Genomic DNA, 40,941 nt, shown 5'->3' on the forward strand with positions numbered 1-40,941 from the left:
CGAGCATCACGGATCCGTGGCCGGCGAGTTGACGGCCCCGCCGGTGGGCCCGGCCGAGGAGATGCCGCACGGCCTGGTGGTCACCCTGGTGACGACCCCCGACGAGACGCTGATCTGGCGGCTGAACGGCCAGCCGATGAGCATGAACCTGGTCAGGCCGGCGGACCTGCTGACCGATCTGGGCGGTCACGCGTTCCCGGTCTCGATGACCAGCAGAGGCGCCCGCTGGTACGGCATCGCCCAGGCGGGAACGGCCAGGGTGGACCTGGTCCTGCCCGACGGCACGACCGCCACCGCCACCGCCCGCCCGGACCGGTGGGGCATCGGCGTGAGCCTGTTCTCCGGCGTGTACCGGCACGGGACCGACATCTATCAGGAAGGCTTCGAACTGGTCGGCTACGACGAGGCCGGAACCGTGCTCTGGCGCGACCCGCAGCCCGCGGTCCCCCCGCTCTGGCAGTGACCGGCGGAAAAGCTCAGCCGGTCTTGTTGGAGTCGCGCCGGTTCAGCTTGGACAGGTAGGCGTTGTACTCGTCCAGCTCGGGATCGCCCGAACCGCCGGTCTTGGCCGCGAGCGCGTCGGCGCGGCGGTCGTGGCGGCGGGCCTGCCGGTCGTCGGCCTGCCACCACTGGATGGCCAGCGCGATCACCACGATCAGAGTGGGGATCTCGCCGAACGCCCAGGCGATGCCGCCGCCCAGCTTCTGGTCGGCGACGGCGGTGTCGCCCCAGGTACGGCCGAGCTGGTCGTACCAGTCGGAGGCCAGCACGGTGCCCATGCTCATCAGGGCCAGGCCGAAGAAGGCGTGGAAGGGCATCGTGACGAACAGCAGGATGAGCCGCCCCACGTGCGGCAGCTGCACCGGGGCCGGGTCCACGCCGACGATCACCCAGAAGAACAGGCAGCCGGTGAGGAGGAAGTGCAGGGACATCGCCAGGTGACCCAGGTGCTCCTCCATCGCGGAGGCGAACAGCGGGGTGAAGTAGAGGGCGTAGGTGGAGGCGATGAACAGGGCGGTGGCGATGCCCGGGTGGGCGATCACCCGCATCGCCCGGCTGTGCAGGATGACCGTGAGCCACTCCCGCGGGCCCCGGTCGCCGCGCCGGACGGCCGGTTTGAGCGCGCGCAGGGCCAGCGTGACGGGCGCGCCCAGGACCAGGAAGATCGGGACCAGCATGGACAGGATCATGTGCTCGGTCATGTGCACGCTGAACAGGACCGGCGCGTAGCGGGCGACGCCGCTCTGGGTGGCCAGCACCAGGATGACCACACCGATGAACCAGGCCGCCGTACGGCCGGCGGGCCAGCGGTCGCCGCGGCGCGAGAGCCGTACCAGCGCGGCCAGGTAGAGGCCGCCGAGCAGGCCCGCGACGACGGCGAAGAACAGGTCGAACCACCACAGGGTGGCCAGGTTGCCGAGTGAGATCGGCGGCGGCACCACGTAGCCGAGCAGGTCGAAGGCGCGGTCCGTGGGCACGTCCACCGGGGGCGGCGCGGTCTGCGCGAGCGCGACGGCGACGCCGACCGTGGCGGCCATCAGCATGATCTCGCCGAGCGCGAGCCGCAGGAAGGCGCCCGGCTTCCCGGCGGACAGCTGCGGCAGCGTACGGCCCCGGTGCCACCAGCCGACGACGCCCAGCACGCCGAAGGCCAGCAGCTTGGCCACCAGCAGCAGCCCGTACGCGGAGGTGAAGAGGGCCTCGACGGAGGCGAGGCGGGCCAGCACGCTGGCCAGGCCGGACAGGCCGACGCCGGCGAAGCACCACAGCGCCATCCGGGAGAACCGCTCGGCGGCGACCGGCAGCTTGTCGGCCGACCTGATCGCGTGCACGCAGAGCAGCCCCAGGCCGCCCACCCAGAGGGCCAGGAACAGCAGGTGGAAGGCGACCGAGGTGGTGGCCAGGCCGTGGTTGGGCGAGGAGGAGGAGTGCCCGGTCAGCGCCGGCGGCAGCAGCGTGGCCAGCGCGAACACCAGCAGCGCGCCGGCCGCGCCGACGGTGATCGCGCCCCGCGCGAACAGGGCGATGGACACCGAGAACAGCACCACCAGGGTGAGCGCGATGCCCTGCGGCGTCTGGCTGGCGTAGCTGGTCAGCTCGTTGCCGCCGAGGATCACCCCGATCGGCTGCCCCATCGACTGCGACAGCCCGAACACCAGCGTGGACGCCGCCGCGACCGTCCAGGCCAGCGCCGACCACGACGCCGCCTTCACGTAACCCAGCGCGGCCTTGCCCAGCAGGCCCTTGTCGCTGGGCAGCAGCGCCGCCGCCATCAGCAGCAGCCCGATGGTCAGCACACCCGCCGCGTCCATGGACAGCTTCGAGATCGGCACCATCCAGCGGGTCAGCGCGCCCTCGTCCGGCAACCCCGGAATGACCCGGGGCGTCGCCGCGCCACCCGCCACCATGCCGATGACCAAGGCCCCGATGGCCGCGCACACGCCCGCCACCGCGAGCCGCACCGTTCTGTTCATCCCCGGCCTCCGGCCTGTACGGCTACCGCCATCACAGTCCGCCCCGCCATGATCGTCAACATCTCACGGCTTCTTCCGCATGCTGAAGGCCATCCCGATGCCGATGCCGGCGAGCCCGAACACCACGATCCACACCCAGGCCGGCACGGCCGGCGACTCGGCGGCCTGCGCCTCCGGACTCGGCTCCGCCTCCGCCGAAGGGGCCGCGGCCACCGGGGCGGCCGAAGGGCCGCCCGGCGTCGCGGGCGGCGTCAGGCGGAAGGGGATCTCGCCCTCGACCGGGTGGCCGTCCCTGGAGACGACCCGGTAGGCGATCGTGTACGCCCCGCCGGGCAACTGCGGGCCGACGTCCTGGAGCACCTTGGGGCCGCGCACCTGGGGCTTGCCGTCCTCGTAACGCAGCCCGCCCGGGCCGGTCACGATCACGACGGGGAAGCGCACCGACTCGGTGAACTCCAGGGTGACCTTCCTGAGCGCCTCGACCTGGGCGCCCCGCAGCGGGTCACTGGTCAGCAGCGACGTGTGCGCGTACGCGGGACCCGTGCCGAGCAGGAGGACGGCGAGGAAGGCCGACGCGGCGGAGACCGGGAGAATCTTCATGGCGCCCCCAGGCTACCGACGTGTACGCCTGCTCCCTACCTCGCCCGCCACCTTCTTACTCAGAGCCCGACACACGAGAGCGCACGCTGGTAAGCCTCCACACTCGCATCGTGGTCACCCAGCTGGGCCATCGTGTCGGCGGTCTGCTGCCAGCTCTCGGCCACCTTGCGGGTGGCGGAAAGGTGCTTGAGCGACTCACCGGCCACCGAGAGCTCGCTGCTGCAGTCGGCGTCCCTGCGCTGCATGTAGTAGATCTGCCCGAGCACCAGATGCACCTCGGAGTGGAGCGTGTGGTTGCTCTCACCGACCAGGCCGAGGGCCTGCTGCGCGTACTCGAGAGCGGCGTCCAGGTTGCCCAGGGCGAGTTCGGCGCGGGCTAGGAAGATCGAGCCGAGGGTGATGTCGCCCAGCCCGGCGGAGGACTCCTTCAGCCCGCGCATCGAGCGCAGGTGCAGGTCGCGAGCGGCTTCGGCCTCGGCGGGGCGCACCTGGAGCAGCAGTTTCGCGTAGGCACCGCGCAACCGGGCCAGGTTACGCGGGCCACCGGTCTCGGACTGGATGGCGAGCGCGCGCTCGATGAGCGACATCGCCTCCTCGCCGAAGCCGACCTGCTCGGCGGCCATGGCGGCTTCCCAGCAGGCGGCGACGATGGAGCGGGGCGTGCCGAGGCTCTCGGCCGCCGACAGCAGTTCGGTGGCGAACTGGCGGGCCCTGAGCAGATCGCCGCGCTCGATGTAGACCGAGAGCAGGGTGGCGCCGAGTTCGATCAGGTCGTCGTTCCAGTTCGGGCGGGCGGTCTCACCGAGCAGGCGCTCGCCCACATGGACACCGTTCTGGAAGTCACCGCTTTCCCGGTAGCAGCGGCAGAGCGCGATGGCGATGGCCACCCGGCGGGAGGGGGACTGGGATTCCTTGTCCGTGTCCAGCAGGGAACTCAGCACCCTGATCGCCTCGTCGAGCTGCCCGCACGCCTCTAGGGAGCGGGCGTAGCCGAACTCGGCGTCCTGCCGGAGCGTGGCCAGACCGAGGATGCTCTTGTCCTCCATGAGCTCGCTGTACCGGCGGCGCGCCTCGATGAACTCACCGTTCTCCAGCGCCATCCGCGCGAACCTCAGACCGAGGTCGAGCTCTTCCATCTGCTCGGCCGTGACACCATTGACAAGGTACGTCAACGAACAGTCGAGCTTCTGCGCAAGCAGCTCCAAAACAGCGGGAGTTGGCGTACGCTTACCACTCTCGATGAGTGAGACGTATGAGTCTGACAATTCGGGATGGGCGAGCTGGGCCTGAGAGAGACCGCGTTGGCGACGGATTGTTTTTATCCGCTGACCCACCAAATCTTGACTGGTCACGTGCACCCCTTGAGAAGATGTAGGCCCCACAACCAAACATCGACGGGAGAACCCCCCATGAAACGCCGCCTCGCCGTAGCTGTCTTAGCTGTTTTGATCGCAGCCGGAGTGGCTGTCTGGTCAAATGTTACGACTGCAGGCGCCGCTCCGTCTCCCCGCATGCAGATGCCAGCCTTCCACTGCTGCTGATTCGTTACGCACGCAGCACGTGGAGGAGGGTCGGCCCGGGGTGCTCGGGTGCAGCTCAGAGCACAGTCGGGCACGAAGAACGACCGCGAACCTCCGTACGGAGGAACGCCAACCTGTCCGACATCGGACACCGGCGCGGCACCTGTGCCGGACATATGGAGAGACGTACATGGTTGTGGTTGACCAAGGCCGCCTAGAGCGCGGCGGCCGGAGGCCGACCGGAACCCGGGGTCCGTACGGGGCCAAGCCGCTTCTCTCTCGACAAGACTTCGCGGCCACCCCCTTTCGGACCTACATGACAAGGTAGTCGACTCCATTGTGGCGGCGCTTTCTGGAAGATTCCAGAGAGCGCCGCCTGACTGTTGTCAGGAAGCCTTTCGGGCACATTCTGTTACCGTCCGAACACGTGGGGTCACCAGTTCTTGGAATTTCTCCGGGAATTCGAATTCAGGACGCCCGCAGAGCGAGATAAAGGTCTACTCGATCCGCCATGGCGGAAAGATCTTTTCCAGTCAATTCCTCTACTCGCCGGATGCGATATCGGACCGTGTTCACATGCACGTGCAGATGCTCAGCACAACTGTTCCAGGAACCTGCACAATCAAGGAAAGTCCCGAGCGTCCTTACAAGATCCGCCTGATGTTTTCTGTCATACGCGAAGAGCGGCGCCAGCAACCGTTCCGAGAATGATCGGCGAACGTCGCCGGGAACGGTGGCCAGCAGCAACGCGTGCGTATAGATCTCCGCGCTGGTGACCACTCCGCCGCCGCGCGCCTCGGCCATCCGCCGCGCGTACCCGGCCTCCTCCACGCCGCCGCGGATGGCGGCGGGCCCGGTCAGGCCGGCGCTGACGCCCACGGACACGGCGACACCCGCGAGCGCGGCCACCCGGGCGGTGAGGGCGGCGGCGACCGTGTCGGCCGTACCCGACCTGAGCGGGACCAGGGCGAACGCGCCGTCGGCCGCGGCGGCGGCGACCACCCGCCGGTCCATCAGCTCCTCCACCACCTGCCCGCCCAGCACGGCGGGATCGGCCCCGGGATCGGCCACTGTGGCGGAAATCACGGCGTACGGCTCGCCCGCGTCGATGCCGCACGTGCGGAGCCGGGCCGAGAGTTCGGACAGGTCGGCGCTCCCCGCGGCGGCGAGCGCGATCAGTTGTTCGGCCAGCCGACGCTCGACTCGGCGGCCCCCCTCCATCCGGGTCCTTTCCAGCGCCACGCACGAGGCCAGCTCGTACCCGATCTCGGGGTCCAGCTCGCCGCCGCAGACCAGGGCCCACCCGGCGGCCCGGTGCGCCCGGTCCACCGCGAAGATCGTGTACGGCCCCGGCACGACCAGCGGCAGCCGCGTGGCGCCGAGGAAGGCGGCGGCCAGCCGGGCCACGTCCGCGTCCGGCACCGAACCCGCGATGAGGGCGCCCGCGGCGGAGACCACCGCGCCGGTGACGTCCAGTTCGTCGGCCATCAGCGCGCACAGCTCGGTCAGGCCCGCGCCCTCGGCCACGGCCGCCACGATCCGCCGGTGCCGCCCGAGCGCGCGCCGCAGGTCGCCGGCCTGGGCTCCGGCCAGGCGGCGGGTGACGGCCTCGGTGACCGCGCCGAAGGACACCTCGACGGGCACCTCGATCAGCGGCAGCCCGCGCTCCCGGCAGGCCTCCAGCAGGTCCCCGGGGACGTGGCCGAGCCGGGCGTCCCCGGCGGCCAGCGCGGACACCCCGCCGCGGACCAGGATGTCGACGAACCGGCGCGAGTCGGCGGGCTCCTGCCGCCACATCATCCCGGTCAGCACCAGCTCGCCGCCGGACAGGTAGCGTCCGGGGTCGGGCAGGTCGGTGACGAGCGCGCCGGTGATCTCGGCGTGCGTCTCGCCGGCGAGCAGGATGAGCCGCAGATCGTCGAGAGCCAGGAGATCGCTTATCTGCACAAGCCCAGACTATTTGGACGAATCTACAAGGGGTATGCTCCGCCCGGTCCCGCGTTTCATGGCCGCGCCCATGGCCCCTCCGTGACCTGGGCTGATGTACTCGCCCTATGAGTATTGCCACGGGACAGAGCCGGAGCGCGGTCCAGGGCGTCGGCCAGAGCGTGCCGCGCCCGGACGGCACGCTGAAGGTCACCGGTGAGTTCGCCTACTCCTCCGACCTGTGGCTGGACGGCATGCTCTGGGGCGCCACCCTGCGCAGCCCGCACCCGTCCGCGTGGATCGAGTCCATCGACATCGGCCCCGCGCTGGCCATGCCCGGCGTGTACGCGGTGCTCACCCACGAGGACGTCCCCGGCGCGAAGTTCTACGGCCTGGAACACAAGGACCAGCCGGTCCTGGCCATCGACCAGGTCCGCTACCAGGGCGAGCCGGTCGCGCTGGTCGCCGCCGACCACCCCGAGACGGCCCGCCGCGCCGCCGACGCCATCCAGGTCGGGTACGGCCTGCGCGAAGCGGTCACCGACCCCCGCCGCGCCGCCTTCGACCCCGGCTGCCCCCAGGTCAACCCGCACGGCAACGTGGTCCGCCACCAGCCCGTCCGGGTCGGCTCCGAGTTCACCGCCGACGTGGTGGTGACCGGCGAGTACGAGGTGGGCATGCAGGACCAGGCCTTCCTCGGCCCCGAGTCCGGCCTGGCCGTGCCCGCCGAGGACGGCGGCGTGGACCTCTACATCGCCACCCAGTGGCTGCACGTGGACCAGGACCAGGTCGCGCCCTGCCTCGGCCTGCCCAAGGAGAAGGTACGCCTCACCCTGGCCGGCGTGGGGGGCGCGTTCGGCGCCCGCGAGGACCTGTCCATGCAGATCCACGCCGCCATGCTGGCCCTGCGCACCGGCAAACCCGTAAAGATCGTGTACGGCCGGGAGGAGTCCTTCTTCGGCCACGTGCACCGGCACCCGGCCTGGATGCGCTACGAGCACGGCGCGACCGCCGAGGGCGAACTCGTGTACGTCAAGGCCGAGATCGTCCTCGACGGCGGCGCGTACACCTCGTCCTCGCCCGCCGTGGTCGGCAACGCGGCCTCGCTGGGCGTGGGGCCGTACGAGGTGGACAACGTCTGGATCGATGCGTACGGGACCTACACCAACAACCCGCCCTGCGGGGCGATGCGCGGCTTCGGCGCGGTCCAGGCGTGCTACGCGTACGAGTCGCAGATGGATCGGCTGGCCGAGGCGTGCGGGCTGTCGCCCGTGGAGATCCGGGTGCGGAACGCGGTCTCCCAGGGGTCGCGGCTGGCGACCGGGCAGGTGATCGACACGCCCGCGCCGCTGGCCGAGATGCTGCTGGAGCTGGCCGCGATGCCGATGCCCGGCCCGGGTTCTTCCGATCTGCGGGAGTTGCCCGGCGGGGTGGCGCAGACCACGCACGGCGAGGGAGTGCGCCGGGGTGTCGGGTACGGCGTGGGCATCAAGAACATCTGCTTCTCGGAGGGGTTCGACGACTACTCCACCGCGCGGGTCCGGGTGGAGTTGCTCGGTGACGAGCCGCATGTGCTGGTGCACACGGCGGCGGCCGAGGTCGGCCAGGGGCTGATCATGGTCAAGACGCAGATCGCCAGGACCGAGCTGGGCATCGACCGGGTGACGATCGTTCCGGCGGACACGTCCGTGGGTTCGGCGGGGTCGTCGTCGGCGTCGCGGCAGTCGTACATGACGGGCGGGGCGGTCAAGGTGGCCTGTGAGGCCGTCAGGGAGCGGCTGGACCGGTTGCGGGAGGGCGGCAGGACGCTGGCGGAGGTGCTGGCGGACGGGCCGGTGGAGGAGACCCGGGAGTACCGGCATCGGCGTACCTTCCCGATGGATCCGGTGACCGGGCAGGGGGACTCGCACACGCAGCTGGCGCTGTGCGTGCACCGCGCGGTGGTGGACGTGGACGTGGAGCTGGGCCTGGTCAAGGTGGTGGAGCTGGCGGCCGTGCAGGACGTGGGGCGGATCATCAATCCGCTGGCGCTGGAAGGGCAGATCCACGGCGGGTCCGCGCAGGGGCTCGGGCTGGCGTTGATGGAGGAGATCCAGGTCAGGGATGGAAAGGTGCTGAACCCTTCGTTCACCGACTACCTGATCCCCACGATCCTGGACATGCCGCCGATGCGCCTGTCGATCCTGGAGAACCCGGACCCGCACGCGCCGTACGGGCTGCGCGGCGCGGGCGAGCCGCCGACGCTCTCCTCCACACCCGCCATCGCCGCCGCCGTGCGGGACGCGACGGGACTGCCGCTGGCAAGGGTGCCGATCCGGCCGGACGACATCGCCCTGGCCGTGCCCGCCGAAGTCTGACGCGTCGGTTTCTCGCCGATATCCGGCGCCGTTCACGCAGGTGACGCGCCGCACCGGCACCAGAGGGGCCGCCGGTTCATGCTGATCGACGCTTGTCTGCGCAGGTGACGCCTCTCATCGCGAGGGTGTCGAGAGCAACCGGGTTCGTCCTGCCGACGTTTAGAGGTCGCCGGGGTCGCAGGCGATGTTGTTGCCGTTCTTGTCGACGTACCAGTTGTACTGGGGGTGGATGCCCTTGTGGAAGGGGCCGACGCCGGCGGCGATGGCGTCGCGGCAGCTGGCGTAGCGGGTCTCGTTGCCGGCGGCTCCGGTGGTGCCGCCCGTGGTCGTGCCGGCGGGGGTGTCGCCCGCCTGGGGAACCAGGGGCTGGCCGGTCGTCGTTCCCCCCGGCTGGGTGCCGGGCGGGGTCGCGGCGGGCGCGTTGGGGTCGCCAGCGGCGGGTGAGGAGACCGGGGGCGGCTGCTGCTGCGCGGGCGGGGAGACGGCGGCGGGGCCGTTGAGGCGGGCCAGCATGGAGGTCGCCTCCTGCTGGGTGAAGCCGGCGATGCTCAGGCTGTCCTCGGTGATCTCCTGGGCCACCCGGGGCGCGGCCACGACGCGGTCGGCGACCACGATGGCGAGCTGCCGCTGGACCGTCTCCCGGGTCAGGTCGGCGATCTGCTGGCGGGTGTCCGGCGCGAGCACGACCCGCACCGAGTAGGTCCCGTCCTGCTCGGCCACCGACTCGATCTTCTGCACCACGGTCACGGTCACCCCGGGCTCCAGCTGGTAGCAGAGGGCCCCGGTGTCGTCGGGCACGGCCTCGGCCCCCGCGCAGGGCGCCTGACCGACCAGGTCGACCGGCGCGAAGTGCAGCGGCGTGGCCAGGCGGCGCAGCGTGGTGGTGGACAGGGGCGGCGCGTCCGGGTTGCGGGTCATCAGCACGGCGACGGTGCCCAGCACCCCGCTCATCACCACGACCAGCACCAGCGCCACGGTCAACGCCACGGTGGTGCGCCTGGTGGCCTGCGGCGGCCCGCTCGGCTGCGAGCCGGTCCCGATCGGCCCGACCAGAGCTCCGCCGCCGCCGGCGCCCGGCTCCGTGGCCGCCTGCGTGGTGGTGCCGTGGTCGGGTACGGGCTCGGCCGCCCCCGGCACCGGCGTGTTGTACATCCCGACCTCGATCCCTGCCATCGCCCGCAGAGCCTATCGAGGTCTGCCAAGGCACGGTAATCGGATGACATTCTGTCACCAAGCGCTCGCAACTCCTGTCAGACTGCCCCCCGGTCGTGGGCCGAACCGCGGGTAAGGCTCCGTTATGAAGGTCGGAGTGCCACGCGAGGTCAAGAACAACGAGTTCCGGGTCGCGCTCACCCCCGCGGGCGCGCACGAACTGGTCCGGCACGGCCACCGAGTCCTCGTCGAGCGGGGCGCGGGCGCGGGCTCGGCCATCGCGGACGAGGACTTCGCCGCAGCCGGGGCCGTCCTGATCGGTTCCGCCGACGACGTCTGGGCCGACGGCGACCTGATCCTCAAGGTGAAGGAGCCGGTCCCGGAGGAGTACCACCGGATGCGGAAGGGCCAGGTGCTCTTCACGTACCTGCATCTGGCGGCCTCGATGGCGTGCACGCGGGCGATGCTGGAGTCGGGCGTGACGGGCATCGCGTACGAGACGGTGCAGACCGCGGCCGGGACGCTGCCGCTGCTGGCCCCCATGTCGGAGGTGGCCGGGCGGCTGGCCACCCAGGTGGGCGCCTACCACCTGATGCGGCCGGGCGGCGGGCGCGGTGTGCTCATGGGCGGCGTGCCCGGCGTGTACGCGGCCAAGGTGGCGGTGATCGGGGCCGGGGTGGCCGGGATGAACGCGGCGGCGATCGCGCTCGGCATGCAGGCCGAGGTGCTGCTGCTGGACCGGGACGTGGACCGGCTGCGGCAGGCCGACGCGGTCTACCGGGGGCACTGCCAGACGGTCGCGTCCAACGCGTACGAGGTGGAGCGGGCGGTGCTGGACGCGGACCTGGTGATCGGCGCGGTGCTGGTGGCCGGGGCGAGGGCGCCGAAGCTGGTCGGGGACGACCTGGTGAGCCGGATGAAACCGGGCTCCGTGCTGGTCGACGTCTCCATCGACCAGGGCGGCTGCTTCGAGGGCTCCCGGCCGACCACCCACGACGACCCCGTCTACCGGGTGCACGACTCGATCTTCTACTGCGTGGCCAACATGCCGGGCGCGGTCCCGCACACCTCCACGTACGCGCTGACCAACGTCACCGTCCCGTACGCGCTGGCGATCGCGGACCTGGGCTGGCGGGCCGCGCTGGCCGCGGACGAGGCGCTGGCGCGCGGCCTCAGCACGCACCAGGGGCACCTCACCAGCCGGCCCGTGGCCGAGGCGCACGGGCTGGAGTGGATGCCCCTGGAAGGACTGCTGGAACCGCGCCCGAAACCCCGCTGAGGGTCAGGAGGACGGCGACGGGGTCGCGACCGGCGCGTCCGTGCCGGCGGTGGCGCTCGGAGCAGGGGACGGCTCGGCGGACGGAGCCGTCGCCGGGATGACCGCCTCGGCGGCCGTCTGGTCGACGCCCCCGGTGCACGGAGAGCCGCGCTCGGGCGTGTCCGGGCCCTGCTTGAACTTCCGGATGAACGCGGCGATGTCCGGCGAGTCCGCGGAGTCCACCGCGAGCTGGTGGTTCCAGGACGACAGCGCGATCTTCGAGGGCAGCCCGGGGTACGGGCTGAGCAGCATGTAGTCCGAGGAGGCGTGGGCGCGCAGCTTGGCCACGTCGGCCTCGGGCAGATCCGGCTGGTAGGTGAGCCAGACCGCGCCGTGCTCCATCGAGTGCACGGCCGTCTCGTTGTTGATCGGCTGGTCGTAGATGCCGCAGTTCTGCCAGGCCGGGTTGTGCTCGCCGCCGACCGGAGGCGTCTCGGCGTAGTTCACCTTGATGCCGGTGTGCTGCGAGCCGGAGTAGCTGAAGTTCTTCACCTTGGGCTCCATGGCGGCCTCGGCGGCGGCGGCCGCCTTCTCCACCTCGGACTTGTTCATCTCCTCGCGGATGATGTAGAAGCCCACCGCGCCCACCACGATTGCGATGACGAGGCCGCCGATGCCCCACATCAGGAACGCGGTCCTGCGTTCCTTGCGCTTCTGCTCGGCGCGCATGCGGGCCAGATGCTCACGCCGTGCCTGCGACTTCTCCTTGGTCATCGACCCTCCATCACGCAATCACATATGGGTAAGGAGAATAGTGGCTATAGCTAGGCGTTTGGTTCACGGATTCACCCGCGCAAGTAACCTGTGAGTGATGGACACCCCTCGCTTCCGCCCGCTGCCGATCCTCGGGGCCCTCGTCGTCCTGATCGCGGCCGCCCTGATCATCGTGACCGTCAGCAGGGCGGGCACGCCCGGCGACATCTCCGCCGAGGCCGGTTTCTCCCGCGACATGGCCGTTCACCACGCCCAGGCGGTGGACATGTCGTTCGTGGCCAGGGACGCCAGCTCGGACCAGGACCTGCGGACGTTCGCGTACGACATCATCAACACGCAGAGCACCCAGCGTGGAATTTTCATGGGCTGGCTGGACCAGTGGGGCCTTCCGCAGACCTCCACGCAGCCCGCGATGACCTGGATGTCGGGCCACGGGCACAGCGGCACGCCCGGGGTGATGCCCGGCATGGCCTCGCCCGAGGAGATGAGGAAGCTGCGGGCGGCCACGGGCGTCGCGGGCGAGGTGCTGTTCCTGCAGCTCATGATCCGCCACCACGAGGGCGGCGTGGACATGGCGCGCGGGGTGCTCAAGCTGACCAGCCGCAGTGAGGTGCGCACGATGGCGCAGCACATCGTGGACGGCCAGACGGCCGAGATCAACCTGATGAAGGACATGCTCGCCAAGCGCGGCGGGCAGCCCCTGCCGTCGATACTCAAGTGAGCGCGTGTCGTTCGCGGTCATTCGCGCGGGAATGCTCCGGTCAGGGCACCATGGAAGCGACCGGAGGGATGAGAATTGAATCAGGAGCCGGAGAGCCGCCTCGAGGTGAGCATCTCCGCCGAGGTCGAAGCGGGGCAGTACGCCAATTTCGCTTCGGTCTGGCACACCCAGGATGGGTTCGTTCTGGATTTCGCGGTGATCACCAGGCCGCCGGGGCTGGCCGACGACCCCTCGTCGGGTGAGCAGTACCTGAGCGTGCCCACCCGGATCGTCAGCCGGATCAGGATCCCCCCGGCCCAGGTGTTCGAGCTGATGAAGGCGCTGGAACAGCAGCTCAGCGCGTACGAGAGCGAGACCGGTCAGAAGGTGTGACGGTCTCGCCCTGACGCGCGAACTCCACGTCGGGCCACTCCTTGGCCATCGCGTCCAGCTGGTCGTCGGTGCGGCCGGGGGCGTGGTGGGTGAGCAGCAGGCGGCGTACGCCGCAGCGGGCGGCGAAGTCCAGCGCGTCGGTGATCGTGGCGTGCCCGTACGCGTCGGCGAGGGCCTGCTCCTCGGGGCGGAACTGGCCGTCGTGGATGAGCAGGTCGGCGCCGGCCGCCAGTTCCTCGGCGGCGGCCGAGCCGAGCTGGGGCGCGTGGTCGGGGAGGTAGACGACCGAGGTGCCGTCCCGCTCGATCCGGGTGCCGACGGTGACGCCACCCTTGTGGGTGACCTCCGCCTGCCGCACGGTCATCCCGGCGAGCTCGCGCACGGGAGCCGGCCGGGTGAACGTCCAGTCGCCGAGCAGGCCGCCGGGCTCGATCGGGAAGTGCGGCGGGGACATCTGCCCGGTCAGGGTGGCCAGCGGATCCGCTCCCGGGACGACCGGGACGACCAGTTCGGCCCGGCTGTCCGGGTGGTCGACGGCCCGGCTGAACGGCAGGCCCTGCACGTGGTCCCAGTGCAGGTGGCTGAGGAGGATCGCGCCCCGGAACGGCCCGGCCAGCTGCCTGATGCCGGTGCCGGCGTCCAGGACCAGCGCCGGGGCGCCGTCCCCGTTGTCCCCGGCGGGCAGCACCGCGACGCAGCTGGTGTGCCCGCCGTAGCGGACGTACTCGGGCCCGGGGGCGGGGGTGGAGCCGCGCACGCCGAGCAGGAGGAGCCTCACGCGTTCTCCTCGCGGCGGTGCCCGGCGGCGAGGTGTTCGAGCGCGGCCCGGTCGATGGCGTCGGCGGTGGCCTCGGCCACCCGGATCGGGGTGACCGCGGTCAGGGTGGCCGTGCGGTGGCCGGTCTCCAGCACCGCCCGCTCGCCCAGCACCACGCCGGGGCCCAGCTCGCCGAGCGTACGGCCGTCCACGTCCACCGTGAGGACGCCGTCCAGCAGCAGGAACAGGGAGTCGCCGCGCTCGCCCTGGCGGACCAGGGTCTGGCCGGTGGCCAGCTCGCGCACCAGCGGTTTGCGGCCGCCGCGCATGATCAGCCGGGACAGCTCCCGCTCCAGGGCGCTCTCGGCGGCGGTGACCACGACCGGGGAGTCCTCCGCGCCCCACGGGGTGCCCGTCTGCGCGGCCCACGCCTTGAAGTCGGTGACGCCGGCCTTGAGGGCGAGCGCGCCGTCGGGGCCGTACACCCAGTGGCGGGGGAAGGGGCTGGCGCCGGTCAGGCCGATCTCGCCCCGGCCGTCGGCGTTCAGGGTGACGGTGAGCGTGGTCCACACCAGGGGGGACTGCCAGCGGGCGAAGGGCAGGGCGGCCGCCTTGCGCGGGAACGGCAGCGCGGTACGGCCGCCGGCCGACTGGGTGACCCGGATCCAGCCGTCCCCGATCTCCGCCTCCGGGCGCAGGTCGGGCAGGCCGATCGCGGCGAAGGTCGCGCCCAGCGGGCCGACCCGGACCGTGGTGGAGCCCATCAGGCCGCCGCCGTCGGTGCCGTGCCGTACGACCTGGCCGTCCTCGAAGTCGGCCCAGACGTGCAGCCGGTTGGCGAAGCGGAACCGGTCGGCCAGGCGCAGCCGCTCCAGGTCGTCGATCCTGGCCGGGGGCGGGTCGTCGTAGTGGGAGATCCCGGCCTCGAACATGGTCCGGGTGTAACCCTTCACCGCCTCGGACGGAATCCAGGACAGGGACGTCGCCTCTGACTGCACACGCATCGTGGCCTCCTACGCCTCCTCGGGGGTCTGCAAATGACGCTAGGAAGCACACCGATAGTGCGGCAGGGCGGTATCCACCGCTCAATGGAGGGTTAGCCCTCTAGGCCGGGTTCGCCTCGAAGGGGGACATTGCAGGGGTGGATCGCATCACGGTGCTGCTGGCCGACGACAACCTGATCGTCCGCGAGGGCGTGCGCGCGCTGCTGAGCCGGGACCTCGCCCTTGAGGTGGTGGGCGTCGCGGCCGACTACGACGAGCTGGTGGGCCGGGCGGAGGAGCTGCGGCCGCAGGTGCTGGTCACCGACATCCGGATGCCGCCGACGTACCAGGACGAGGGGATCGACGCGGCCAGGGAGGTCCGCGGGCGGCTGCCCGGCACCGGCGTGGTGGTGCTCAGCCAGTACGACGATCCCGACTACGCGGTCAAGCTGCTGGCCGAGGGCGCGGACGGCTACGCGTACCTGCTCAAGGACCGGGTCGCGGACGCGCGGCTGCTGGGCCGGGCGATCCGCGAGGTGGCGGCGGGCGGCTCCATGATCGACCCGCAGATCGTGCAGGACCTGCTCTCCCCCGCGCGCTCCTCCGAGCTGACGCCGGGCGAGGAGAAGCTGCTGCGGCAGGTCGCCGAGGGCCGCTCGGTGAAGGCCATCGCGGCCGCCGCCGAGGCCAGCCCCGAGTCCGTCAACGCGCTGGTGGAGCAGCTGTTCCTGAAGCTGGCCAGGGGCGCCTCCGCCGGGCGCAGGGGGGCGCTGAAGCGGCTGCGCATGCTGCACACGGCGATCCTGCGCCGGGACGAGCAGGGCGAGCGGCTGTCCCGGCTGCTGCCGCACGGCGTGGCCGACAAGCTGCTGGCCGACCGGCTGGACCGGACCGAGCGGCTGACGGTGACGGTGCTCATGTCGGACGTGCGCGGCTACTCCTCGATCGCCGAGCACACCGACCCGGCCGTGCTGGCCGGTCAGCTCAACGCGCACCGGAGGGCCATGAACGCGGCCATCCTGAGCGAGGGCGGCACGGTCATGCAGTACGTCGGCGACGCCGTGATGGCCGTGTTCGGCGCGCCCGACCCGCGCCCCGGCCACGCCGGCTCGGCGGTGCTGGCCGCCCGCGCCATGCACCGGCGGCAGAGCGCGCTCAACGAGGAGTGGGCGGGCGACGGGCACACCCCGTTCCGGCTGGGCATCGGGCTGTGCACCGGCGAGGTGGCGGCGGCCCTGCTCGGCAGTGAGGAACGCGTGGAGTACACCCTGGTCGGCGACACCGTGAACCTCGCCCAGCGCATGCAGGACCTGGCCCGCCCGGCGGGGACCGTGGCCGCCGAGAACACCGTGCTCGCCGCCGAGAACACCTGGCCGTGGTCCCCGCTCGGCCCCCGGGCCGTCAAAGGCCGTTCCACCCCTGTCGTGGCATTCCACCTCCCGGAGGATTTCTGATGTCTACCGAACTGTCCGTCGACGCGTCCCCGCCCGGCGACGCGGCGGAGGCCCCGGCCGTACGCATCCGCGGGGCCAGGCGGACCTTCGAGGCCGAACTGGCCCCGGTCCGGGCGCTGCGCGGCGTCGACTTCGACGTCACCCGCGGCGAGTTCGTCGCGGTCATGGGCCCGTCGGGCTGCGGCAAGTCCACCCTGCTGAACGTGATCGCCGGGCTGGACGGCGTGGACGACGGCACCATCGAGGTCGCGGGCGAGCGGGTGGACGGCAGGGACGAGGACTGGCTGGCCCGCTTCCGGCGGCACCACATCGGCTTCGTCTTCCAGTTCTTCAACCTGCTCGACGGGGTGTCCGCGCTGGACAACCTGGTGCTGCCGGGCGTGCTCGGCGGCATGAAGCGGCGCGCCGCCGAGGCGCGGGCCAGGGACCTGCTGGACCTGCTGGGCCTGGGCGACCGGGTCCAGCAGGTGCCGGCCGTGCTGTCCGGCGGGCAGCGGCAGCGGCTGGCCATCGCGCGGGCGCTGGTCAACCAGCCGAGCCTGCTGCTGGCCGACGAGCCCACCGGCGCCCTGGACTCGGAGGGCGGCCTGGAGGTGCTCGAACTGTTCCGGCGACTGCACGAGGACGGGCAGACGATCATCATGGTCACCCACTCCCCCGAGGTCGCGGCCGGAGCGTCCCGCTCGATCCGGATGCGGGACGGCCGGGTGGAGGAATGACCCTGCGGTGGGTGTGGCTGCGCCTGGAGTTACCCCGCCGCTGGCGGTCGCTGGCGGTGCTCGCGCTGCTGATCGCCTTCGCCACCGGGACCGTGCTCGCGGCGGTGGCGGGGGCCCGCCGCGGCGCGTCCGCGTACGACCGGCTGCAGGTCGGCACGCTCCCCGCGGATGTCGTGGTGCTGCCCAACCAGCCGGGCTTCGACTGGGACCGCATCCGGGCGATGCCCGAGGTCGCGGCCGTGTCGACCTTCGCGGTGTCAGGTTTCGGCATCAAGACGGACAACCCACTCGTCTACGGCGACTTCCCGCCCGCGAGTGACGAGGTGCTCCGGACGATCGAGCGGCCGGTGCTGCTGGCGGGCCGTGTGTTCGATCCGGCCCGGGTCGACGAGGTCGTGGTCTCGGCCGCGTACCCCGAGGTGACCGGTCAGGGCGTCGGCAGCAGGGTGACCTTCCGGCTGCCCACGCCCGAGCAGAGCGCGACGGGATACGACCCGACGATGGGGCCGCTCGGGCCGTCGATCGAGGCGACGATCGTCGGAGTGATCCGCTCCCCGTGGTACTCCGAACCGGTCGGCAACCCGATCGTCATGATCTCCCCCGCCGTTTTCGCGAAATATCGTGACAACTTTCTGGGCACGCCTAATGTCGGCTACGTCAACGCGCTGGTGCGGCTGAACGGCGGCGCGGCCACGATCCCCGCCTTCAAGACGAACCTGGCCAAGGTCACCGGCATCCCCAACATCGACGTCTGGCGGCGTTCCGACGCCATCGCCGACTACAACCAGGTCCTGCGGTTCGAGGCCGCGGCGCTGCTCGCCTTCGCCCTCGCCGCGCTGGCCGCCGCGATCGTGCTGGTCGGCCAGACCGTCGCCAGGTACGCCACCGCGACCGTGGCCGAACTCGACACCCTGCGCGCCCTCGGGCTGCCCCGGCGGCAGGCGGCGGTGCTCGCGGCGCTGGGCCCGCTGGTGGCCGCCATCGCCGGCGCGGTGGGCGGCGTCGCCTTCGCCATCGCCGTCTCGGCCTGGATGCCGATCGGCAGCGCCTCGCAGTTCGAACCCGGGCCGGGCCTCGACGTGGACGCGCTGGTCCTGCTCCCCGGCGGGCTGGCCGCCGTCGCCCTGGTCACCGCGGCCGCCGCGGCGAACGCCTGGTTCGCCCTGCGCCGCGACCCCGCCCGGCCGGCGCACCGGTCGATGGTGGCGGCCGCCGCCGCGCGGCTCGGGCTCCCGGTGCCGGTGCTCGTCGGCGCGCGGTTCGCGCTGGAACGCGGGCGCGGCGCGACGGCCGTGCCGGTGCGGCCCGCCCTGCTCGGCGCGGTGACCGGCGTGCTCGGCGTGCTGGCCGCCTTCACCTTCTCCAGCGGCCTCGCCGACGCCGCCGCCAACCCGTCCAGGCACGGCGAGACGTACGAGTCTCTGGCCTTCCTGGGCATGAACGGCGAGAGCAACCCCGCCTCCGACGCGGCCGTCGCGGCCATGGCCGCCGACCCTGACGTCACCGGCGTCACCGAGGCCAAGGTCGGGGTCGCCCAGGCGGGCACGGACATCTCCGTCACCCTGTACGGCTACCGCACCCCCGCCACCGGGATCGAGCAGATCCTGGTGGACGGCCGCGTGCCCCGCGCCCCCGACGAGACCCTGCTCGCCGTGACCACCGCCCGCCGCCTGGACGCCCACGTCGGCTCCAAGGTCGCGCTGGACGGCCCGCTGGCACGCCTGGAGTACCGGGTGACCGGCATCGGGTTCGTCCCGGCCGGCTCGCACAACGAGTACGACGACGGCGGCGTGCTCACCTGGGACGGCTACGCCCGCCTGTTCGACTCCTACAAGTACCATCTCGCCCTGATCGCCTTCGACCCCGGCGCGGCCGAGGACACCGTCGTGGCCCGGCTCAGGACCGCCGCGGACGCGGTCGCCGGCGCGGGCACGGTCCCCTTCGACGCCCCGATGCCACCGGTCAAGCTCAACCAGCTGCAGGACATCTGGCCGCTGCCACTGGCGCTGGCGGCGTTCCTGGCCCTGCTGGCGGTCGGCGCGGTCGGGCACGCGCTGGGCATCGCCGTACGGCGGAGGCGGCAGGAGGTGGCGGTGCTGCGCGCGCTCGGCATGACCCGCCCGCAGGCCCGGGTGATCGTGGTCTCCCAGGCCACCCTGCTGGCGCTGACCGGCCTGCTGTTCGGGGTGCCGCTGGGCTTCGCGCTCGGCCGGATGGTCTGGCGGGTGGTGGCCGACGACATGCCGCTCTTCTACCAGCCGCCGCTGGCCCTGCTGGCCCTGCTGCTGGTCGGGCCGGTCGCGCTGGTGCTCGCCAACCTGCTGGCCACCTGGCCGGGCCGCCTGTACACGCGGTTGCGGCCCGCCCAGGTCCTGCGGACGGAGTGAACCCGATGACCGCGCTCTGGCTGCGCCTGGAGATCCGCCGCCGCCTGCCGGCCCTGGTGGCGCTGACCCTGCTGGTCGCGCTCTCCACCGGGGTCGTGCTGGCGGCCGTGGCGGGCGCCCTGCGCGGCATGTCCGCGCTGGACCGGCTGAGGGCGGTGACGCTGCCGGCCACGATCGGGCTGCTGCCGAACGAGCCCGGCTTCGACTGGGACCGGGTCCGGCGCCTGCCGGGCGTGGCGGCGGCCGGCACCTTCGCCAGTTCCCCCTTCGTGACGGAGGGCCGGTCCGCCTCGGCGGTGGCGTTCCTGCCGCCGGCGGACGGGGAGATGGGCCGGACGGTGGAACGGCCGGTGGTGCTGGCCGGGCGGGCGGCCGACCCGCGTCGCGCCGACGAGGTGACCGTGACCCCGCGCTATCTGGAGGCGCACGGGAAGGCCATCGGCGACACGATCACGGTCACCCTGCTCACCCCTGAGCAGATGGACGCACCGGAAGTGCCGGGGCGGGTCCCCGCGGGTCCGCGGATCGAGCTCCGCATCGTCGGCGTGGCCCGCTCGTTCCTCAACTCCGACCCGCCGGAGACCGGCCCCGGCTCGGTGCTGCCGACCCATGCCCTGTTCGAGCGCCATCGGGCGAACTTCACGGGAGCGGCCTCCCCCGGCAACCTGAACGGCGTCGTCCGGCTCACCGGTGGGGAGGAAGCTCTCCCCGCCTTCGTCGCGGCCCTGGACCGCCCGGACGTGGAGATCTGGAACGTCGCCGAGGCCGTACGCAAGGACCAGGCGATGATCGCCTTCGAGGGCGTGGCCGCCCTGGCCTTCGCGCTGACGGCCCTGGTGGCCGCGGCGCTGCTGACCGGCCAGGCGGTGGCCCGGCTGGCCGCGGCGGGCGAGCCGGAGCTGCGGGTGCTGCGGGCGCTGGGCCTGACCCGGCGGGAGCTGCTCGCCGTGGGGGCGGCGGGGCCGGCGCTGGCGGGGGCGGCCGGGGCCGCTCTCGGGGTGGCGCTGGCCGTGCTGCTGTCGGCCTGGACGCCGATCGGGTCCGCCGCGCGGATGGAGCCGGCTCCCGGCATCGCGGCGGACTGGCTCGTGCTGGGCCCGGGGTGGGCGGCGGCGACGCTGGCCGTACCGGTCCGCGCGGGGCTGGCGGTCTGGGCGGCCGTACGGGCCGGGTCGGTACGGCCGGTCGCCCGGCGGTCCGCGCTGGCCGAGCTGGCGGGGCGGCTGCCGGTGCCGGTCGCGGTGGGGACGAGGTTCGCGCTGGAGCCGGGCCGAGGGCGGCGGCCGGTGCCGGTGCGCCCGGCGCTGCTGGGCGCGGTCGCCGGCGTGCTCGGCGTGCTGGCGGCGTTCACGTTCGCGGACGCCGTAGACGACGCGTCCGCGGAGCCGGCCGCCTTCGGCCAGACCCACGGGCTGAGCGCGCACTTCGGCTACAACGACGACGGCGCGCCCGCCGCCCCGCTGATCGCGACGATGCTCCGCGATCCGGACGTGGCCGGCGTGAACGACACCAGGATCGGGGTGGCCACCAGGGCCGGGGCCTCGTTCTCGGTGCTCACGTACGCGCCGGCCGGGGCGTGGCCGCCCGCCGTACTGACGGCGGGAGCGGCGGCGAACCGGGCGGGCGACATCGTGCTGGCCCCGTCCACCGCCGGCGACCTCGGCGCGGCGGTGGGCGACGAGGTCGCGCTCGCCGGCTCGGGCCGGACCGCCTCGTTCCTGGTCACGGGCATCGGCCTGCTGCCGGAGTCCCCGCACAGCGGCTACTCCCACGGAGCGTGGGTCACGCCGGACGGGTACGACCGCCTGTTCGCGCCGGGCGAGTTCAAGTTCCGTCTCGGTCTCGCGGCGCTGCGGCCCGGCGCGGATCCGGAGGCGGCCGCGGCGCGGCTGCGGGCGGCGGGCTTGCAGATCGAGCTCACCGCCGAGGTGCAGCAGGCGGCCCAGCTGCGCGGCATCCGGCCGCTGCCGCTGCTGCTGGCCGCCTTCCTGATCGTGCTGGCCGTGGCGGCGGTGGCGCACGCGCTGACCTCGGCCGTGCTGCGGCGGCGGCGCGAGCTGGCCGTGCTGCGGGCGCTCGGCATGACCCGCGCCCAGGCGCGCGGCGTCGTGCTCACCCAGGGCGTCGTGCTGGCGGGCGCCGGGCTGGTCTTCGGCGTGCCGCTGGGGATCGCGCTCGGCCGCACCCTGTGGCGGGTGATGGCCGACCTCGTCCCGGTGCTCTACCGGCCGCCCCTGGCCGAGGCGGCGCTGGCGCTGGTCGCGCCCGCCGCCCTGCTGGTCGCCTGCGCGGCCGCGCTCTGGCCCGCCCGCCGGGCCGCGCGCCTCCCCGTCGGCATGATCTTGAGAGCGGAGTAAGTCATGTACGGCATGTGGCTCAGGCTGGAGCTGCGACGGCGGTGGCGGTCCCTGATCGTGCTGACCCTGCTGATCGCGTTCGCGACCGGCACGGTGCTGGCCGCGGTCGCCGGGGCACGGCGCGGGGCGACGGCGATCGACCGGCTGACGGCGGTGACGCTCCCGTTCGACGCGGTCGTGGTGCCGAGCATCCCGGGCTTCGACTGGGAGAAGGTCCGGGCGCTGCCGTCGGTGGCGGCGCTGATGACCATCCCGTTCGTGCCCGCCTACGAGATCGTGGATCCTCCCGGGGTCGTCCCGGACCTGCCGCCCACCGGGGACCCGAGCACCTGGCGGACGATCGAGAAACCCGTCGTGCTGGAGGGCCGCCTCCCCGCTCCCGGCCGGGTCGACGAGGCCGTGATCCTCCCCAAGTTCACCGAGACGTACGGCAGGGCGGTCGGGGACACCGTCACCATCCGGCTGACCACGCCGGAGGCGGTCGACGCGGTGCTGAGCGAGGGACCGGCCGGCGACCTGCCCTATGCCGGGCCCACGCTGACCATGCGGATCGTGGGGGTGATCCGTTCCCCGTGGTTCTCCGACACGATCATGTCCAGGGGCGAGGTCATCTTCCCCCCAGCGCTTTTCGCGAAATATCGGGACAACATGGTGGGGACGAAGGGGCTGGCCGTCTTCCAGGCCCTGGTCCGGCTGAAAGACGGCCCCCAGGCGCTGCCCGCGTTCAAGCGCGAACTGGCGCAGGCCACCGGCCGCAGCAGCATCGACGTCTGGCCCGGCGAGGACATGAAGCGGAGCGAGCAGCGGTTCCTCATGTTCCAGTCGCTGACGCTGCTCGCCTTCGGCCTGGCCGTGCTGGCGGCGGCGATCGTCCTGATCGGCCAGTCGGTCTCCCGGTACACCGCCGCCGCGGTGGCCGAGCTGCACCAGCTGCGCGCGGTGGGCATGACCCCCCGGCAGGTCGCCGGCGCCGCCTCGCTCGGCCCGGCGCTGGCCGCGACCGCCGGGGCGGTGCTGTCGGTGGCAGGCGCGTACACGGCCTCGGCCTGGATGCCGATCGGCGCGGCGGCCCTGCTGGAGCCCAGCCCGGGACTGGACTTCGACCCGCAGGTCCTCATCCCCGGCGCGCTGGCCGTGCCCGTGGCGGTGGGGCTCGCCTCGGCGCTGGCCGCGGCGGCACTCGGACGCCTCGGCCCGCGCCCGGCCCGCCGGTCGGCCGCGGCGACCCTGGCCGCCCGGGCGAACCTGCCGGTGCCCGCCGTGGTCGGCACCCGCTTCGCGCTGGAGCCCGGCCGGGGCAAGGGTTCCGTGCCGGTCCGGCCCGCCCTGCTCGGGACGGTCGTCGGCGTGCTCGGCGTGCTGGCCGCCTTCACCTTCTCCAGTGGCGTCACCGACGCGGGCGAGCGCCCGGAACGGTTCGGCCAGACCTTCGACGCCGGGGTCTATCTGGCCCAGAACGGCAAGGTCCCCGCCGACGACGCGGTGCGGCAGGCCCTCGCCCGGCATCCGGACGTGACCGGGGTCACCGGCGACATGACCGCGATCGCCCAGTCCGGCGCGACCGCCGTGGCCGTGCACTCCTTCGACCAGGGCGCGAAGGCGCTGCCCGTGGTGGTCAGCGAGGGGCGGCTGCCCCGCGACGACCGGGAGCTCATGCTCGCCGTCAAGACCGCCGAGGCGCTCGGCGCGCGGGTCGGCGACGAGATCCCGCTGACCGGCGACCCCGGCAAGGGCACGTTCCGGGTGAGCGGCATCGGCTTCGTCCCGAAGGGCGCCCACAACGAGTACTTCGACGGCGGCATGGTCACCCCGGCCGGCTTCGAGACGCTCTTCGACAGCTTCAAGTTCTACTCCGTGCTGTACGCCGTGCGTCCCGGCGTGGACCCGGCGTCGCTGATGGACACGGTCAACGCGGTGCCCGGCGTCACGTTCGCCATGTTCGAGGAGCCGGTGCCGCTGGTGCAGCTGGCCCAGGTCAGGGACCTGCGCTTCCTGCCCGTCCTGCTGGCCGGGTTCCTGGCGCTGCTGGCGGTCGGCGCGGTCGGGCACGTGCTGGCGACGGCCGTACGCCGCCGGAGCCATGAGGTGGCGGTGATGCGCGCGCTCGGCCTGACCCGCCGCCAGGCCCGCTGGGTCGTGGTCACCCAGGCGTCGGTGCTGGCCCTCATCGGGCTGCTGTTCGGCGTGCCGCTGGGGGTGGCGCTGGGGCGCACGCTGTGGCGGCTGGTGGCCGACCAGTGGCCGTTCGCGTACCACCCGCCGGTGGCGTTCTGGGCGCTGCTGGCGGTGGGCCCGCTGGCGCTGCTGATCTCCAACGCGCTGGCCGTCTGGCCGGGGCGGCTGGCCGCGCGGCTGCGGGTCGGCCAGGTACTGAGGGCCGAGTGATGACGGGCAGCTGGCTCCGCCTCGAACTGCGCCGCCGCGGCCGGTCGCTGGCCGTGCTCGCGCTGCTGGTCGCGCTGGCGGGCGGGACCGTGCTGGCGGCGGTGGCGGGCGCCCGCCGGGGCGCGGACGCGGTGGACCGGCTGTGGGCGCGCACCCTGCCCGCCGACGTGAACGTGCTGCCCAACCAGCCGGGCTTCGACTGGGACAGGATCCGGGCGCTGCCCGAGGTCGAGGCGGTCGGCGCGTACATGGTGACCTCGTTCTCCGTCGAGGGCGGCGAGAGCTGGTTCGTCCCGGCCGACCCCGAGTACGGGCACACGGTCGAGCGCCCGGTCGCCCTGGCCGGCCGCATGTACGACCCCGCCCGCGCCGACGAGGCCGTGATCACCCCGGCCATGGCCGGGCACACCGGCAAGGGCGTGGGCGACACGATCAAGGCCCGGCTGTACACCCCCGGACAACTGCGGGCGTACTTCGACGCGCCCGACACCGGACCGCCCGCCGGGCCCGAGCTGACCCTGCGCATCGTGGGAATCGTCCGCTCCACCTGGTTCCGCGACGACATCGACAAGAACGGCTTCCTGCACCCCTCGCCGGCCCTCCTGGCCGCCCATCGGGACAACCTGGTGGTGGAGGACCGGTCGTACGCCAACGCCCTGGTCCGGCTGAAGGGCGGCGCCGCGGCATTGCCCGCGTTCCGCGAGAGCCTGGCGGCGATCGCCGGCACGCACAGCATCGACGTCTGGGACATGGCCGGCCAGTACGCCCGCCACGACCGCGAGGTGGCCGCCTTCGGAGCCGCCGCCCTGCTCTCGTTCGGCCTGGCGGCGCTGGCGGCGGCCGTGGTCCTGATCGGCCAGACGATCGTGCGCTACGCCGCCGCCACCGTCTCCGACCTGCTGGTGCTCCGGCCGGTGGGCCTCTCCCCCGCGCAGACCGTACGGGCGGCCACCGCCGGGCCCGCCCTGGCGGCGCTGGCCGGAGCGGTCGGCGCCTGCGCGGCGGCCTACCTGGCCTCGGCGTGGCTGCCGTTCGGCAGCGCCGCGCGCCGCGAGCCCGACCCCGGCAGGTACGCGGACCCGCTGGTCCTGGGCGCCGGCGGCGCGACCGTCCTGCTGCTCGTCGTGGCGGGCGCGTCCGCCGCCGCGTTCTCCGCCACCCGGCGGCCGGCCAGGCCCGGCGGCTCCAGGATCGCGGCCTGGCTGGCCAGGGCGGGCGCGCCGGTCCCGGTCGCCGTGGGATTCAGGTTCGCCCTCGAACCGGGCCGCGGTCGCTCCGCCGTGCCCGTACGGCCGGCCCTGCTGGGCGCGGTCATCGGCGTGCACGGCGTGCTGGCCGCCTTCACCTTCGCGGCGGGCGTCGCCGACGCGGCCGGGAACCCCGCCAGGTTCGGCGTGACCCACCAGCTCGTCATCCCGGTCGGCGCCGAGGACCCGGGCCCCGGCCTGGTGGAGGCGGCCGAGGCCGCGCTTCGCGCCGATCCGGCGGTGGCCGGGACCACCGACGCCCGGTACGCCGTCGCCGAGTCCGGGCGCACCGCGGTCACGCTCTTCTCCCACCAGCGGGACGCGCTGCCGATCGTGCTGCGCGAAGGCAGGGCCGTACGGGCGGACGACGAGGTCGTGCTGGCGCCCAAGAGCGCCCGCGATCTCGGGATCGGGCCGGGCGACTCGGTGACGCTGACCGGGCAGCCGGGGCGCGGCGTGTTCCGGGTGAGCGGGATCGGCTTCGTGCCGGAGACGTCGCACAATGACTACGCGACCGGCGGATGGGTGACCGACGCCGCGTACGCGCGGATGTTCGGCGCCTCGAAGGGGCGGGGGATTCTGGTGGGTCTGCGGGCGGGCGTGGAGGCGGACGCCGTACAGGCGGAACTGGCCGCGGCCGCGTCGGCGGCGGCCGGGCTGGCGGTCCCGCTGATGGCGCAGGACCCGCCGTTCCAGCTCGCGGAGCTCAGGGAGAACGGGGTGCTCCCGTTCTACCTGGCCGCCTTCCTGGCGCTGCTGGGGGTGAGCGCCGTCGGGCACGCGCTGGCCACCGCCGTGCGCCGCCGCCGCCACGACGTGGCGGTGATGCGCTCGCTCGGGCTGACCCGCCGCCAGGCCCGCGGGATCGTGGTCACCCAGGCGTCGGTGCTGGCCGCCGCAGGGCTGCTGGCCGGGGTGCCGCTGGGCGTGGCCTTCGGCCGGGTGCTCTGGCGTATCGTCGCCGACACGACCCCGCTGTTCTACCAGCCGCCGGTCGCGGTCTGGGCGCTGATCCTGGTCGGACCCGCCGCGCTGCTCATCGCCAACCTGCTGGCCGCCTGGCCCGGGCATCTCGCCGCCCGGCTGCGCGTCGGCCACGTCCTGCGAGCGGAGTGATCCAGATGACCCGAGCTCTCGCGCTCTGGCTGGGCGGAGCGGCGGTGCTGACCGCCCTCGGCGTCGGCCTCTGGGACGGCACCAACCTGGCCGGCGCCGTCGTCGCGGCCGGCTGGTCGGTCACCGCGGCCGGCTGCCAGCTGGTCGGCCGCCCGGCCGTGGCCCGGTGGGCGGTCCTGGTGGCCGCCCTGCAGGCCGCCGCCGCGATCTGGACCGACGTGGTGCCGGTGGCCGTGGCGGGCTGGCTCGCCTTCGCGCTGGCCCTGCCCGACGGCGAGCTGCGCAGCGTGCCGCGCCGCGCCATCGCCGCCCTGGCCGCCGTGCTCGGCGTCGGCCTCTCCGTGCTGACCGGGCCGCCCAGCCTGCACGGCCTGGCCGCCGTGCTGGCCGCCGCCACCGGCGCGGCCGGCATCATCCTGCGCTGCGGCGCGGCGTCCCCCCGGCAGCGGGCGGCCCTGCAGTGGACCGGCGCGGGCCTGCTCCTGGCCGGCTCGGCGGGCGCCACCCTGATCGGCCTCTACCTGCTGCTCGGCGTGCCGGCCGACCCGCTCACCTGGCTGGTGGTGGCGCTGGTGGTGGTCCCGGTCGGGGCCCTGCTCGGCCATGTGCCGTCCACCGCGCACGTGGGCGACAAGGCGCTGCTGGAGGCCGTGGTCGCGGCCGGGTTCACCGTCATGATCGCCAGCGTCTACCTGGTCGTGGTGCTCGGCCTGGGCCGCCTCCCGGAGGCCGGCGAGCGCGACCTGCTGGTCTCCAGCATGGCCGCCGCCCTGGTGGTGGCCGTCCTGGCCTTCCCGCTCCGGGTACGGCTGCTCGCCACCGCCCGCGCCATCACCGGCCGCGGCGGGGTGCCGCCGGAGGAGGTGCTGGCCACGTTCGGCGCCCGGATGAGCCGCGCCGTCCCCTTCGACGAGCTGCTGCTCCAGCTGGCCGAGTCGCTGAAGGCGGCGATGGCCCCCGCCGGGGCGGAGATCTGGGTGGGCTCCGACGGCGTGCTCCACCGCACGCTGAGCGTGCCCGAACTGCCCACCGCCCGGCTGGAGCTCAACGAGCGGGAGCGCATCGTGGTGGGCAGGACCCGGGTCGGCGGCGCGTCCTGGCTGGCCGTCTGGATGCCCGGGCTGCTGGTGGAGGGCGCCGGGCCGATCCGGGTGGCCCCCGCCGCCCACCTGGGCGAACTGCTCGGCCTGATCGTGGTGCGCCGTCCCGTGGACGCGCCGCCGTTCTCCGAGGCCGACGACCAGGTGCTGGTCCAGCTCGGCCGCCAGGTCGGCCTGGCCCTGCACAACATGCGCCTGGACTCGGCGCTACAGGCCTCGCTGGACGAGCTGCGCCGCCGCAACGAGGAGCTGCAGGCCTCCCGCCTGCGCATCGTGACCGCGGCCGACGCCGCCCGCCGCGCCATCGAGCGCGACCTGCACGACGGCGCCCAGCAGCACCTGGTCGCGCTGTCGGTCAAGCTCAGCCTGGCCGGGGAGATCATCGCCGAGGAGCCGGCCACCACCGGCAACCTGTTCGACGAGCTCCGCGCCGACGTGCAGGGCACCATCGCGGCCCTGCGCGAGCTGGCCCACGGCGTCTACCCGCCGCTGCTGCGCAACCACGGCCTGGACCACGCGCTGCGCTCGGCCGCCCGCCGCTCCCCGTTACCCTGCTCGGTCAGCGTGGACCTGCCCCGCCGCTACTCCGAGGAGATCGAGGCCGCCGTCTACTTCTGCTGCCTGGAGGCCATCCAGAACGCCGGCAAGCACGCGGGCGCGGACGCCGCCATCACGGTCGAGCTGGAGGCCACGGGCGGCACGCTGCGCTTCGAGGTGGCCGACGACGGCACCGGTTTCGCCACCGGCGACGCGGGCCACGGGTTCGTGAACATGCGCGACCGCCTGGGCGCCATCGGCGGCTCCCTCACCGTGGAGTCCGACCTCGGCGCGGGCACCCGCATCCGCGGCGAGATCCCCGTCCCACCCGGCTGACCTGGTTGAATGGATTAGATCATGACTGAGTACGACGCGATCGTCGTCGGTTCCGGGCCGAACGGGCTGGTCGCGGCGCTGACCATGGCCGAGGCGGGCCGCCGGGTGCTGCTGCTGGAGGGGGCGCCGCGGTTCGGCGGCGGCCTGCGCAGCGAGGAGCTGACGCTGCCGGGCTTCCTGCACGACGTGTGCGCGACCGTGCTGCCGCTGTCGGTGGCCTCCCGCGCGCTCCGCGACCGGCTGCCGGAGCTGGGCGTGGAGTTCGCGCACCCGGAGGTCTCCGCCGCGCACCCGCTGGACGACGGGCCCGCCGTGCTCGTCCACCGCGACCCGGCCAGGACCGCCGCCGCGCTCGGCCGCGACGGCCGCGCCTGGCAGGCCGCCGTCGGCGCCACCGCCCGCGCCGGCTTCCCCCTGGTCGACACCCTGCTCTCCCCGCTTGGCCTCCCGCGGGCGCCGCTCGCCGCCGCCAGGTACGGCGCGCTCGGCGCCCTGCCCGCCACCGTCCTGGCCAGAGCCCTGTTCCGTACGGCTCCCGCCCGCGCCGCCTTCGCCGGGATGGCCGCGCACTCGATGCTGGACCTGCGTTCCCCGATCACCGGCGGCTACGGGCTGCTGCTGGCGGCGCTGGCCCACTCGGTGGGCTGGCCGGTGGTGCGCGGCGGCTCCCAGGTGATGGCCGACCTGATGGTGGAGCGCCTCCGCAAGCTGGGCGGGGAGACGCTCGCCGAGCACCGTGTCACGTCGCTGCGGGACCTCCCCCCGGCCGCGTCCGTCCTGCTCGACCTGTCCCCCCGCCAGTTCCTCGCCATCGCGGACCTGCCGTCCGGGTACGCCCGCCGCCTGGCCCGCTTCCGCCACGGCCCCGGCGTCTTCAAGATCGACTGGGCTCTGGACGGTCCCGTGCCGTGGCGCGACCCGCGGGTCTCCCGGGCCGCCACGGTCCACCTCGGCGGCACCCTGGAGGAGATCGCCGCCGGTGAGGCCGCGACCATGCGGGGACGCCCGGCCACCCGGCCGTACGTGCTGGTGGTGCAGCCCTGCGTCGCCGACCCGAGCCGGGCCCCGGAGGGCAGGCAGACCCTCTGGGCGTACTGCCACGTGCCCAACGGCTCCACGTACGACATGGCTCCGCACATCGAGGCCCAGATCGAGCGTTTCGCCCCCGGTTTCCGTGATCGCGTGCTCGCGCGGCACGTCATGTCCCCGGCCGCCATGCAGGCCCACAACCCGAACTACATCGGTGGCGACATCGGCGGCGGCGCGGCCGACCTCACCCAGTTCTTCGGCCGTCCCGTCCACGCCCTCAAGCCCTGGCGTACGCCCCTGAAGGGCGTCTACCTCTGTTCCGCCAGCACACCGCCGGGAGCGGGCGTCCACGGCATGGGCGGCCACCACGCCGCCACGCTCGCCCTCAGGGATCAGCGCTGATCAGGAAGGCCGTCTCCGCGCGGATGCGGCGGATGGTGTGCAGGGCCAGATGGGGGTCGGTGGCGACCAGGACGCGGGCTTCGGCGATGCGGTCGATCACGTCCGGGTCGTCGCGTATCCGGGTCAGCAGGGCGGGGTCCTCGATGAATATCCTGGTCAGCGCCGCGAGCACGAGCAGGTGGGCGTGGGCCTGCACCACCACGGGCTCGCCCTGCGCGGCCTTGGGCGCGGCCTCCGCCAGGCCGTCGAGCGCGGCGGCGGTGAGCGGCGCGGCCTCCGCGCACGTGGCCAGCCATTCGGTGATCTCCGGAGCGTGCGCGTCGCCGAGCCCCGCGGCCACCCGCAACTGCGCCTCCGCGACCGCCCGGAGGTCCTGGCCGATCAGCCGGGCGGCCAGCGACGGCAGGTCGCGGTCGTCGTAGCGGGCCGCCGTCGTCGTCAGGTCCAGCACGCGCCGGAGGAAGTCGCGGGGCAGCCCGCCGGTGAGCGCGTGGCAGAGCCACACGTACGGCAGCGGCAGCGGCACCCCGCGCCGGGCGAGCAGCGTCCGCGACTCCGAGCCGCGCAGCCGGGGGATCCGGACGATCCGGTCGAAGGCGCTGTCGAACGTGTTCCGGATGGCCAGGCTCCGGCGCTCGTAGCCCGCCAGGGCGTCCTCGGAGAGCGCGACGAGGAAGAAGCACCCGTGCACGCCGAAGACGACCTTCAGGTCGTTGAGGAACCGCTCGGTGTCCTCGGCTTTCCCGATCTTGTCCAGCTCGTCGATCCCGATGATCACCTTTCCCTGCAGGCTCTGCCGGTCCAGGGCGATCTGCCCGAGCAGCTCCCGCAGGTCGGCCACCAGCTGCGGATAGCTGCGCAGGTGCTCGGTCCGCTGCACGGCCGCCTGCCGGGCCAGCTTCGAACCGCCGGGCAGCGCCATCTCGCCGGTCGTGGTCTCGGTCACCGCCTGGAGGTAGCGCAGCGAGCGGAGATGCCGGTGAGCGGCCACCTCGGAGGCGCTCGACCCCAGGACCTGGGGCTCGCGCCGGCTCGACCACCACACGGCCGCCAGGCCCCCGGCCAGCAGCGCCCCTCCGGCGATCGAGACGAGCAGCCCCGGATCCGCCACGAGGCCGGCCAGGAACGGCTGGAGCCGGTCCCACTGGAGCGAGCCGAACAGCAGCACCGCGCCGACCAGAACGGTGGCGATCGGCAACAGCCCGGCCAGCCCGGCGCGCGGCCCGCGCTCCCCGGTCCGCGTACCCGCCTCGCCGGTGACCTGCTCGCAGACCCGCAGGAACAGGTGGCCGACGAACTCCCTCGGGTCGTACGCGGTGGGGGCGTGCACGAGCACCCGCAGATTCGCGGTGGCCTGCAGCAGGTCATGCGAGCACAACTGCCGCAGCGCCGTGCTCTTCCCGGCCCCCCGCGACCCGCTGAGCCCGATACTCGCACTCCCGAGCCCCGCGATGAGCCGCTCCAGGTACCTGGTCTGCTCCGTCGCCACGAACTCATCGGTCCGGCTCAGCCCGCTGAGCCTCCCCGGATCGAGCTCCGGCAGAACCACGGCCATCGCGTCACGCTCATCCTCCAACTCCACCCGCAGCAGCGGCATCAGCCCTTCCCTCACCAGCGCCCGCACCCAGTCCCGGTACGCCTGCTCGGCCGCCACCCGGAAGCCCGCCAGACCGGGCGGCAACTGGAGCCAGAAGTCCGGGACCGGCGACGCCAGGATCGTGCGGATCTTCGCGGCCGGCGCACTGGAGAGCCAGAGCAGGGTCGCGACGACGCACACACCGCAGGCGACCCAGAAGGCAACGGGCGGCGAGGCCGGGTCGAACAGGTCCTTCCCGAACGGGACCGTGCACGCCAGGCAGACGGCGGCCACCAACGGCGGCGGACTGAACAGCGCGACCACGAACGCCCTGACGTACTGACCCGCTTCAGGGTCCCGCCCGTCGCTCCGCTGTTTCCGGTACGCGAACAACAGACGTAAGGCGGCCATCGCGAACCAACTCACCAGACCGGCGATTAGCACCATCCGGAAGGCCAGTTCCGGCAACCACAGCATTCCGGCGACCCACCCGGCCACCCCTCCCGCCGCCCACGCGATCAGCCGGTACAACTGCGCCGGCCTGCTCCAGAACGGCAGCCTGGCGGCGTCCACGAGACGTTTTCTGGCGTTCTGGTAGCGCTGGTACTGCGTGTCACCCGCCTGCTCGACCGTTTCCGCGTTGGCCGCGAGCAGCCGCTGGATCAGCCTGCCCAGCGCGTCCCGGGACCGCGCCGGATCGGAATCGTCGATCTTCAGCAGCACCTCGGGCTGGACGATCGCCTCCTCGCGCACCTTCTCCCGGGTGAACAGATCGATCTTGCTGGTTTCCGGGAAGACAGGATCGCCGGAGGGCAAGGCGAAGCCCTCGGCTGGCTCGTGTTCGTGGAGTTCCGCGGCCGGGTCGGTGGAGGTTGCCCAGCTCGGCTCGGGCGGATAGCGGCCGGCCAGCCAATCCTGCAGCTCCGGGTAGCGGAAACGATAGACAGGTCCGACCTGGCGCAGCACACCCAGCCGCTCGGCGTAACGGAGGAACGACATCAGGCGTAAGGGCGCCCACCCCCGTGCCGCGAACACGACGACGGCCACGAGGTAGGCGAAAACGGGGGTGCGCAATCCCGCCAGGGACGCCATCGCCAGGCCACTGACGAGACCCGCCCGGACCGCCGCGGGCATTCCATCGAGGATGCCCTGGGCGAACCCGAGCGACACTCCCACCGTGAGGCCGACGGCCGCCATGAAGGTGAGATTCCGTGCCAGGTCCGCGCGGATCGTCGAGCCTGGACTCTGCAGGGAGCCCGCGCGGATCGCGCCGGGGAGAGGATTCGGCGGTCTCTCGCGTCCGGTGACCGCCAACCCCGCACCCGACGCCGCACCGGCTACGGCAGCGAGCAGGGAGAGCCACCCGGGCGGCCCCGTCCAGTCGCGGAAGGCAAGCGCGGCGACGAGGATCAGGGCGGCTCCGGCGACCGCGCCGATGATGCCGTACAGGCGGGGTGGCAGGGCCCGGGGAAGGCTCCACCAGCTCAGGCTCCGCGTCGCTCGCCGGTTCATGTGGATGGCGAGAAAGGTCAGCCAGCGATCGATCTGCTCCGGTCTGTAGGGGCGTTCACGGGCAGCCTGATACCGGGCCCCGACCAGGCGGCCGAGCAGGTGATCGCGTATCGCGTGGGGGACCGGGAAACGAGCGTGATCAGTGAGTTCGGAGGGGTCTCCGTCTTCTCCCTCGTACACGGCGCGCAGCAGGCTGAGCGTGAGCGGAGTGCTCAGCGCCATCGCCAGAACGCCGCCGGGCTCGGCGACGAGAGCGTCCAGCAACGGTCTCCAGCGGGACCCGGGACCGCCGTGATCGACGAGGTAGGAGGCGACGTCCTCGATGGAAAGCGGCTGAAAACCGACACTGGCCCCGCCGAACAGAAGACCGGATCGGCGGGAGAGCAGGGAGCGCTCCAGTTCTCTGGCACGATCCGTCATGATCAACGCTTCGCCGGAGGTGAAGGTCGCCTCCAGAGCGCTGATCATGAGTTGCCGTCTACGCCGGGGAACAAGATCGAAATCATCCAGGATCGGAAGAATCCGGCGCGCGGCCACAAGCGCACGGGCATCTTCAGGACGGATCCCGTAGTCGGCGACGATGCGGCCCGCCAGCCAGTCGTGCAGATGCTCCGTCTCCGGATTCCAGTCGGCGACGCCCACCAGCATCGGAACGGGGTCCGCCCGGGTGCGTGCTCCGAGAAGGGAGAGCAGCATTTGTGTGGCGAACGTGGTCCTGCCCGAGCCGGGCCGGCCGAAGATCAGCAGACGGCGAACTGGCAGAGCCGAGAAGATCTGGGCAAGCGCGTCGACGGACTGGCCCTGTCCGACGTCCTTCCCCGCCCAGCGAAGGGGTATGGAGGCGTCCGGCGGCACCGCCGCTCGCGAAGTCACGAGGACGGCACGGGCGAGCTGCTCTTCCACCTCAGGAAGCGTCGGGACACGGCTGGCGAGCGACTGCGCGTTCCGCACGAGGAGCAGGACCAGCACCGCGAGGCCGAGGCCGGTATACGTCCAGTGCCAGCTCAACCGCCCGTCTTCGAGGACCTGACTGATCGCCACACCGCCCGTGACCGTTGCCGCCGCCACGGCGAGTACGAGCCCGAACGCATACATCCGTCCCATTCGAAGCCTCCGGACGATTCGGGCAATCTCGCGAGTGGATCCTCCCTAGTACCTTCGGCCGGAACCGCCCGGCGTTTCACCGGATCAGATCGGGACGAGTTCGCGCAGCCGGGCGGGTGTCAGGTTCTCCTTGCGGATGTAGCCGGTGGCGCCGCAGGTGTGCGCGTCCGGGGGGAGGTCCTCCGCGGCGTACGTGGAGACCAGGACGACGGTGGTGTCCGGGTGGCTGGCGAGGATGCGGCGGGTGGCCTCGATGCCGTTGATGCCGGGCAGGTTGATGTCCATCAGGATCACGGTGGGGCGGGTGCGGGCCACTTCGGCGAGGGCCTCCTCGCCGGAGACGGCTTCGGCGATCACCCGCCACCCGGCGACCAGGGCGATGAGTCGGCGTGCGGCTGCTCGAAACGGTCCCTGGTCGTCGACTATCAGTACGTTCACGCGTACTTCGACGGGCCCCATGCTGTCCAGCCTGCCCCATCGGGCACACGCCGGTGAGGGTGTTACCCCCCCTGTTCGGCGAGGTAGAGCAGCACGGCGAGGACGCGGCGGTTGACCTCGGGGGTGGATTCCAGGCCGAGTTTGGCGAACAGCACGCTGATGTGCTTCTCCACCGATTTCTCGCTGAGGTAGAGGGTCTCCCCCACGGCGGCGTTGCTCTTGCCCTGGGCGATCTGGGCGAGCACGTCCCGTTCGCGGGGGGTGAGCGCGGCCAGCGGGGAGGCGCGGCGTTTGAGCGAGTCGGCCAGGATGCCCTCGACCACGACGGGGTCGATGATCGAGCCGCCCCTGGCGACCGCGCGGACGGCCTCGACCAGCTGCCCGGGTTCGCCGACGCGTTCCTTCAGCAGGTACGCCCGGCCCGCGCTGCCGGCCGCGAGCAGCATGGTGGCGTAGGACGGCTCGGCGTACTGGGAGAGGACCACGACGCCGACGCCCGGCCGGGTGGCGCGGAGCTTGGTGGCGGCCTGGATGCCCTCGTCGGTGGAGGTGGGGGGCATGCGCACGTCGGTGACGACCACGTCGGGCTGGTGGGTGTCCACGGCGGCGAGGAGTTCGGGCAGGTCGGCGCAGGCGGCCACCACCTGTAACTCCGGATCGCGGGAGAGCACGCGCTGCACACCCTCCCGGATGAGCAGCGAGTCCTCCGCGATCACTACCCGCAATGTCACGCGCGGCAGCTTACACCGGGCCGCCCGGCGCGAGTTCGGCGGCGACGGCCGCGGCGAAAGCGTCCACGTCGGCCGCGGTGATGTCGTACGCGCACATCCACCGGACCTCGCCGGTGTCGGCGTTCCAGGTGTAGAAGCGGTAGCGCTCGCGCAGCCGGTCCGCGGCGGCGGGGTCCAGCTGGGCGAAGACGGCGTTGGCCTGCACGGCCCTGGTGACCGTGACGCCGTCGATGCCGCGCACGGCCGCCGCCAGCCGCTGGGCCATCGCGTTGGCCTGCCGCGCGTTGCGCAGCCACAGGTCGCCGGCGAGCAGGGCCTCGAACTGCACGGACACGAAGCGCATCTTGGAGGCCAGCTGCATGCTGGTCTTGCGCAGGTACGGCAGCCCGCTCGCCGCGTCCGGGTTGAGCACCACCACGGCCTCGCCCAGCAGCAGGCCGATCTTGGTGCCGCCGAAGGAGATCACGTCCACGCCCGCGTCCGTGGTGAGCGCCCGGAGCGGCACGTCGAGGGCGGCGGCGGCGTTGGCGAGGCGGGCGCCGTCCAGGTGCACGAGCAGGCCGAGCCGGTGCGCGTGCTCGCAGACGGCCTTGATCTCGTCGGGGGTGTAGAGGGTGCCGAGTTCGGTGGCGTTGGAGATGGAGACGACCTTGGGCTGGGCCCGGTGCACGTCGCCGAAGCCCCACGCCTGCCGGTCGATCAGGCCGGGCGTGAGCTTGCCGTCGGGTGTGGGCACGGGCAGCAGCTTCAGCCCGGCGACCATCTCGGGCGCGCCGCCCTCGTCGGTGTTGATGTGGGCGCTCTCGGCGCAGACGACGGCCTCCCAGGGCGCGCACATGGCGCGCAGCGAGACCACGTTGGCGGCCGTGCCGTTGAAGACCGGGAAGGCCTCGGCCCGCTCGCCGAAGTGCCGCTGGAAGATCCCCTGGAGCGCCTCGGTGTAGACGTCGTCGCCGTAGGAGATCTGGTGGCCGCCGTTGGCGAGCGCGATGGCCTCCATGACCTCCGGGTGCACCCCGGCGTAGTTGTCGCTGGCGAAGCTGGTCACGGCCGGGTCGTGCCGCCGGATCGCTTGGGTTGCCACGTGTGTCATCCCCGTAGAAAGTCAGATCGTCAGAGCGTCAGGCCGTCAGATCGACGCGGCTGCCGTTGACCTCGGCGGCCGGCCGGTCCCAGAGGCCGGAGATCGCGGCGGCGAGGTCGGCCACGTCGGTGAAGCCGGGGAACTCCTTGCCGGGGCTGGCGGCCCGCATGCCGTCGTGCACGAGCGCCGTCACGACCAGGATCGCGGCGGCCGCGGAGGAGCCCTCCAGCGCGTGGGCGAAGGCCCGCGTCCACGCCTCGGCGGCGGCCTTGGCGGTGGCGTAGGCGGCGTTGCCCTGGGTGGGCCGCTCGGCGGCCTTGGCGGACACGATCGCGAACCGGCCGTCGCCGGAGGCCCGCAGCAGCGGCTCGAAGGCCAGCGTGACGTGCTGGAGGGTCCGGATCAGCAGGTCGTGCAGGAACGCCCAGTCGTCCAGGGACGTCTCGGCGAAGCTCGGCGACCCGCGCCAGCCGCCGACCAGGTGGATGACGCCGTCCACCCGCCCGTGCTCGGCCTTGACCCGCTCGGCCAGCCCCAGGACGGCCTCCTGGTCCAGCAGGTCCACCGCCAGCGACCCGTGGGCGCCGGACTTGTCCACGCCGATGACGGTGTCGCCGAGTTCGGCGAACCGGCGGACGACGGCCTGCCCGGCCGGACCGCCCGCTCCGGCGATGAGAATGACCCGCGACATCAGCGCACACCCTTCGTGGATTCGACGACATCGGTGAGCTTACGGCGCAGAGCCTCGTAGAACATGCTCAGCGGGAACTCATCGGGCAGCACGGCGTCCACCATGGCCTTCTGCTCCTCGGGCAGGTCGCGCGCGGCCCACTTGGAGGCCGGGTGCGGCGCCACGTACGCGGCGACCAGGTCGTGCGCGGCCAGCCAGTGGGCCAGCTTGGACCTGTCGATGCCGTCCCGGTACAGCTTCTCGACCTCGCCGCGCAGGTCGGCCACGCCCCCGGCGACCCTGGGCCAGTCGATGGAGAGCCGGTTGTCGGTCCAGCGCACGATGTCGTTGCGGTGCAGGTACGCGAAGAGCAGCTGCCCGCCCAGGCCGTCGTAGTTGCGCACCCGGTTGCCCGTGATCGGGAACCGGAACAGCCGGTCGAACAGGATCGCGTACTGCACGTACCGGGCCTGCGGCACGCCCTCCGCCTCCAGCCGTACGGCCTCGCCGAAGGCGGTCAGGTCGCAGCGCAGCTCCTCCAGCGAGTACAGCCAGTACGGCATGCGCTGCTTGATCATGAAGGGGTCGAACGGGAGGTCCCCGTGCGAGTGGGTCCGGTCGTGGATCAGGTCCCACAGCACGAACGCGTCCTGGGCGAGGTCCCGGGAGGCGATCAGCCGGGCCGCGTCGGCGGGCAGGGCCAGCTTCAGCGTCTGGGCGGCGGCGGTGGTGACGGCCCGGAACCGGGCGGCCTCGCGGTCGCAGAAGATGCCGCCCCAGGTGAACGCGGCGGGGGTGGCGCGCACGGCCACCGTCTCGGGGAACAGCACGGCCGAGTTGGTGTCGTAGCCCGAGGTGAAGTCCACGAACGTGATCGGCACGAACATCGGGTTGTCGTACCGCCCGGCCTCGACCTCGGCCAGCCAGTCCGGCCAGACCGTCTTGATCCAGACGGCCTCCAGGTTGCGGTCCGGGTTGCCGTTCTGGGTGTACATCGGGAACACCACCAGGTGCTCCAGGCCGTCCACGCGCTGGGCGTCGGGGTGGAAGGCGTCCAGGGAGTCCAGGAAGTCGGGCGTCTCCAGGCCGCCGTCCGCCCATTTCCGCAGGTCGGCGACGACGGCCTCCAGGTAGGCGGCGTCGTGCGGGAAACGCGGCGCGAGCCGTACGACGTGGTCGGCGATCTCGGAGACCAGGGCGAGCGCCCGGCTCTTGTCGCCGGGGACCGAGCCGTCCTTGGCCTGGAGCGGGCGCAGTTCCTCGACGGCGGCCTTCAGTTCGGCGAACTCCTCGGGCAGGTCGGCGGCCCCGCGCTCGGCGGAGGGGGTGCGCGCGGCCCAGGTGACCAGGTTGCCCCAGAGCCTGGCGTGGTCGAAGTCGGCGATGGAGTCGTCGCCGAACAGGTCGGAGTCGGCCAGCACCACGACCCGCCCCGCCCCGTACGGCAGGGCCAGCGCCAGCGGCTCCCCCGCCGGGTCGGCGTCGGCCGAGGTACGGAAGAGCGCGTGCCCCTTCCCGGTCAGCACCCCGGCGCGGTAGAAGCACGCCTGGCCGGCCCCGGCGAGCAGGTCGGTCCCGTCCACGTGGCCGTCGCCGGGCACCCCGAGCACCCAGGCGGCCACCCTGTTGTGGCTGTGGCGCGGGTCCTGGACGGTCACGTGGGTGATGCCGACGCCGAACCTGGCCAGCAGGTCGGCGAGGTTGCTGCCGTACTTGTCCTGCTCGCACTCGGCGAGCACGATCAGGCCGCCGCCGGCGCGCACGTACTCCTCGATGGCGTCGAGTTCCTCGACGGGGAAGACCGGGCTGCCGAGGCCGGTGGTGCGCTCCCAGTGGTCCCCCGACGGGTGCGCGATCACGAACACGTCCTGGGCGGCCAGCAGCGAGGTGGTCAGCGGGCCTTCGGTGAACGCCGCGACCTGGTGCCCCAGCCCGCGGAGGATGTCCGCGGCCCGGCTGTACCCGTTGTCGTCGGGATGGCCGGGGTTCATGGCCTCCGCCCGTTCCCGCCGGATCGTCCACGCCTCGCTGTGCGCCTCGTCGAACAACACCCGAGGGAACGCAGTCATGAAATATCTCCCGTCAGATACGCCATACAGCGAAAAATATACACAAGAACATCGCTATCGCTACAAGTCGCTCTTGCGGCGGATACCCAATCACCCGTATGGCGGACGTACCCGCCCGGGCACTCCCCGTAGCGTCCGCCGCGACAGACACACCCGAGGGGGAAAGATGTTCAAACTCAACGACTCGGTCAGATTCCGCAGGTCCGTCACCGGGCTCCTGCTGATCGTGGCCCCGTTACTCCAGCTGATCGCGATCCTGGTGGACCCGGGCACCTGGGGCGACGACCGGGAGTCGGTCAGCTTCGGCGACAACCCGGCGCTGGCGCAGACCCAGTCCGCGCTCTACCACTGGTCCTGGATCCTGCTCCCGATCGCCATCCTGGGCGTGCTGCACGTCGCCCGCAGGCGCGGCGTGGTGCTCGCCCACATCGGCGGCGGGCTGGCCGTGGTCGGCTTCATGGCCCTGTCCGCCATGCTGATGGTCGACCCGGTGGAGTGGTACCTGGGACAGCACAACACCCCGGAGCAGGCCGCGGTGATCTTCGACGAGATGTACGACCTGCCCGGCGTCGTCTTCGCCTTCCAGATGCCGTGGATCTTCTTCGGCCCGATCGGCGCCGGCCTGGTGGCCTTCGCGCTGCGCCGCGCCGGATTCGCCCCGTGGTGGGTGGTGGGCGCCATCCTGCTCGGCTGGTGGGTCGGCTTCCTGATCCCGTACAGCCCGGTCCTGATCCCGTTCTGGGCAGCACCCGTGGCCGGCTTCGGCTACCTCGGCGTCAAGATCCTGCGCATGTCCGACGCCGAGTGGATCTCGTACTACCCCAGCGCCGCGCCGGGCGTCACCACACCCGACTCGTACGCGAACACCACCGCCTGAGCCCGGTCGCGCAGGCTCAGCTTCATGAGCACCCGGGCGACGTGGGTCTTGACCGTGGCCTCACCGACGAAGAGCTCCCCCGCGATCTCGGCGTTGGTGAGGCCGCGCGCCAGCATGCGCAGCACCTCCAGCTCGCGCGGGGTCAGCTCGGCCAGCTGCGGCGGGCGGACCGGGTCGTGCCGCCCGGCGAAGGACGCGATCACGCGGGTGGTCACGGCCGGGTCGAGCAGGCCGTCCCCGCCCGCCACCACCCGGATGGCCTCCACCAGCTGCTCCGGCGGGGAGACCTTGAGCAGGAAGCCGCTGGTCCCGGCGCGCAGCGCCGCGTACAGGTTCTCGTCGGTGTCGAAGGTGGTGAGCATGATGATCTTCGGCGGGTGCGGGGAGTCCAGCAGCTGGCGGGCCGCCGACAGGCCGTCCAGGCGGGGCATGGAGATGTCCATCAGCACGATGTCCGGCCGGACCCGGCGGGCCAGCGCGACGGCCTCCACGCCGTCGCCCGCCTCGCCCACCACCTCCATGCCGGGCTCGCTCTCCACCACCATGCGCAGGCCGGCGCGGATCATCGCCTGGTCGTCGGCGAGCACGATCCTGATGCTCATACCAGGACCACTCCCTGCGAGGTCGGCAGGACCGCGCGGACCCGGAAGCCGCCCTCCGGCAGCGGACCCGCGTCCAGGGTGCCGCCGAACAGCTCGGCCCGCTCGCGCATGCCGATCAGGCCGTGGCCGGTGGTCAGCTCGGAGCCGGCGCCCCTGCCGTTGTCGCTCACCTCGATGGTGACCGAGAGCGGGTGGTAGGCGATCCTGATCCGCACGTCGGCCTCGCCGGCGTACTTGACCGCGTTGGTGAGGGACTCCTGGACGATGCGGTAGGCGGACAGGTCCAGGCCGGGCGCGAGCCGTACCGGCTCCCCC

Annotated in this window: 30 protein-coding genes (1 of these 30 running past the window's edge); 14 read left to right on the top strand and 16 right to left on the bottom strand. The window is 72.8% G+C overall.

Annotation, left to right across the window (positions count from 1 at the left end; genetic code table 11):
• Nucleotides 1–463 carry the 3' end of a hypothetical protein gene (locus Aph01nite_RS19280; protein WP_204042301.1) on the top strand. The gene continues 674 nt to the left of window position 1, outside the view, so the window shows 463 of its 1,137 coding nt (coding positions 675–1,137); the start codon falls outside the window, past its left edge; it ends in the stop codon at nt 461–463.
• Between the two features lie 13 nt (nt 464–476).
• On the opposite strand, the gene Aph01nite_RS19285 is transcribed toward Aph01nite_RS19280, so the two are convergent.
• From Aph01nite_RS19285 to Aph01nite_RS19300, 4 genes are all read right to left on the bottom strand, one after another.
• Nucleotides 477–2,474 carry a bifunctional copper resistance protein CopD/cytochrome c oxidase assembly protein gene (locus Aph01nite_RS19285; RefSeq protein ID WP_204042302.1) on the bottom strand — a complete coding sequence of 666 codons (1,998 nt, stop codon included), beginning with the start codon at nt 2,472–2,474 and terminating at the stop codon, nt 477–479.
• 63 nt (nt 2,475–2,537) lie between these two features.
• A complete protein-coding gene (locus Aph01nite_RS19290; RefSeq protein WP_204042303.1) occupies nt 2,538–3,074 on the bottom strand; it encodes a copper resistance CopC family protein in 537 nt (178 codons plus the stop codon).
• 59 nt (nt 3,075–3,133) lie between these two features.
• On the bottom strand, nt 3,134–4,456 hold the full coding sequence (locus Aph01nite_RS19295; protein ID WP_307836786.1) for a helix-turn-helix domain-containing protein: 1,323 nt from the start codon (nt 4,454–4,456) through the stop codon (nt 3,134–3,136).
• 606 nt (nt 4,457–5,062) lie between these two features.
• A complete protein-coding gene (locus tag Aph01nite_RS19300; protein ID WP_204042305.1) occupies nt 5,063–6,541 on the bottom strand; it encodes a PucR family transcriptional regulator in 1,479 nt (492 codons plus the stop codon).
• A 107-nt stretch (nt 6,542–6,648) separates the two neighbouring features.
• On the opposite strand from Aph01nite_RS19300, the gene Aph01nite_RS19305 reads away from it, so the two are divergent.
• On the top strand, nt 6,649–8,877 hold the full coding sequence (locus tag Aph01nite_RS19305; RefSeq protein WP_204042306.1) for a xanthine dehydrogenase family protein molybdopterin-binding subunit: 2,229 nt from the start codon (nt 6,649–6,651) through the stop codon (nt 8,875–8,877).
• Nucleotides 8,878–9,036: 159 nt separating this feature from the next.
• Here the strand turns inward: Aph01nite_RS19305 and Aph01nite_RS19310 are convergent, their stop codons facing one another.
• Nucleotides 9,037–10,050 (bottom strand): excalibur calcium-binding domain-containing protein, encoded by a 1,014-nt coding sequence (locus Aph01nite_RS19310; RefSeq protein ID WP_204042307.1) that lies wholly within the window; start codon nt 10,048–10,050, stop codon nt 9,037–9,039.
• A 124-nt stretch (nt 10,051–10,174) separates the two neighbouring features.
• Between Aph01nite_RS19310 and ald the strand changes: the two genes are divergently transcribed.
• Nucleotides 10,175–11,308, top strand: a complete 1,134-nt coding sequence (gene ald, locus Aph01nite_RS19315; RefSeq protein WP_204042308.1) for an alanine dehydrogenase — start codon at nt 10,175–10,177, stop codon at nt 11,306–11,308.
• A gap of 3 nt (nt 11,309–11,311) precedes the next feature.
• Here the strand turns inward: ald and Aph01nite_RS19320 are convergent, their stop codons facing one another.
• Nucleotides 11,312–12,061, bottom strand: a complete 750-nt coding sequence (locus Aph01nite_RS19320) for a thioredoxin-like domain-containing protein (RefSeq protein ID WP_204042309.1) — start codon at nt 12,059–12,061, stop codon at nt 11,312–11,314.
• 97 nt (nt 12,062–12,158) lie between these two features.
• Here Aph01nite_RS19320 and Aph01nite_RS19325 point away from each other — a divergent pair, with 97 nt between their 5' ends.
• Nucleotides 12,159–12,782, top strand: a complete 624-nt coding sequence (locus tag Aph01nite_RS19325; RefSeq protein WP_204042310.1) for a DUF305 domain-containing protein — start codon at nt 12,159–12,161, stop codon at nt 12,780–12,782.
• A gap of 75 nt (nt 12,783–12,857) precedes the next feature.
• Nucleotides 12,858–13,154, top strand: coding sequence for a DUF3467 domain-containing protein (locus tag Aph01nite_RS19330; RefSeq protein ID WP_204042311.1), 297 nt, complete (start codon nt 12,858–12,860; stop codon nt 13,152–13,154).
• On the opposite strand, the gene Aph01nite_RS19335 is transcribed toward Aph01nite_RS19330, so the two are convergent.
• Together Aph01nite_RS19335 and Aph01nite_RS19340 are read right to left on the bottom strand one after the other, a co-directional pair.
• Nucleotides 13,117–13,932 carry an MBL fold metallo-hydrolase gene (locus Aph01nite_RS19335; protein WP_204042312.1) on the bottom strand — a complete coding sequence of 272 codons (816 nt, stop codon included), beginning with the start codon at nt 13,930–13,932 and terminating at the stop codon, nt 13,117–13,119. The two genes, Aph01nite_RS19330 and Aph01nite_RS19335, sit on opposite strands and share 38 nt — an antisense overlap.
• A complete protein-coding gene (locus Aph01nite_RS19340; protein WP_204042313.1) occupies nt 13,929–14,915 on the bottom strand; it encodes a cyclic nucleotide-binding domain-containing protein in 987 nt (328 codons plus the stop codon). The genes Aph01nite_RS19335 and Aph01nite_RS19340 overlap by 4 nt, the downstream gene beginning before the upstream one ends.
• Before the next feature lie 137 nt (nt 14,916–15,052).
• Between Aph01nite_RS19340 and Aph01nite_RS19345 the strand changes: the two genes are divergently transcribed.
• Genes Aph01nite_RS19345 through Aph01nite_RS19380 form a run of 8 tightly spaced genes read left to right on the top strand, consistent with a single transcriptional unit; the run spans nt 15,053 to nt 29,963 of the window.
• Nucleotides 15,053–16,348: an adenylate/guanylate cyclase domain-containing protein gene (locus Aph01nite_RS19345; protein WP_204042314.1), complete on the top strand. Its 1,296-nt coding sequence runs from the start codon at nt 15,053–15,055 to the stop codon at nt 16,346–16,348.
• Entirely contained in the window at nt 16,348–17,067 is a 720-nt protein-coding gene (locus Aph01nite_RS19350; RefSeq protein WP_204042315.1) for an ABC transporter ATP-binding protein, read from the top strand. Before Aph01nite_RS19345 ends, Aph01nite_RS19350 begins: the two co-directional genes overlap by 1 nt.
• A complete protein-coding gene (locus Aph01nite_RS19355) occupies nt 17,064–19,454 on the top strand; it encodes an FtsX-like permease family protein (RefSeq protein ID WP_204042316.1) in 2,391 nt (796 codons plus the stop codon). The genes Aph01nite_RS19350 and Aph01nite_RS19355 overlap by 4 nt, the downstream gene beginning before the upstream one ends.
• 5 nt (nt 19,455–19,459) lie before the next feature.
• Nucleotides 19,460–21,811 (top strand): FtsX-like permease family protein, encoded by a 2,352-nt coding sequence (locus Aph01nite_RS19360; protein WP_204042317.1) that lies wholly within the window; start codon nt 19,460–19,462, stop codon nt 21,809–21,811.
• Between the two features lie 3 nt (nt 21,812–21,814).
• Nucleotides 21,815–24,196 carry an ABC transporter permease gene (locus tag Aph01nite_RS19365; RefSeq protein WP_204042318.1) on the top strand — a complete coding sequence of 794 codons (2,382 nt, stop codon included), beginning with the start codon at nt 21,815–21,817 and terminating at the stop codon, nt 24,194–24,196.
• Nucleotides 24,196–26,559 carry an ABC transporter permease gene (locus tag Aph01nite_RS19370; protein WP_204042319.1) on the top strand — a complete coding sequence of 788 codons (2,364 nt, stop codon included), beginning with the start codon at nt 24,196–24,198 and terminating at the stop codon, nt 26,557–26,559. Before Aph01nite_RS19365 ends, Aph01nite_RS19370 begins: the two co-directional genes overlap by 1 nt.
• 5 nt (nt 26,560–26,564) lie before the next feature.
• Complete coding sequence (locus Aph01nite_RS19375; protein WP_204042320.1) at nt 26,565–28,532, top strand: sensor histidine kinase; 1,968 nt, start codon at nt 26,565–26,567, stop codon at nt 28,530–28,532.
• 21 nt (nt 28,533–28,553) lie between these two features.
• Nucleotides 28,554–29,963 carry a phytoene desaturase family protein gene (locus Aph01nite_RS19380; RefSeq protein WP_204042321.1) on the top strand — a complete coding sequence of 470 codons (1,410 nt, stop codon included), beginning with the start codon at nt 28,554–28,556 and terminating at the stop codon, nt 29,961–29,963.
• Here Aph01nite_RS19380 and Aph01nite_RS19385 read toward each other — a convergent pair.
• The 6 genes from Aph01nite_RS19385 to Aph01nite_RS19410 form a co-directional block, all read right to left on the bottom strand.
• Nucleotides 29,947–34,155: a hypothetical protein gene (locus Aph01nite_RS19385; protein ID WP_204042322.1), complete on the bottom strand. Its 4,209-nt coding sequence runs from the start codon at nt 34,153–34,155 to the stop codon at nt 29,947–29,949. The two genes, Aph01nite_RS19380 and Aph01nite_RS19385, sit on opposite strands and share 17 nt — an antisense overlap.
• A gap of 84 nt (nt 34,156–34,239) precedes the next feature.
• Nucleotides 34,240–34,614, bottom strand: a complete 375-nt coding sequence (locus Aph01nite_RS19390; RefSeq protein ID WP_204042323.1) for a response regulator — start codon at nt 34,612–34,614, stop codon at nt 34,240–34,242.
• Between the two features lie 41 nt (nt 34,615–34,655).
• Entirely contained in the window at nt 34,656–35,324 is a 669-nt protein-coding gene (locus Aph01nite_RS19395; protein ID WP_373872308.1) for a response regulator transcription factor, read from the bottom strand.
• A gap of 10 nt (nt 35,325–35,334) precedes the next feature.
• Nucleotides 35,335–36,417, bottom strand: a complete 1,083-nt coding sequence (locus tag Aph01nite_RS19400) for a threonine aldolase family protein (protein WP_204042324.1) — start codon at nt 36,415–36,417, stop codon at nt 35,335–35,337.
• 28 nt (nt 36,418–36,445) lie between these two features.
• The gene (locus Aph01nite_RS19405) at nt 36,446–37,099 is read right to left on the bottom strand and encodes an SDR family NAD(P)-dependent oxidoreductase (protein ID WP_204042325.1); all 654 of its coding nucleotides are present in this window, start codon (nt 37,097–37,099) and stop codon (nt 36,446–36,448) included.
• Nucleotides 37,099–39,147, bottom strand: coding sequence for a DUF6421 family protein (locus Aph01nite_RS19410; protein WP_204042326.1), 2,049 nt, complete (start codon nt 39,145–39,147; stop codon nt 37,099–37,101). Before Aph01nite_RS19410 ends, Aph01nite_RS19405 begins: the two co-directional genes overlap by 1 nt.
• Before the next feature lie 166 nt (nt 39,148–39,313).
• On the opposite strand from Aph01nite_RS19410, the gene Aph01nite_RS19415 reads away from it, so the two are divergent.
• Nucleotides 39,314–40,024 (top strand): hypothetical protein, encoded by a 711-nt coding sequence (locus tag Aph01nite_RS19415; protein ID WP_204042327.1) that lies wholly within the window; start codon nt 39,314–39,316, stop codon nt 40,022–40,024.
• On the opposite strand, the gene Aph01nite_RS19420 is transcribed toward Aph01nite_RS19415, so the two are convergent.
• Nucleotides 39,964–40,626 carry a response regulator gene (locus tag Aph01nite_RS19420; protein ID WP_204042328.1) on the bottom strand — a complete coding sequence of 221 codons (663 nt, stop codon included), beginning with the start codon at nt 40,624–40,626 and terminating at the stop codon, nt 39,964–39,966. The genes Aph01nite_RS19415 and Aph01nite_RS19420 overlap by 61 nt on opposite strands.
• Nucleotides 40,623–40,941 (bottom strand): sensor histidine kinase (locus Aph01nite_RS19425; protein ID WP_239161813.1); only part of this gene is annotated, 319 nt, incomplete at its 5' end. The genes Aph01nite_RS19425 and Aph01nite_RS19420, both read right to left, overlap by 4 nt.

Source organism: Acrocarpospora phusangensis (assembly GCF_016862995.1).
GTDB classification, from domain to species: Bacteria; Actinomycetota; Actinomycetes; order Streptosporangiales; family Streptosporangiaceae; genus Acrocarpospora; species Acrocarpospora phusangensis.

Bases quoted from the DNA above. Each gene is read 5' to 3' on its own strand.
- Aph01nite_RS19285 (WP_204042302.1), bottom strand. From the start codon at position 2,474: ATGAACAGAACGGTGCGGCTCGCGGTGGCGGGCGTGTGCGCGGCCATC.
- Aph01nite_RS19290 (WP_204042303.1), bottom strand. From the start codon at position 3,074: ATGAAGATTCTCCCGGTCTCCGCCGCGTCGGCCTTCCTCGCCGTCCTC.
- Aph01nite_RS19305 (WP_204042306.1), top strand. From the start codon at position 6,649: ATGAGTATTGCCACGGGACAGAGCCGGAGCGCGGTCCAGGGCGTCGGC.
- Aph01nite_RS19310 (WP_204042307.1), bottom strand. From the start codon at position 10,050: ATGGCAGGGATCGAGGTCGGGATGTACAACACGCCGGTGCCGGGGGCG.
- ald (WP_204042308.1), top strand. From the start codon at position 10,175: ATGAAGGTCGGAGTGCCACGCGAGGTCAAGAACAACGAGTTCCGGGTC.
- Aph01nite_RS19320 (WP_204042309.1), bottom strand. From the start codon at position 12,061: ATGACCAAGGAGAAGTCGCAGGCACGGCGTGAGCATCTGGCCCGCATG.
- Aph01nite_RS19325 (WP_204042310.1), top strand. From the start codon at position 12,159: ATGGACACCCCTCGCTTCCGCCCGCTGCCGATCCTCGGGGCCCTCGTC.
- Aph01nite_RS19340 (WP_204042313.1), bottom strand. From the start codon at position 14,915: ATGCGTGTGCAGTCAGAGGCGACGTCCCTGTCCTGGATTCCGTCCGAG.
- Aph01nite_RS19350 (WP_204042315.1), top strand. From the start codon at position 16,348: ATGTCTACCGAACTGTCCGTCGACGCGTCCCCGCCCGGCGACGCGGCG.
- Aph01nite_RS19355 (WP_204042316.1), top strand. From the start codon at position 17,064: ATGACCCTGCGGTGGGTGTGGCTGCGCCTGGAGTTACCCCGCCGCTGG.
- Aph01nite_RS19360 (WP_204042317.1), top strand. From the start codon at position 19,460: ATGACCGCGCTCTGGCTGCGCCTGGAGATCCGCCGCCGCCTGCCGGCC.
- Aph01nite_RS19365 (WP_204042318.1), top strand. From the start codon at position 21,815: ATGTACGGCATGTGGCTCAGGCTGGAGCTGCGACGGCGGTGGCGGTCC.
- Aph01nite_RS19370 (WP_204042319.1), top strand. From the start codon at position 24,196: ATGACGGGCAGCTGGCTCCGCCTCGAACTGCGCCGCCGCGGCCGGTCG.
- Aph01nite_RS19375 (WP_204042320.1), top strand. From the start codon at position 26,565: ATGACCCGAGCTCTCGCGCTCTGGCTGGGCGGAGCGGCGGTGCTGACC.
- Aph01nite_RS19380 (WP_204042321.1), top strand. From the start codon at position 28,554: ATGACTGAGTACGACGCGATCGTCGTCGGTTCCGGGCCGAACGGGCTG.
- Aph01nite_RS19385 (WP_204042322.1), bottom strand. From the start codon at position 34,155: ATGGGACGGATGTATGCGTTCGGGCTCGTACTCGCCGTGGCGGCGGCA.
- Aph01nite_RS19390 (WP_204042323.1), bottom strand. From the start codon at position 34,614: ATGGGGCCCGTCGAAGTACGCGTGAACGTACTGATAGTCGACGACCAG.
- Aph01nite_RS19400 (WP_204042324.1), bottom strand. From the start codon at position 36,417: ATGACACACGTGGCAACCCAAGCGATCCGGCGGCACGACCCGGCCGTG.
- Aph01nite_RS19405 (WP_204042325.1), bottom strand. From the start codon at position 37,099: ATGTCGCGGGTCATTCTCATCGCCGGAGCGGGCGGTCCGGCCGGGCAG.
- Aph01nite_RS19410 (WP_204042326.1), bottom strand. From the start codon at position 39,147: ATGACTGCGTTCCCTCGGGTGTTGTTCGACGAGGCGCACAGCGAGGCG.
- Aph01nite_RS19415 (WP_204042327.1), top strand. From the start codon at position 39,314: ATGTTCAAACTCAACGACTCGGTCAGATTCCGCAGGTCCGTCACCGGG.
- Aph01nite_RS19420 (WP_204042328.1), bottom strand. From the start codon at position 40,626: ATGAGCATCAGGATCGTGCTCGCCGACGACCAGGCGATGATCCGCGCC.